This is a genomic window from Halodesulfovibrio sp. (assembly GCF_025210605.1).
Taxonomy (GTDB): Bacteria; Desulfobacterota; Desulfovibrionia; order Desulfovibrionales; family Desulfovibrionaceae; genus Halodesulfovibrio.
This window is the reverse complement of sequence record NZ_JAOARI010000004.1, coordinates 57,672-115,342: the sequence shown is the minus strand read 5'-3', so window position 1 is coordinate 115,342 and position 57,671 is coordinate 57,672. Positions and strand designations below refer to the sequence as shown.

General features: G+C 44.1%; 49 protein-coding genes and 1 pseudogene (1 of these 50 only partly in view). 25 read left to right on the top strand and 25 right to left on the bottom strand.

From position 1 onward, the window contains the following. Positions 1–224: 224 nt before the first annotated feature. A complete protein-coding gene (locus tag N4A56_RS02215) occupies positions 225–929 on the top strand; it encodes an ABC transporter ATP-binding protein (protein ID WP_295544768.1) in 705 nt (234 codons plus the stop codon). After that, complete coding sequence (gene fetB / locus N4A56_RS02210; RefSeq protein WP_295544766.1) at positions 926–1,723, top strand: iron export ABC transporter permease subunit FetB; 798 nt, start codon at positions 926–928, stop codon at positions 1,721–1,723. Before N4A56_RS02215 ends, fetB begins: the two co-directional genes overlap by 4 nt. 158 nt (positions 1,724–1,881) lie before the next feature. On the opposite strand, the gene N4A56_RS02205 is transcribed toward fetB, so the two are convergent. The 4 genes from N4A56_RS02205 to N4A56_RS02190 all read right to left on the bottom strand — a co-directional run bounded on the left by N4A56_RS02205 (position 1,882) and on the right by N4A56_RS02190 (position 7,287). Next, on the bottom strand, positions 1,882–3,945 hold the full coding sequence (locus tag N4A56_RS02205; RefSeq protein WP_295544763.1) for a methyl-accepting chemotaxis protein: 2,064 nt from the start codon (positions 3,943–3,945) through the stop codon (positions 1,882–1,884). Positions 3,946–4,422: 477 nt separating this feature from the next. Continuing rightward, positions 4,423–5,622 carry an NAD(P)/FAD-dependent oxidoreductase gene (locus N4A56_RS02200; protein WP_295544760.1) on the bottom strand — a complete coding sequence of 400 codons (1,200 nt, stop codon included), beginning with the start codon at positions 5,620–5,622 and terminating at the stop codon, positions 4,423–4,425. Between the two features lie 302 nt (positions 5,623–5,924). Beyond that, positions 5,925–6,248 (bottom strand): hypothetical protein, encoded by a 324-nt coding sequence (locus N4A56_RS02195; RefSeq protein ID WP_293668679.1) that lies wholly within the window; start codon positions 6,246–6,248, stop codon positions 5,925–5,927. Between the two features lie 322 nt (positions 6,249–6,570). Beyond that, positions 6,571–7,287, bottom strand: a complete 717-nt coding sequence (locus N4A56_RS02190) for an SIMPL domain-containing protein (protein WP_295544758.1) — start codon at positions 7,285–7,287, stop codon at positions 6,571–6,573. 503 nt (positions 7,288–7,790) lie between these two features. Here N4A56_RS02190 and phnD point away from each other — a divergent pair. The 5 genes from phnD to N4A56_RS02165 all read left to right on the top strand — a co-directional run bounded on the left by phnD (position 7,791) and on the right by N4A56_RS02165 (position 12,075). Then, positions 7,791–8,804: a phosphate/phosphite/phosphonate ABC transporter substrate-binding protein gene (gene phnD, locus N4A56_RS02185; RefSeq protein ID WP_295544756.1), complete on the top strand. Its 1,014-nt coding sequence runs from the start codon at positions 7,791–7,793 to the stop codon at positions 8,802–8,804. Positions 8,805–8,813: 9 nt separating this feature from the next. Next, positions 8,814–9,605 carry a phosphonate ABC transporter ATP-binding protein gene (phnC, locus tag N4A56_RS02180; protein ID WP_293668683.1) on the top strand — a complete coding sequence of 264 codons (792 nt, stop codon included), beginning with the start codon at positions 8,814–8,816 and terminating at the stop codon, positions 9,603–9,605. Then, entirely contained in the window at positions 9,602–10,390 is a 789-nt protein-coding gene (gene phnE / locus N4A56_RS02175) for a phosphonate ABC transporter, permease protein PhnE (RefSeq protein WP_293668685.1), read from the top strand. Before phnC ends, phnE (N4A56_RS02175) begins: the two co-directional genes overlap by 4 nt. Next, positions 10,383–11,180, top strand: a complete 798-nt coding sequence (gene phnE / locus N4A56_RS02170; RefSeq protein ID WP_293668687.1) for a phosphonate ABC transporter, permease protein PhnE — start codon at positions 10,383–10,385, stop codon at positions 11,178–11,180. Before phnE (N4A56_RS02175) ends, phnE (N4A56_RS02170) begins: the two co-directional genes overlap by 8 nt. 100 nt (positions 11,181–11,280) lie before the next feature. Next, positions 11,281–12,075 (top strand): HAD-IIB family hydrolase, encoded by a 795-nt coding sequence (locus tag N4A56_RS02165; protein WP_295544753.1) that lies wholly within the window; start codon positions 11,281–11,283, stop codon positions 12,073–12,075. Positions 12,076–12,295: 220 nt separating this feature from the next. Here N4A56_RS02165 and N4A56_RS02160 read toward each other — a convergent pair whose 3' ends face one another. From N4A56_RS02160 to N4A56_RS02145, 4 genes are all read right to left on the bottom strand, one after another. Beyond that, positions 12,296–12,745 carry a hypothetical protein gene (locus tag N4A56_RS02160; RefSeq protein ID WP_293668690.1) on the bottom strand — a complete coding sequence of 150 codons (450 nt, stop codon included), beginning with the start codon at positions 12,743–12,745 and terminating at the stop codon, positions 12,296–12,298. A 12-nt stretch (positions 12,746–12,757) separates the two neighbouring features. Beyond that, entirely contained in the window at positions 12,758–13,231 is a 474-nt protein-coding gene (locus N4A56_RS02155) for a MoaF C-terminal domain-containing protein (RefSeq protein WP_293668691.1), read from the bottom strand. A 39-nt stretch (positions 13,232–13,270) separates the two neighbouring features. Continuing rightward, positions 13,271–13,663 (bottom strand): MoaF N-terminal domain-containing protein, encoded by a 393-nt coding sequence (locus N4A56_RS02150; protein ID WP_293668693.1) that lies wholly within the window; start codon positions 13,661–13,663, stop codon positions 13,271–13,273. An 83-nt stretch (positions 13,664–13,746) separates the two neighbouring features. Then, entirely contained in the window at positions 13,747–14,148 is a 402-nt protein-coding gene (locus N4A56_RS02145; RefSeq protein ID WP_293668694.1) for a hypothetical protein, read from the bottom strand. A gap of 376 nt (positions 14,149–14,524) precedes the next feature. Between N4A56_RS02145 and N4A56_RS02140 the strand changes: the two genes are divergently transcribed. The 9 genes from N4A56_RS02140 (at position 14,525) to N4A56_RS02100 (ending at position 25,765) form a co-directional block, all read left to right on the top strand. Next, positions 14,525–14,818, top strand: a complete 294-nt coding sequence (locus N4A56_RS02140) for a YciI family protein (RefSeq protein WP_295544749.1) — start codon at positions 14,525–14,527, stop codon at positions 14,816–14,818. A 209-nt stretch (positions 14,819–15,027) separates the two neighbouring features. Then, positions 15,028–16,323, top strand: a complete 1,296-nt coding sequence (locus N4A56_RS02135) for a 4Fe-4S dicluster domain-containing protein (protein ID WP_295544748.1) — start codon at positions 15,028–15,030, stop codon at positions 16,321–16,323. A 275-nt stretch (positions 16,324–16,598) separates the two neighbouring features. Further along, on the top strand, positions 16,599–17,165 hold the full coding sequence (locus N4A56_RS02130) for an RIO1 family regulatory kinase/ATPase (RefSeq protein ID WP_295544746.1): 567 nt from the start codon (positions 16,599–16,601) through the stop codon (positions 17,163–17,165). 42 nt (positions 17,166–17,207) lie between these two features. After that, positions 17,208–19,574 carry a type IA DNA topoisomerase gene (locus tag N4A56_RS02125; protein WP_295544744.1) on the top strand — a complete coding sequence of 789 codons (2,367 nt, stop codon included), beginning with the start codon at positions 17,208–17,210 and terminating at the stop codon, positions 19,572–19,574. A 409-nt stretch (positions 19,575–19,983) separates the two neighbouring features. Further along, entirely contained in the window at positions 19,984–20,481 is a 498-nt protein-coding gene (locus tag N4A56_RS02120; RefSeq protein ID WP_295544742.1) for a rubrerythrin family protein, read from the top strand. 418 nt (positions 20,482–20,899) lie between these two features. After that, a complete protein-coding gene (locus N4A56_RS02115; protein WP_293668702.1) occupies positions 20,900–21,394 on the top strand; it encodes a rubrerythrin family protein in 495 nt (164 codons plus the stop codon). 315 nt (positions 21,395–21,709) lie between these two features. Then, positions 21,710–23,551 (top strand): UbiD family decarboxylase, encoded by a 1,842-nt coding sequence (locus N4A56_RS02110; protein ID WP_295544741.1) that lies wholly within the window; start codon positions 21,710–21,712, stop codon positions 23,549–23,551. 185 nt (positions 23,552–23,736) lie between these two features. Beyond that, positions 23,737–25,212, top strand: coding sequence for a UTP--glucose-1-phosphate uridylyltransferase (locus N4A56_RS02105; RefSeq protein WP_295544740.1), 1,476 nt, complete (start codon positions 23,737–23,739; stop codon positions 25,210–25,212). A gap of 130 nt (positions 25,213–25,342) precedes the next feature. Then, entirely contained in the window at positions 25,343–25,765 is a 423-nt protein-coding gene (locus N4A56_RS02100) for a hypothetical protein (RefSeq protein ID WP_295544739.1), read from the top strand. A gap of 143 nt (positions 25,766–25,908) precedes the next feature. On the opposite strand, the gene N4A56_RS02095 is transcribed toward N4A56_RS02100, so the two are convergent. Next, complete coding sequence (locus tag N4A56_RS02095; RefSeq protein ID WP_295544737.1) at positions 25,909–28,452, bottom strand: heavy metal translocating P-type ATPase; 2,544 nt, start codon at positions 28,450–28,452, stop codon at positions 25,909–25,911. Between the two features lie 158 nt (positions 28,453–28,610). Here N4A56_RS02095 and N4A56_RS02090 point away from each other — a divergent pair, with 158 nt between their 5' ends. Then, positions 28,611–28,811 (top strand): cation transporter, encoded by a 201-nt coding sequence (locus tag N4A56_RS02090; protein ID WP_293668707.1) that lies wholly within the window; start codon positions 28,611–28,613, stop codon positions 28,809–28,811. 80 nt (positions 28,812–28,891) lie between these two features. Here N4A56_RS02090 and N4A56_RS02085 read toward each other — a convergent pair whose 3' ends face one another. The 3 genes from N4A56_RS02085 to N4A56_RS02075 are packed head-to-tail and all read right to left on the bottom strand — an operon-like array spanning position 28,892 to position 31,238. Then, a complete protein-coding gene (locus N4A56_RS02085) occupies positions 28,892–29,662 on the bottom strand; it encodes an AMIN domain-containing protein (RefSeq protein WP_295544736.1) in 771 nt (256 codons plus the stop codon). A 27-nt stretch (positions 29,663–29,689) separates the two neighbouring features. Then, complete coding sequence (locus N4A56_RS02080) at positions 29,690–30,493, bottom strand: hypothetical protein (protein ID WP_293668709.1); 804 nt, start codon at positions 30,491–30,493, stop codon at positions 29,690–29,692. A 25-nt stretch (positions 30,494–30,518) separates the two neighbouring features. Next, positions 30,519–31,238 (bottom strand): tetratricopeptide repeat protein, encoded by a 720-nt coding sequence (locus N4A56_RS02075; RefSeq protein ID WP_295544733.1) that lies wholly within the window; start codon positions 31,236–31,238, stop codon positions 30,519–30,521. Between the two features lie 143 nt (positions 31,239–31,381). On the opposite strand from N4A56_RS02075, the gene hypA reads away from it, so the two are divergent. From hypA to N4A56_RS02055, 4 genes are all read left to right on the top strand, one after another. Then, positions 31,382–31,735 carry a hydrogenase maturation nickel metallochaperone HypA gene (gene hypA / locus N4A56_RS02070; protein WP_295544731.1) on the top strand — a complete coding sequence of 118 codons (354 nt, stop codon included), beginning with the start codon at positions 31,382–31,384 and terminating at the stop codon, positions 31,733–31,735. Between the two features lie 9 nt (positions 31,736–31,744). Continuing rightward, positions 31,745–32,401, top strand: coding sequence for a hydrogenase nickel incorporation protein HypB (hypB, locus tag N4A56_RS02065; protein ID WP_293668713.1), 657 nt, complete (start codon positions 31,745–31,747; stop codon positions 32,399–32,401). 247 nt (positions 32,402–32,648) lie between these two features. Continuing rightward, positions 32,649–33,884 (top strand): Mrp/NBP35 family ATP-binding protein, encoded by a 1,236-nt coding sequence (locus N4A56_RS02060; RefSeq protein WP_295544728.1) that lies wholly within the window; start codon positions 32,649–32,651, stop codon positions 33,882–33,884. 158 nt (positions 33,885–34,042) lie between these two features. Further along, complete coding sequence (locus N4A56_RS02055) at positions 34,043–35,560, top strand: phosphoethanolamine transferase (protein ID WP_295544789.1); 1,518 nt, start codon at positions 34,043–34,045, stop codon at positions 35,558–35,560. A 57-nt stretch (positions 35,561–35,617) separates the two neighbouring features. On the opposite strand, the gene N4A56_RS02050 is transcribed toward N4A56_RS02055, so the two are convergent. From N4A56_RS02050 to N4A56_RS02020, 7 genes are all read right to left on the bottom strand, one after another. Next, positions 35,618–36,487 carry a 4-hydroxybenzoate octaprenyltransferase gene (locus N4A56_RS02050; RefSeq protein WP_295544726.1) on the bottom strand — a complete coding sequence of 290 codons (870 nt, stop codon included), beginning with the start codon at positions 36,485–36,487 and terminating at the stop codon, positions 35,618–35,620. Then, positions 36,484–37,812 (bottom strand): HD domain-containing phosphohydrolase, encoded by a 1,329-nt coding sequence (locus N4A56_RS02045; RefSeq protein WP_295544724.1) that lies wholly within the window; start codon positions 37,810–37,812, stop codon positions 36,484–36,486. The genes N4A56_RS02050 and N4A56_RS02045 overlap by 4 nt, the downstream gene beginning before the upstream one ends. A gap of 9 nt (positions 37,813–37,821) precedes the next feature. Beyond that, a complete protein-coding gene (locus N4A56_RS02040; protein ID WP_295544723.1) occupies positions 37,822–38,610 on the bottom strand; it encodes a MogA/MoaB family molybdenum cofactor biosynthesis protein in 789 nt (262 codons plus the stop codon). Between the two features lie 494 nt (positions 38,611–39,104). Then, positions 39,105–39,836, bottom strand: a complete 732-nt coding sequence (locus N4A56_RS02035; RefSeq protein ID WP_293668719.1) for an amino acid ABC transporter ATP-binding protein — start codon at positions 39,834–39,836, stop codon at positions 39,105–39,107. Continuing rightward, positions 39,833–40,843, bottom strand: coding sequence for an amino acid ABC transporter permease (locus N4A56_RS02030; RefSeq protein ID WP_295544721.1), 1,011 nt, complete (start codon positions 40,841–40,843; stop codon positions 39,833–39,835). The genes N4A56_RS02035 and N4A56_RS02030 overlap by 4 nt, the downstream gene beginning before the upstream one ends. A 213-nt stretch (positions 40,844–41,056) precedes the next feature. Continuing rightward, the gene (locus N4A56_RS02025) at positions 41,057–41,878 is read right to left on the bottom strand and encodes a transporter substrate-binding domain-containing protein (protein ID WP_293668722.1); all 822 of its coding nucleotides are present in this window, start codon (positions 41,876–41,878) and stop codon (positions 41,057–41,059) included. A 41-nt stretch (positions 41,879–41,919) separates the two neighbouring features. Further along, positions 41,920–42,087 carry a hypothetical protein gene (locus N4A56_RS02020; RefSeq protein WP_293668723.1) on the bottom strand — a complete coding sequence of 56 codons (168 nt, stop codon included), beginning with the start codon at positions 42,085–42,087 and terminating at the stop codon, positions 41,920–41,922. Positions 42,088–42,541: 454 nt separating this feature from the next. Here N4A56_RS02020 and N4A56_RS02015 point away from each other — a divergent pair, with 454 nt between their 5' ends. After that, positions 42,542–43,912 (top strand): amidohydrolase, encoded by a 1,371-nt coding sequence (locus N4A56_RS02015; RefSeq protein WP_295544719.1) that lies wholly within the window; start codon positions 42,542–42,544, stop codon positions 43,910–43,912. A gap of 207 nt (positions 43,913–44,119) precedes the next feature. On the opposite strand, the gene N4A56_RS02010 is transcribed toward N4A56_RS02015, so the two are convergent. Together N4A56_RS02010 and N4A56_RS02005 are read right to left on the bottom strand one after the other, a co-directional pair. Continuing rightward, positions 44,120–47,161, bottom strand: a complete 3,042-nt coding sequence (locus N4A56_RS02010) for an efflux RND transporter permease subunit (RefSeq protein ID WP_295544717.1) — start codon at positions 47,159–47,161, stop codon at positions 44,120–44,122. Between the two features lie 5 nt (positions 47,162–47,166). Beyond that, positions 47,167–48,297 carry an efflux RND transporter periplasmic adaptor subunit gene (locus tag N4A56_RS02005; RefSeq protein ID WP_293668727.1) on the bottom strand — a complete coding sequence of 377 codons (1,131 nt, stop codon included), beginning with the start codon at positions 48,295–48,297 and terminating at the stop codon, positions 47,167–47,169. A 640-nt stretch (positions 48,298–48,937) separates the two neighbouring features. Between N4A56_RS02005 and N4A56_RS02000 the strand changes: the two genes are divergently transcribed. After that, positions 48,938–50,521, top strand: coding sequence for a sigma 54-interacting transcriptional regulator (locus N4A56_RS02000; protein ID WP_295544715.1), 1,584 nt, complete (start codon positions 48,938–48,940; stop codon positions 50,519–50,521). A 75-nt stretch (positions 50,522–50,596) separates the two neighbouring features. Here N4A56_RS02000 and N4A56_RS01995 read toward each other — a convergent pair. The 4 genes and pseudogenes from N4A56_RS01995 to N4A56_RS01985 all read right to left on the bottom strand — a co-directional run. Further along, positions 50,597–50,980 (bottom strand): annotated as a pseudogene (locus tag N4A56_RS01995) (peroxiredoxin-like family protein); the annotation flags it as partial. 12 nt (positions 50,981–50,992) lie between these two features. After that, positions 50,993–51,247 carry a redoxin domain-containing protein gene (locus N4A56_RS14915; protein ID WP_366519885.1) on the bottom strand — a complete coding sequence of 85 codons (255 nt, stop codon included), beginning with the start codon at positions 51,245–51,247 and terminating at the stop codon, positions 50,993–50,995. Between the two features lie 28 nt (positions 51,248–51,275). Further along, positions 51,276–52,127 (bottom strand): HAD-IA family hydrolase, encoded by an 852-nt coding sequence (locus N4A56_RS01990; RefSeq protein WP_295544714.1) that lies wholly within the window; start codon positions 52,125–52,127, stop codon positions 51,276–51,278. A 100-nt stretch (positions 52,128–52,227) separates the two neighbouring features. After that, positions 52,228–54,609 (bottom strand): transporter substrate-binding domain-containing protein, encoded by a 2,382-nt coding sequence (locus tag N4A56_RS01985; protein WP_295544712.1) that lies wholly within the window; start codon positions 54,607–54,609, stop codon positions 52,228–52,230. A 549-nt stretch (positions 54,610–55,158) separates the two neighbouring features. Between N4A56_RS01985 and N4A56_RS01980 the strand changes: the two genes are divergently transcribed. Both N4A56_RS01980 and dctP read left to right on the top strand, forming a co-directional pair. After that, positions 55,159–56,601 (top strand): sigma-54 dependent transcriptional regulator, encoded by a 1,443-nt coding sequence (locus N4A56_RS01980; RefSeq protein WP_295544710.1) that lies wholly within the window; start codon positions 55,159–55,161, stop codon positions 56,599–56,601. A 706-nt stretch (positions 56,602–57,307) separates the two neighbouring features. After that, positions 57,308–57,671, top strand: the 5' portion of a protein-coding gene (gene dctP / locus N4A56_RS01975) for a TRAP transporter substrate-binding protein DctP (RefSeq protein WP_293668734.1). 662 nt of this gene lie beyond the right edge of the window; only the first 364 of its 1,026 coding nucleotides appear in the window; its start codon is at positions 57,308–57,310; its stop codon lies beyond the right edge, outside the window.

The window sequence follows — 57,671 nt, the reverse complement described above, 5'->3', positions numbered from 1 at the left end:
GAGCGTTATGCCCATTAGCAATTAGCGCGACTGTAAAGCACATTACATCGTATTCTATCAGCAGAAGATAGCACATGTTTTTGTTTTGTCACATTGTCTCCATCTGCTTGACATTAATCATATATATGTCGGAATAGGTTAAGCATGCTCAAAATAGATAGACTCTAGAGGCGGCTCGGCTTCATTTGTTCAACAACCACATTTAATATTATTTTAGAGAACATATGCATCACTCAAAGCCATATTCTCAAGTGCATGAACATACTGCATCCACTCCTGTTCTTGTATTTGATGATGTCAGTTTTGCATGGCCAGGCGGTGTAGGATTACAGCACGTTTCATTCAACGTGCCTAAAGGTCAGTTTGTTCTTATATCCGGTGCGTCAGGCACTGGAAAATCGACGTTACTGCGCTTAATCGTCAGGCTGGAAGATCCCTATCAAGGACGGATACTGCTCCATGGAAAACCTATTACGACATTTTTTCCACCGACTCTACGCTCGCACATTGGTTTTCTCCAACAACAACCAGTCCTGATATCAGGTTCCATACGTGAAAATTTACTCTTCCCGTTTACGTTGCACAGTAGAAAACACTGTGCCCAACCTGAAGAGCAGGAACTGCAACAATGGCTTACCAAACTCGGCTTAGAAGGAATATCACTTGATGCTCCGGCAAATACTCTTTCAGTCGGACAACAGCAACGCATATGTTTTATCAGAGCAGTGCTTACCTCTCCTGATGTCATCTGTCTGGACGAACCAACCAGCTCACTTGACCGTGAAAGTAGAGAACGGGTGGAAGCCGCAGCCGAAGAACTGATACACCAAGGAACATCTGTCATAATGGTAAATCATACCAGCTATCACCCGACCTGCCAGCATATGCATCTTCACATTGAAAATGGCGCTGTGAGCGTAACATCATGACCACATTCATTCCTATTGCATGGCACCAACTTTTAATTGCACTCGGGCTTGTGGGAATATCTGGAGCGGCATCTCTTTATTACCATTTGAAACTTGAGCGCGACCTGCTCGTCGGTGTATTCCGCACTTTTACCCAGCTTCTAGCGATGGGTTACTTACTCAAGCTGCTTTTCGGACTGAACAATGCTCTTCTTGTCATCGCTGTTTACCTGCTCATGACGTTTATCTCAGTACATATTGTTCATGGGCGCGTAAAAGAAAAACAAGTCGCTTATTTTGCCCCCACGACACTTGCAGTAATGCTCAGCTACTCCCTCATTACTATCGTTGTTACAAAGGTAATCATTGGAGCAGAACCGTGGTGGAGTCCGCAATATTTTATCCCGATAGGAGGTATGGTTGCGGGGAATTCCATGAATGCCCTTTCCCTTACTCTTGAACGCTTTTTTTCTGAACTGCACACAAAGCGCGATCAGGTAGAAATGTATTTATGTTATGGAGCGGATTACAAAGAAGCTACGGAAAGCATTTTCAGAACATCGTTAAAAGCAGGTATGATTCCAGCAATTAACTCTATGATGAGTGTCGGGCTAGTGTCTCTTCCCGGGATGATGACGGGACAAATCCTTGCGGGAGCTGATCCTCAAGATGCTGTTCGATATCAGATAGTTGTCATGCTTATGATTGTTGGCTCTACTGCACTGACATCTATACTCGTGCTTCTTTTAGTTAGAAAACGCTGTTTCACCGCGGCAATGACACTCATTTTGAAGAAAGACAGGTCGGTAGAATAAAAAATCGTTATTGATGGTCGGGTATTACCCACCTTTAACCACCATAAATAGATCAGCATACACGGCGCTGCCTCTCTTGCTATTTTTTGTAAGCCAAATAATAAAAAAGCCTGAATCAAATTCATGATTCAGGCTTTTCAATCTATAACCAGTAATAATTACATACTCTTCAAATCTTCCACCAGTTGTGACAACTGCCCAGTAAGATGTGCTAACTCATTCATTGCCAGTGCAGACTGCGTCATTGATTCCGCTGTATCACCCGCTATTCTGTTAACTTCATCCGTGCGTTGACTAATTAATTCTGAAGCGGCTGATTGTTCTTCAACTGCTGTGGCAATGGTTCTAACCTGATCTGAAGTATTATTAACTATGCCGACAATAGTGGTAAGCGCTTCGCCTGCCTGAGATGCAAGTTTATTGCTAGAATTAACAATCCCTGCTGTTTCTTTCATTTCCGTAATATTCTGAAGTGCTCCCTTCTGAATTGCTGAAACTGCTCTCTCTACTTCTAAGGTCGCCGACATTGTTCTTTCAGCGAGCTTTCGTACTTCATCTGCAACAACAGAAAAGCCACGCCCTGCTTCACCTGCGCGGGCAGCTTCTATCGCGGCATTAAGCGCTACCAGATTGGTCTGATCTGCAATATCTGAAATAACATTCATGACTGCACCAATACCTTCAGCCTGTCCTCCTAACTCATTCAGACAAACTTCAAGCCTGCGCGTCTCTTCGTCAACCTGATGAATCGAACGTACAACAGCTTCAACCACTTCACCGCCAGACTCAGCGTTACTGCGGGCGGCATCCGCACTTTTTGCGGCACTGCTACAGTGTTCAGCAACGTCTATGACTGTTGCTGTCATTTGCTCCATTGCTGTAGCTGCTTCACTTGTATGCTCACGCTGAAGATCAGCACCCTGACTTGCCTCATCAACCTGTGCGGCAAGCTCATCAGATGCAGAAGAAATCTGCATAACAATACCTTCTAACTGTAACGCAGCCTGAAGCATCCCTTCACGTTTAGCAGCATCCGCTTGAGCACGGGCTTCTTCTGCCTCTCTCAAAGCTACTTCTGCTTCGCGGCTTTTTTCTTCTGCCTCTTTTGATTTTTCATCCGCAGTACGCATGTTCGCGACAAGTTTATGCACCATATCTTTTATAGATATATACAGTGTCAAAAACTCACTACTGAAACAAGATTCCTCCGGTAAGGCTTCATAGTTCCCCGCCGCAACATTTTTTGAAGCATCAATCAGCACCGCAAAGGGCTTGGTAAGATAGGAAACGATAGCAAAAATGAGTAAAGATACGATGGCGATTGCAGCAACGGAAAACAATAGATTAAAGTGCAGAAGCTCATTCGCATCTTTATGAATTGTATCAAGTGGGATTCGAACCAAAATACTCCACGGCGTATCAGTGCCAGTAATAGCAATAGGTTCGAACACGTACATATATTCAATACCATCTAAAGGGGAAACGGCAGTAAACTGAATGGGCTTCCCTTTTGCAATGGCATCACGAACGGCTCCCCGTGATTCTTCTGGGAGAGCCTCGGCAATATTTTTACCAACGAGGTTTTTATCGGGATGTGCAACAAGATAGCCTGTTGTAGACATGATTGCAGCGCGACCTGTTTCCATTGGTCTAATCTCTTGAGCCATTCTGTTAAATGCACCCAGCGTAACGTCAATGCCGACTACACCAAGAAACTTTCCAGCTTCAAACAACGGGGCACTTACCGTGGTCATATATTTTCGTGCATACGCAGAAAAATAAGGCTCTATAATTACAGCAGAGTGTTTGTCGCGCGGTCCCATGTACCAACCTCTTGTTGTTTCGGGATTCGCTTTTGTTAAATCAGCAGGAAGAAATTCTCCATTCACTTTTCGAAAGTATGGACCATATCGTCCATCCTTTCCCCACCATGCTCGCTTTCCTGCATATTCAGCATCACGACCATCGAGCGCGTTCGGCTCAAACACAACTTGTATGCCATGAAAAAATTCATCGGTAAGGATAGCATTCTTAGCCATTGAGTCGATAACGTCACGATCCAGCGTCGCTTTATCCGCCTGCATTGAGCGAATAGACTCAACCAACGTTTCTGTTACACTCAATGCCTTTTCAAGTTTCAATCTGATAGCATTGCCGTATTTTCCGCCAACAAGCCTTGCGCGTGCTTCTGCCTGCGCTACAGACATCTCACGAGCTTTCATTGAAAACTCATACGAATACATTCCAAAAACAACACACATTGCAACACACAAACATAAAACAATTTTAGTTTTCACTTTCATCGTATTGAGCATTCACGTCACCCCTAGAGACAAAGACCTTGCTGACAGCATTAACTAAAGTAAGCTGGAACTCGTTTAATGATGTTTTGAAAATTTTGCTGCTTTCCAGCTCATTAGTTATTGTTGCTTCTCTGAACAATGTAAAAGAATTTCCTATATCAGCACTGTCTCAATCACCAATATACGAACTTTTCTACCACCTTTACTTTTACGCAAAAAATAAAGAAAAAATCGAAAACTATTCCATTTTTTCTATAGAAATTACATATACAAGCAGGATCATCCACATTTGCAGCATATGATGCTTATCGGTTACTATATTGAAAGTATTATAGTTTGATGATGTATTTTTACGCAGCTACACAACAAAAAAGTTGAATTTTTTGAACTACAAGATCAACGCATTATCTTTGAGACACCTTTCAAAAAACTGCTAGTTGAACATTTTTTGATTATTGCGTTACGTAATTTAATTGCTAAAAGAGAATTTTTGAGCATTACAGTAGCAAAAATACGAGATTTTCTTTGTGCAGTTTCCACATGTTTTTTCTGTCTTGCAATGTAGTTAGATATTGCATGCGAAACATGCAGTGCGTCAGTGCGTGTTAATTCCTCTGCAAGTACCGATGCAGAATCCATAGAAATAGATGAGCCAATACCGGCTGTAGGAAGAAATGACGTAGCAGCATCACCCAGCAGCACAACTCTTTTAGCACTCCAGCGTGAAGCACGGCAGTCTTCCATATTCCAAAAATATGGATTTTCAAGCCCTTCTAAAGATTGCAGTGCCGTCTTCATCACACCGGCAGGAAGTTTGCTCTGTAACAGTTTTGCAAACTGTGTTGCCGTAACCGAAGAAACCATGTCTTTGCTGCCCCCCATGTAGACAGCAAGGCGATTCTGGACAGGGTAAATTCCAACAAACCATCCATCTGCCCACAGTTCCCTGTATGTGGCATTATCAAACCCTTCCAGTGACCTCCATACTCCCCAGCCCCCCCAGCCTGTTGGTCTGTAGGTGTACTCATTCTGAGACAAAATCATCTCGCGGACATGCGAATGCCCACCATCTGCTCCGACAACAAGATCAAAAGCCTGTGCAGACCCATCAGAAAACGTCACAATGACGTTTTGGTCGTTGTTCTGTATATGCTGGATTGACGTATTATAGAACACGTTTCCCCGCGGAAAACCGCTTCGCAACAAAGCGAGTAAATCCCCTCTATCCACTCCTCTAATATCACCATACGAATCAGCAAGCGTGTCTAAGGGAATCTCTTTAAGAACTTTACCGGAATGGTCATACAAAACATATCGCTCCATTTTAGAGCTAATCTGTCTGTAACGTAGATGCATATTCAAGCCATAAAGCACCCTGCTGCCCAAGGGATAGAGTCCAAGCACATACCCGCTAGCTTCATTTTCGTCACCTTGCTCTGTCACCACTGAATTTATTCCACGTTGATACAGCAAAGCAGCAAGCGTTGCCCCTGCTATACCGCATCCTACGATCAATACACGCAACCGCCCCTGTGACAATGCAGTTTCCATACAACTACCAATCGACAACCGGCATGCTTCTTTTGACGCATTCATACCATCTCTCCCGATAAAATATGTAGAACTTATAATACGTAAAGAACGCGCACTGTGCCTGTATTTTGTGCCCTGCCCACACTAATATATCTGCACTATTCCTACCCTGACAGTCCGTAGCGGTATTGAGACGAACCTGTAAAAACAAAAAGCCCTTCATACGAAGGGCTTGGTCATGCTGTCATCACTATCTGCCACAATGAAAAATTCCATGTGTACGACTCAATAAAAATCAGCTGCTAAAGAAGTTACAGTTTCGGCGAACCCAATATTGGCAACCGTTCTACGTACTGTAGATTCGATTATAAAACACGATCACATGCTGCCGCATTTTTTTTATTTTCTTCCAGCGCTTTTTCCCACGCGGCTTTACCAACAGTGCGGACTTCATTGTCTCCATACTCTTGCACCCATGAGTCAGCCAGAGTTGTTCCATCGGTAACAAAATGGATACGTTCAGGGTCATCTGTGTATGTTACCAGCACATCTGCATTAGGGAATACTTCTTCCAAGGCGGTGCGAACCACCTTACAATATTTTTCGCGCTCCGGTACTGATGGATTCTCTACATCTGTACGCAACACATTATATTCAATACCCTTAATTCGCACATAATAGTCATGCATAAGATTGCCCCCTTTGATCGCAATTTTACCACATCCTATCTATAGATAAAACATACCCCACATAAGCGCTTCAGAATAATCATCCATACCATTTCTACAATGCACCCTAGTCATAGTAGCCATTGTAGCAGCATAACACACGTAAAGTCCTCTCCGCCGCCCCACTCATTTGAAACAAAAAAACTCGCGCCAGCGAGTGGAAATATAGTAATCCCAACCGCCAGAACGAGTATATGTTGCATTCTCTGTTGAGAGCGTGCCAGCATGCACTCAACAACTAAACCTATAAAAAAGAGCCACCATTTTCAGGTAGCTCACAGAACTATTTTACAGAAAAAACAAGCTTTACTCGAACATTACATGTAGATGCCTGCGGTTCATACATATTGGCATCAGATTCCATCATTGTTTTTGCCATGTACATGCGCGGAGGAGCGTCGGAATTAATTACAGCAGTTTCAATCGCGCCTAGCTCGCTTTCCATCAACTCCGCCATAATTGCGGCACGCTTTTTACCGCGATCTACAGCTACTTTTAATGCCTCTTTCTCACAGGTACGACGCGCAGTTTCATCAATTTGCGTATACAGCTGGGAAACATCTTCTACACCACTTTTAAGCACAGCCTGCGTCACTTCTTGCGCTCTTTTCAAATCCAAAACTACAATCGAATAACTTGCCCGAACTTGATACCCCACAATCGTACTCTGTGACTTAACGCGTTTGTAATATGGGGAAAATGATGCATTTGCATTAAATTCTTTAGTAAAATCAGAAGCAAACTCGAGATTTTTCTTAAGTGTCGTGGTTAACTCTTTGACCTGTTCTGTCAGCAAACCCTTAGCTTGTTCCGGTGTAAATTTTTTGCCGTCAGCTTGTTTAAGGAGCACTACAATAACTTGTGAAAACGAAAGAGAGCCGGATGTCGGCATAATTTTGGATTCACCGGTTTCATTCAAAACAATCTGTTTGTCTGCGCTATAGGCAATTGCGGGAACCATAAGCGAGAAGATAATAAATAATACAGTGAGGTGGCGCATTTTTTTCTCCTAAATATATTCATCCGAAATTACATGCACTGAAAAAAGCACATGACATACTTACTGTATACACAATTTTCATAAAAACTCATCATTTTTACCTACACAATGTATTCGTTTCCATTAACAGCAAAAAATATTAACTGAATACATTTTACAGTAAAATGCTCGATATTTTTTTATGATGAATGACACTTTATACTGTTTAACACATGTTATAAAAATCCAAGTGCTATTTTTTCTCCATTCCCAACCAGCTTCATTACGTTATATTTTTTATACAAAGAGCACATTTCACACAAAAAGTATCATTGTTAACACACATTCGTAACATTTCTGACACAGATTTTACTGTAGGCTAAAAAATTTTTTGCCTCCCCTATTGTCTAAACCGGTTACATCCACTATGAGAAGCGGAGAAAAGGTTGTCGAGTTTTTTGTTTAATGATGTATCACGTACTTTATCTATAGTACGACTGCTTAGCTTTATGCTGGAGAACCACATGAAAAAGATTATGTTGCTTGTTGCCATGGCATTTTTAGTAATGTCTGTTCCTGCTCTTGCTGCAAACGACTGCACCAACCGAGGTGGTCTGGATATGAACTACTGCGATGAGGATAAAGACCTTGTTGCAGACCTCAAGCCTGCTGGCGAATGTAAAGATCCGAGCACACTGGTTTTCACCTACACCCCTGTAGAAGACCCTGCTGTGTACAAAGACGCTTTTGCTGATTTTCAGGAGTACCTTGAAGAAGCGACTGGTAAGCGTGTAATTTACTACACTGTACAGTCCAACGCTGCTGAAGTTGAAGCCATGCGTTCCGGTAAACTCCATATTGCCGGATTCTCAACCGGTCCTACTGGTTTTGCTGTTAACCTCGCAGGCTACATTCCTATTGCTGTAAAAGGCTACCCTGAAGGATTCCAAGGCTACAACCTTATCGTAGTTGTACCAAACGACAGCCCAATTCAATCTTTGGCTGATCTTAAAGGTAAAAAAGTAGCGCACACTTCCGCTTCTTCCAACTCCGGTAACCTTGCTCCACGCGCCATCTTCCCTAACGAAGGCATTACACCAGACAAAGACTACACAGTTGTTTACTCCGGTAAGCATGACCAGTCTATTCTCGGCGTAGTTCATGGTGACTACGATGCAGCACCTGTTGCATCTGACGTATATGACCGCATGGTAGCAGCTGGTCGCGTTAAAGCAGACGCACTTCGCGTTATCTACCGCAGCCCTAAGTTCCCGACATCTTCATTCGGTTACTCAAACCAGCTTTGTGCTCCACTGGCACAAAAAATCATCGGCGCATTCAGCACGTACCGATTCCCTGCTTCCATGCAGAAATCATTTAAAGGTGCAGACCGATTCTACCCTGTTACCTATAAAGCAGACTGGAAAGTTATTCGTGACATCGCAGATGCAACCGGTACCAGTTATAATGCAGAAGGTCTGAAAAAAATGGCTGCTAAAGAAGCTGCTAAAAAAGCCAAAAAAGCTAAAAAGAAATAAGAGTGTTACGTGTCTGTTGAAAACACCATTAAGGGGAACGGGGCTGCCCGTTCCCTTTTAGTCAATAATTTGGAAAAGGAATACGTAAAAGGAAAACCTGTTCTTAAAGGTCTTTCTTTTGAAGTGTCTGGCGAAGAAACTGTCGGTATTATCGGCCCCTCCGGTACTGGTAAATCCACACTGCTACGCTGCATTAACCGCCTCATCGAACCGACAAAAGGCTCTATCACTGTAGCTGGTCACGATATGACCTCCTGCTCCGGCAAAGACTTGCGTATGGCGCGCCGCCACATCGGCATGGTATTTCAGGAATACAACCTTGTTGAGCGATTGACTGTTATCGAAAACGTGCTTTGCGGTCGCCTTGGGTACATTCCTGTCTGGCGCGCATGGCTGCGTAAATTTGATCAGGCTGACATTGATCGCGCATTCCAGCTTATCGACCATGTTGGTCTTAGTGAATTTGCAACGCAACGTGCGGATAGCCTTTCCGGCGGACAACGTCAGCGTGTCGGTATTGCCCGCGCGATGATGCAAAGTCCTGCCGTTATCATGGCGGATGAACCAACAAGTTCGCTTGATCCGAAAACGTCTGTTGAGATTATGGAACTGCTTAAAAAAGTGTCCACCACTGAGCACATCCCTGTACTTATCAATATTCATGATGTGAACCTTGCCAAACGATTCTGTGACCGCATTATCGGCATGAGCAAAGGCAAAATCATTTTTGATGGTCAGCCATGCGATCTAAAAGACAGCCACTTATCAGACATTTACGGTGGTGAGGATTGGCTCTCATGACCACGGCTACACATAGAAAATCACCCTTCAAGGCAAACATCCTGACACGGATTGGCTGGCTCGTTTTAGCTTGCTACGTGTTCTATGCCTTGAATGCTCTTGATTTTACATGGGAACGTTTTGTTCAAGGACTTGGGAACGGAGCAGATTTTCTTGCAGAAATGGTTCCTCCCAATTTTGAGCGCTGGAAACTGCTGGTAGAGAATTTAATTGAAACGGTTGAAATTGCAGTTATTGCATCCGCTTTCGGAATTGGTCTTTCTCTGCCTATCGGCATGTGTGCGGCAAGAAACCTTATGCCGGACTGGATAAGCTGGATTGCGCGTACTATCATTGCGGTATGCCGCTCTTTCCATCCAGTTATCTTTGCAATTCTTTTTGTTAAAGCTGTAGGTTTCGGTCCATTAGCAGGTATTCTTACACTGATATTCCTCTCTATCGGTTTTATCGGCAAACTTTTTGCTGAAGCCATTGAAGAGATTTCTCTCAAACCAGTTGAAGCCATGAAAGCTGCCGGTGCACCATTTATGAGCGTACTTATTTTTGCTGTACTTCCTCAGGTGTTCAACCGTTTTATCGGCTTTGCCACCTACCAGTTTGACGCAAACCTGCGTAACTCTACCATGGTTGGTATTGTTGGTGCTGGCGGTATCGGCGGTACGTTATTTGCTGCATTCCAACGCTTTGACTATGATTTCCTCGCCGCGATTCTTATTTCAATCGTTGCGCTTATCATGCTTAGCGAACTTCTTTCCGTAAAGATAAAGGCGATTTTCAATGACTGATACTATGACATGGGAACGATTTACTCCCGGGCAGCGCCTTGCCCGCTTTACGGTGTATCTTGGTGCAGTTTCCCTGTTTGTATTTTCCTTGAGCACCGTAGAGATTATTCCAGAATTTCTTTATGACGCGCCGTACCAGTTGCAGGATTTGTTTACCCGCATGTGGCCGATTGATTTTGCGTCATACACTCAGGAAAACATTCACGAAGCACTGATTGAAACACTGAATATTGCATCGCTCGGCACCATCCTTGCGTTGTTTTTAGCTGTGCCTGTTGCATTGCTTTCTGCAAACAACATCACCAAATCTCCGCTCCTTAACTGGTGTGGTAAATTTATTCTTGTTTCTTCCCGTACTGTAAACTCACTGGTTTGGGCTATTTTATTTGTAGCTATTTTTGGTCCCGGTGCACTTGCAGGAACCTTTGCTATCGGCTTCCGTTCCATTGGGTTCTGTGGCAAGCTGCTCGCAGAAGCGTTGGAAGAAGTGGACCATGGTCCTATTGAAGCGCTCCGTGCTGCCGGTGCTCCACCCGTCAGCATTTTGCTCAAAGGCTACTGGCCGCAGGTTGCTCCGGCGTTTTGGGGTTTAGCACTCTTTCGCTGGGATATTAATGTTCGTGAATCCTCTGTCATCGGTCTAGTAGGTGCAGGCGGTATTGGTGTTGCTCTCGATACTGCGCTCAACCTCTTCCGCTGGCAGCAAGTGGCACTTATCTTAATCTGCATTTTTACTATTGTTATTATTGCAGAAGTAGTTGTTACCAAGATTCGTCAGAACATTATTTAATGCGCTGCTTTTCCTGAGTACACAAGATAGAGGGCAAGCCATATTGCCCTCTTTTTTACGACTTTTTGGCAATAAAAAAGTCTAAGGAACGCTATTCTTCATGAGACCTTTTTCTACAATTCCTACGGATGTTAAACAAAACATCCGTTACATTCTTACAGATATTGATGACACGCTCACAGATGAAGGACGCCTGCGTGCAGAAGCATATGTAGCGCTAGAACAGTTACGCGAACGTGGCTACATTGTTATTCCAATTACAGGACGTCCTGCTGGATGGTGTGACCAGATTGCCCGCATGTGGCCAGTGGATGGCGTTGTGGGAGAGAACGGCGCATTTTACTTCCGCTATGACGATACTTCCAAAAAAATGATTCGTCGTTATGCCACAGCTCATAACCTGCGTGCCGAGAATAAGATAAAACTTGCAGAACTGGGAAAGCTTGTTCTTGAGCAGGTTCCCGGCTGTGCTATTTCCGCAGATCAGGCATACCGAGAGGCGGACATCGCCATTGACTTCTGTGAAGATGTTCCCGCGCTGCCCACAAACGACGTGCACAAAATTAAAGACCTTTGCACAGAAGCAGGCGCTACAGCAAAAATCAGTTCCATCCATGTAAATGCATGGTTTGGTGAGTATAATAAGCTTGGAATGTCTACATGTATCTTTAAAGAAGAGTTTGGCGTTGAGCTTGAAGCAATTCGAGATCAAGTAATTTACGCTGGCGATTCCCCCAACGATGCGCCAATGTTTGGATACTTTCCAAACTCTGTTGGCGTTGCAAATGTTTTAGAATTTGAAGATACCATTGAGCATAAGCCAACATGGATTACTGAAAAACGTGGCGGTGCCGGATTTGCTCAAATAGCCAGAGAACTTCTAAACTGTAAGTAACGAATGCTTTATCAAAATCATTAAAGCACTGTGATCCTGATAACACGGTCGCGCCCTTAACGTTACTTTTCCTTGCATCAAAACGCCCTCGGAAACAAACATCCGAGGGCGTTTTCTTCTATAATAAAATTAGCTACTGGAGATTCTTTGCAAGCCTGATTGGGCTTGTCTCCGCATAATCTTTTATAACAACAGCCTACCTACTGCAAACACGCACCTGCTACTCTTTTAAAACAAAAGGACCTTGCGACAAATAGTTTGTTTTTTCCGTTACAACTACTTCGTAAATCATATGCGTTTTGAAGTTGAGCGTCATGACCAATGTTTGAGCATATTCTTCACTGCGCCAAGTCAGAAGAAATATTTCATTATCAATTTGCACAGTGTCGAACTTGATTGTACTTGGATTCGCCATATCCTTACCGGATTCTACAGACAGTTTCATTGTATTCGGGTCAACAAACATAATGATGTTGGCTGCATTTTTAAATGGTCCTGTCTGCCACGTAAACGTGATAGTCTTCCCCACAAGATCGGCTGTTGTAATTTTTTTAACTACCGGCGCTGTTACAGCCGCCTCTTCTTCGTTCGTTTTTTTCCCATCAGATTCTGCATAACATGCGGTTGCAGAGACTATCATCAACACCATTGCTATAAGCAACCTTTTCATAGCCCACCTCGCCTATTGGTCAGTATTCAGAACCTTGTTAAATAACTCCGGTAATTCATTTCTGTCTTGCATTTCTTCATTTGTCAGTTCAATAGTAAACGAACCTTGCAACAGAAAATCACGCTTTGGCTCTACAATCACACCATACATTTTCATTGTTTTAAAATTGTAGGTAACAATCGCCTGAGACCCCGTAGTGTCTTCCCGCCACGAAACCTGTAGTATTTCACGTCCCACTTTAGTGCACGCATACTCTACTTCTTCACTTTTCCCTTTCAAATTGCCAGTTAACGCATGCCACCGCATTTTATTGGGCGAAAGAATATTTGTTTTATAGGATGCTCCCACAAAACTTCCGCGCCGCCATGTTTCAGTAAGCGTTTTCCCCACAAGATCTTCAGGCTGAATATCCACCTGCTGAGCCATACCGCAGGCAGTACTTTGCATAAAGAATAGCAAAAATAGCAGAATAGAAATTTTACGCATATCAACACCCGCTATGTCCGTTTCTGTCCGCAAACCAATTTATTCTATGGCAACCACTCCTTCAGACAACAGATTATGCCCTTGATCTACCCGTACCAAAAAACATCGTCTGGTATCAAAATCCATTGTGATAACATACGTTATGCCAAAATTTTCATCCCGCCATGTCATAAGTATCGTTTCAGGATTTACTGTAGAAATAAGATAATCTGCCGAACCGCTTGAGCTGCCCAGATTTCCACTAAGCCTCCACACAATATCTTTAGAAGAAATAAACTGCATTGTAATGCTGGAATCAGGAAATGCCCCGGTTTCCAGAGAGACAATTACCGTCTGCCCCACAAGTTCATCAGGCGCAATTCTCGAATCAAAAATTCCGCAAGCCGCCAATGTCGGCACAAGCAGCAAAAGGCAAAACACTCTTCGCATCATGAAAAAACCTCACTTGTGCGCATAAGTAACTGTCCAGCATAAAGGCAGAAGACAGGCTCATCCTGCCTCCTGCCCTATCAACACTACGCGGTAACCATACCTGCTGCTGAAGTACTCTCTCCGGAGGTTTTCTGATCTTCAGAGCTGTTCTTCTCAGGCATGGTATCATCCATTTCCTTCTTCATAGAGTCATCATGCTGCATCGTATCTGAGCCATGGTCTTTATGGTCAGTATCATGCTGATGCATTTGATCTTGCTGCATGGTTTCCTCTTTCATGCTTTCACCGGTATCAGGAGTCGCAGGCTGAGCACCCTGCTCCTGAGTGTCTGTTTTTCCAGTGTCCATTGTGCCGCTGTTTGTATCTTTTTGCATTTCTTGCTGAGTCTCTGGCGCTTTTGTATCAGTAGTTGGCTTATCGCTACCACAGCCAACCAACAGCAACGCCGCACAAATAACTAATAACAATCCGTAGTTTTTAAACATAGTGTCCCCCGTTGTAGATACGGTCTCTTTTATCGTCTTAAAGTGACATAAAAAAGATTCTATTAGAAAGTATAGGCACACAAAAATAATTTAGATTTAAGCACAAAATTACCTATCAAAAACTACTGCATTGTAATCTTTTACTGTTTTGAAAAAACTATAGAAAGAAACACGCTATTTTAATTTTCTACAATACAAAAACCCACCAACAGCTCACTTCTCTATACCTATCTTACTACAATACTAGAACATTTGATTATCCCACAATCAGGACAAGCCTTGACTTCAATGTTCTATTTCATAAAATGCCCGCCTGTTTTCGTGATAAAAACTTTTTTTCATTACCACACATCACTATATATAAAAAGGAATTACCATGTTCATTGTCTCCCTCACATACACTTGCAGCATTAATAAGATCGACGAGCACCTTGAAGCACACGTTGAATATTTGAAAAAACAGTACGCTGCTGGCAACTTTATTGCGTCTGGCAGAAAAGTTCCACGCACTGGCGGTGTTATCCTTGCTCGATTCGATTCTCGAGAGGAGCTGGACAAAGCCTTACAGCTCGACCCGTTTTACTTAGAAAACCTTGTCTCATATGATATTCAGGAATTCATCCCGACTATGGTCGGTGAAGGTCTTGAAGCGATGCGCGAAAACGCGTAACCAGCAGGTATGCCCTCAAAAGACAGCACTCCCAGAACGTTGGAGGAACACCGCTACCGGGTCAATACGCCATTCAACCAGAGAGGAAGAATGGTGCAGAACCCGTACGCTTTATTTTTTGGGTGAACTCAGGGCACAGCATACAAAAACTTACTATCTTTTCAGACGAACCGTAACCACTCCACTCACACAGACAAAAGAGAAGCATTATGGGACACATCATTGCGAAAGACATTTACAGAGAACTTGGAGAAAAGCTCGACGGCTCTATGGTGCGCATGCCGTGGAATAATGCTCTCAAGGATATGATTTCCTTTCTTTATACTCCGGCAGAAGCTGAACTCATTGTTGCGATGCCATACAGACCAGCTACACTTTCCCGTGTTGCAACACTCAGCGGTATTGAAGAAAAGAAATTGCGATATATGCTCGATGGGCTTTGCACCAAAGGGCTGGTATGTGACATTTGGAACGGTGAGCAATACGAATATATGGTAAGCCCTTTTATTGTCGGTTTCTTCGAATTCACCATGATGCGAACAGGGGCTGACCTTCCGCAAAAAAAATGGGCGGAACTATTTCAAGCGTACATGTTCGGCAACAAAGATTTTTTGCATGCTAACTTTGCAGATGGACAAGAAATTTCCGTCATGCGCGCTTTGCCATATGAAGAAACCGTTATTGCTGACCCGCATGTTGAAGTGCTTGATTACGAACGAGCAGCGGCGATCATCGATGAAAAATCATCCTTTGCAGTGAGCTTATGCTCTTGCCGTCACGAAAAACATCACCTTGGAGAACGCCAATGTGATGTACCGCTGGATACCTGCACCACCATGGGTGACGGTGCTGAAGTCATGATTAAAAATAAATTTGCCAGACGCTCCAGCAAAGAAGAAATGTTCGATATTCTCGCCCGTTCAAAAGATTTAGGATTCACTCTTACCGCAGACAATATCAAGCAAGATGTAGGATTCATGTGTCACTGTTGCGGCTGCTGCTGCAATTTAATGAATGGCATCAAAAAGAGTGGTTACACCAACATCCTTGTATCCTCTACTTTTGTTGCGACATGCAGTGCCGATGACTGTATCGGTTGCGGATTATGCGCAAAAGCTTGTCCGGTTGATGCCATAACCATGCAGGAACGCTTCGGTGCAGTGATAAACGGAAAGCGTCCTAAAAAAGTAGCCGTTATCGATACAGATATATGCCTTGGCTGCGGTGTATGTGCACTAAAATGCAAGCCAAAAGCACTGGTGCTGGAAAAATCCACCAAACGAGTTATCCACCCCGAAGACACATTTGAGCGTGTTATCCTTCAGTCATTAGAGCGCGACACATTGCAAAACCTACTTTTTGATAACCCGAACAGCAAAGCAGAAAATTTCATGCGGGCTGTACTCGGCGGCTTTTTAAAACTGCCTGCGGTTAAAAAAGGTATAATGAGTGACAAGCTGCGGTCACGTTTTTTACACGCGCTTCGAACATGTTCAGGAAGCTAATATTCCAGCTAGCAGCTAAAAAACCATAAAAAATAACGCCTCAAGAGCAGTGTGCAGCAACGCACGCTGCTCTTTTTGCATACTTCCATAACCCATTTAATTACCTGCATATAAAATCACACCATCTATTTTTCTTAGATTTGCATTATTATATTTCTCATTGAGAGCAATCAAACAATAAACGTAAACACGTCCTTATTTTCCTGTATTTACAACTCAATACTACAGTATCTAGATAGCAGGTCGTAGTATCACCTCTGTAACAAGGATTTCCCATGACGTGTCTTCGGAAAAACCATAAACGCTCTGTCTACTATGATAAGAGTGCAGGACAATATACAAAGTACTTCACACCCAAATTCGAATTAAAGCTCAAATATTGGCTCAGGCTACGCAAATATCCAGGGCTTAATTTCGCCTATATTGCTCGAAAACTTCAAGCACTTGGACTTAATACTCCTCAGATTATCGAAGCAGAAAAGTACAAAGTAGTTACTAGGGAAATTGCTGCCCCGACTTTGCGCGAATACTTACAAAATTCAAATGACCCTAACGTCTATGAACAATTTGTTGATGTGGTCGCCCGCATCCTCAATGCAGGAATTTCTTTCTTTGATTTTAATCAGGGAAACTTTTTATATAAAGATGGGCAATTTTACGTAATTGATTTGGAAGGATACACGGATTCCGTTTTTATTTCTCGCGGTAAGGCTGGCGTATTGTACCGTATTGAAAAAGACCTTGGCGCACCTTTTCGCAAAGAAATTGAGCGCCGCTGGGTTAACGAAACACTAGCTCAAAAGGTTTCGGGACTGTTCCAAAAACTGCGTGGCAAAAAATAGCTCATTGACGAAGGCTTCTGTTCGTCCTACCTGTTTCGAACAATGCCAAAGACACTTATTATTGCAGAAAAACCCTCAGTTGCCCGCGAAATTGCCCCGCATGTAAACGCGACCAACCGCAGGGAAGGATATTTAGAAGGAACCACCCACATTGTAAGTTGGGCGGTAGGACATCTTGTAGGTATTGCTGAACCGGAAGAACAGCATGAAGCATGGCAAGGACGCTGGAATATTCAGCAGCTGCCAATTATTCCTCCAAAATTTAAGCTTGCTGTTCTCAAAGAAGGACAACGGCAATACGCAGTTCTTAACCGCTTGCTGAACGACCAGAACGTCTCTGACATTGTTAACGCAACAGATGCCGGTCGTGAGGGGGAGCTTATCTTCCGTCGTATCTATCTTATGGCAGGATGCGACAAACCTGTTCAGCGTCTGTGGGCAAACGACATGACAGAAGAGGGGCTAAAAAAAAGTTTACGCTCTCTCATGCCTGACGCTAAAAAGCGTAATCTCGGGCTGGCTGCTTTTGCCAGAGCAGAGGCTGACTGGCTTATCGGGATGAATTTTTCACGTCTATTCACGGTGAAAGCCAATCGTCTGATATCTGTTGGTCGAGTCCAAACTCCAGTACTCAAACTGCTCTCCGACCGCCGAAGCGAGATCGAAGATTTTACGCCTAAAGATTACTGGACGGTTGAAGCAACCTTCTGCCGACCTGAAAAAGCGGCTTCCTCTAAAAAAACGGCAGAAGAAGATGCCAACGAACTTTCAACAGCAAACTGCTTTTCAGCTACGTATCATCTACCTGAAGATGAAAAAGAAACACGCATCAACTTTGAATCGCGAGCACACAAAGTTGCTGATGAGTGCAAGAACAAAGAAGGAAAGGTTGAAGGCGTAACCAGTCGCAAAGGTACTACAAAGCCACCATTACCGTTTGACCTCACCACTCTGCAACGCGAAGCAAACACGCGCTTTGGGCTTTCAGCAAAAGACACTCTCGCCATTGCACAGGCATTGTACGAGCAAAAAAAATTAATCACGTATCCGCGTACAGACTCGCGTCACCTGACAAAAGAGCTATTTGCTGAAATCCTTACCTACTTCCGCGCCATTTATCCGCTATATAAAGATGAAACGGTTCCGGCAGTCGACCGAATTAAAGATGGTAAAAAATTTCTTTGTGTTAATGACAAGAAAGTCACCGATCACCATGCAATAATTCCGACAGCGCGCAAAGCAAATATGCTCCAGCTCTCAGGCGACGAACAAAAAATTTATGACATGATCTGCCGCCGTTTTATTGCAGCCTTCAGTCAAGAAGCTATCTACCAGTCATCTACTGTCCGTGTCTTTGTTGGCGAACATCTGTTCATTGCCAAGGGCAAAGTATTTAAAGATAAGGGGTGGCTTGTCGTTGAACCGTGGCGTACGGCAAAAGACAACCCTTTGCCTTCGTTACGTAAAGGAACAACCGTTCATACAGAATCTATAGACACGGTAACCCGCCAAACGAAAGCACCTGCGCACTTTACGGATGCATCATTGCTTAGCGCCATGGAAACCGCAGGGAAATTTGTAGAAGACGATGAGCTTCGACTCGCTATGAAAGAACGAGGACTTGGAACCCCTGCAACACGGGCACAAGTTATTGAAACGCTTCTCTCGCGAAAATATATAGAGCGCAAAGGAAAAAAAATTCAAGCAACGAACTCCGGTCAAGAAGTTATCGAAGTTATTTCAGCTATGCTTCCGGATATTGTTTCTCCCGAAATGACAGGACAATGGGAGAAAAAACTTAAAGACATAGAAGGCGGCAAAGCCACCTACCCTGAGTTTATGCATTCCATTCGTCATCTTGTTGCGGGTGGTATTCATCATATTAAGGATAAAAGCGTTGCCCCTATCCTTCTTGCACGAAAAGCGAAAGAAGTGGGTGAACGCGAACCGGACGGAAAGTGTCCTCTATGTGGCGGTGAAATACTCGATATGGACAAACGCTATGCCTGTTCTAACTGGAAACGCGACGACGGCGGCTGTATGTTTGTTATCTGGAAAACAATGTTCGGGCGTACACTGGAGAAGTCTATCGTTGATGAACTCTTGCATGCAGGACGCACTGCAGAACCTCTCGATCTTGTCTCCAAAGCGGGCAAAGAGTATTCCGCACATTTGAAAATTGAACTTGGTCAAGTAAAGCTTGAATTTGCCAACTCTCCGCGCCCGCAAAGTCAATGGTCAGGCTCAACCTCCCAAGATGCTATACCATACGACATTGCGCCGGAAGACATGCCGCCTCCGGCACCACTTCCTCATGAGCTTGAGAGTAGCTCCACACAACCTGCCCCAAGTATCGTTATCGAGCCTGCACAGCCAAGCGACTCTGCCGACAACAATACGAATAAGTAAGAAACCTTTTCTTAATAAAATGACGTGCCCTGAACAAATCTAGCTGTAAGGCAAAGCTGGCTGCCTCAGTGCCAAACTTTTTCAGACGTAAGACCATGCACCATTTATTCAGCTCTTCGAACGTAATATTTTTTTAGATTCGAGTTCAGTCTGCGCGTAGCGTAAATACATTTCTCATAATAAGCCCGCTTTGTAGCGGGCTTTTCGTATTTCGTGCTCAAAAAAAGTCAAACAATACTAGTGATAAGCCATATCTTATGTACTTTAAAGTTGTAACAAAAGGTCACAGTACCTCCCAACAGGTGAATAAAGTTAGGAAAAGCTATTTTTCTGCTTTACAAGCAATCTTGCTTTCTGTAAATAGTAACCATTCCTAATACAGGAATACATCAATCACACGGAGTCATTCATGAGTAAAACTGCTGAAAACTTAATGGCGGCATTTGCCGGTGAATCACAAGCAAACCGTAAGTACCTTGCATATGCTGCAAAAGCTGAAAAAGAAGGCTATCCGCAAGTTGCTAAGCTCTTCCGCGCAGCGGCTGATGCTGAAACTATTCACGCACATGCACACCTCCGCAACGCTGGAAAAATTGGTTCAACTTGCGAAAATCTGAAAGATGCCATCGCAGGTGAGACTCATGAATTCAAAAATATGTATCCAGAAATGATAAAGGATGCTGAAGCCGAAGGCGAAAAAGCAGCTCTGCGTTTCTTCACCTATGCCAATAAAGCGGAAGAAGTACATGCCGAACTATATCAAAAAATGATGGAAACAATCGATAACCCCGTAGAAACCGACTACTACAATTGTTCCGTTTGCGGCTACACACACGAAGGGCCGTTTGAAGGTGATAAGTGTCCTATTTGTAACGCATCCCCTTCAGCGTTTTACAAAGTGGACTAATACTTGTCTCGCTGCTGACAAGCTCACGCAAGATTTGGAGTATCAAAGCCAAAAGCCTCCGCTCTTGAAGCAACGTCCAAGCTTTTGCACTTTGTACTTTCATCTTGCACCGCTGCTGCGAAAAACTTTTGTTCAAAACGGAAATAGCCGGTTCTACCTGTTTGCTGGAAAACCCTGCCTGCCAGACGCCTAACGGGTGCTATGCACTCTAAGCAAGCGAGGGTTTTCCAGCAAACTTTGTTTTACCGTGGCACACATCAGTATATAGAGCCTTGTTATGCACAAGCGCCTTTGCAAAAAAATTTTGAATAAAAAAATTAATTTTTTACTTTACAAAATTATTCGTGTTCTATAAATAGTAATCATTCCTGTTAAGGAAGATTCAAAACAACAACAAAACACACTTGTGGAGAGAATAATGTCCAAGACTCTTGAAAATCTTATGGCTGCTTTTGCTGGTGAATCTCAGGCTAACCGCAAATACCTCGCTTACGCTAAAAAAGCTGAAAAAGAAGGTTACACTCAGGTTGCAAAGCTTTTCCGCGCTGCTGCTGACGCAGAAACTATCCATGCACATGCACACCTCCGCAATGCTGGCAAAATCGGTGATACTCTTGCAAACCTCAAAGACGCTATTGCTGGCGAAACCTTTGAGTTTGAAAAAATGTACCCTGCAATGATTACAGAAGCTGAAAGCGAAGGCGAAAAAGTTGCAGCACGCTACTTCGGCTTTGCAAACAAAGCAGAAGCAGTACACGCAGAACTTTACACTAAAGCTCTCGAGAACATCGAAAACCCAGTAGAAGTTGATTACTACAACTGTTCTGTTTGTGGTCACACACATGAAGGCCCAACAGAAGAAAAATGTCCAATTTGTGGTGCTTCAGCATCTGCATACTACAAAGTAGACTAGTATTTTTTTAGACTGGAGCTGTTCCGGTCCTTGTAAAAAAGAGCGCAATCCCCTCTTTATCATCATGATAAAGAGGGGATTTTTTATTAACGTTAGTCTCGTCTCGCCTTATCGTATCGTGCGAAGTTCAACATCTAGCAAGCTGACGCTAAGAAAGCCATCCCCTTGCGAGCAACAATGCTTTACTCTATTATTACACAAGATAGTTATGGTGGTATTACATATCCGATGCAATTGCTGTATTGCTCCATATGGTAGCTAGCCCAAAATACAGCACTCTTTGTTCAACTCAGCTTGTTATAAAAGGAAATTCTCTTGCGATACAGAAACACACAGCAGCTTGTTGATGATCTGGAACAAAGCGGACAACTTATCCGCATTCACGAGGAAGTTGATCCGCATTTGCAAGTAGCTGAAATCCAGCGGCGTGCGTTTCGCGCAAAAGCACCTGCCCTTATGTTTACCAACGTAAAAGGAACCAAGTTCCCGATGGTATGCAACCTTTTTGGCACAATGGAGAGAACTCGCTGGATATTCCGCGACACACTCCGCGCTCTGGAAGGTATCTTCAAGCTGAAAGTTGATCCTCTTGATCTACTAAAACGTCCATGGCGATACACTGGGGTTCCACGCGCCGGACTTTGCACCTTGCCTAAAAAGGTAAAGACAGGTCCAATCATGGAAAACACCACCACGGTCAGCCAGCTTCCACAATTACATTCATGGCCAATGGACGGGGGCGGATATGTTACCCTGCCGCAAGTTTACACAGAAAGCCCTGACAAACCAGGGTTCATGAATTCGAACATTGGCATGTATCGCGTACAGCTCACTGGTGCGCCCTTTGAAAAAGACAAAGAAATCGGGCTGCACTACCAGATTCATCGCGGCATAGGCTATCACCATTCCGAAGCACTCCGCCGCAACGAACCACTTAAAGTGAATATTTTTGTCGGTGGACCTCCGGCAATGACAATGGCAGCGGTTATGCCCCTTCCTGAAGGTATTGCCGAACTAATTTTTGCCGGAGCATTAGGTGGCTTCCGTATGCCGATGGTCACCCGCAAAAACCACCTGCCAATCATGGCGGAAGCTGATTTTTGTATCAGCGGTACAGTCTATCCGGGTGAACAGAAACCTGAAGGTCCTTTTGGAGATCATCTCGGATATTACAGCCTCGCACATGACTTCCCACTTATGCGCGTAGACAACGTCTACCACCGCAACGATGCAATATGGCCTTTCACTACCGTTGGACGCCCGCCGCAAGAAGACACTGTATTCGGTGAATTTATTCATGATCTTACCACTGAACTTGTGCCGACCGTTTTCAATGGGGTACACGAAGTACATGCAGTTGACCCAGCCGGAGTTCACCCCCTTCTTCTTGCCATAGGCAGCGAACGATACGTGCCATATGCTGAAGAACGTCAGCCGCAAGAGCTTATTACCTGCGGTATGTCTCTGCTTGGAAATACACAAACCTCGTTATCAAAATACGCAATCCTTGCAGCCAAAGAAGATAATCCGGGGTTGACTACGCACAGCTATAAAGACTTCTTCACGCATATGCTTGAACGTACCGATTTTAAGCGTGACCTCCATTTCATTACCCGAAGCACCATTGATACACTCGACTATTCCGGCACAGGTCTTAACCAAGGCTCTAAATTGCTTTGGACAGCCTGCGGTTCTGTAAAACGCACTCTCGGTTCTACACTTCCAGCACACTTCACTCTGCCGGAAGGCTTTACTGATGCAAAAATGCTCATGTCCGGTATCGTTGTTGTAAAAGGACCAAAGCATGCTGCAAGCCGTGATGAGCACGATAATGCCATGTTCCGCCTTGCCGAGCATCTTGATAATATCGGACAGCTCGATTCTATTCCGCTTGTGGTCGTTGCGGATGATGCTCAATTTACAGCAGCAAATTGGGATAATTTCCTTTGGGTAACCTTTACCCGTTCCGACCCTGCAACTGATATTTACGGTGCTGGTGCATTTACCCATTGCAAACATTGGGGCTGCACAGGACCTCTTATTATTGATGCCCGCCTTAAATCATTCCATGCGCCTGCGCTGGAAGAAGCTCCTGATGTAACCCGCTCTGTCGATGCAATGGCTGCCAAAGGTGGCTGTCTGCATAATATCATCTAACAACAAAGCCTGCGGCAACATACACCGCAGGCTTTTATTTTACGTTTCGATATTTCTAAGTACTTCCCTTTTACGAAAATTATACTTCCAGCTTCTCCTCAGTGTGGTAGTGGGTAATCTCATCCGCAAACTCATAGCGATATGCCGTGTAAGATATAACCAGCTTCGTGAAAAGGGGATTCATAATGCCTACATCCGACCCTCGCAATACACTTTCAGACCACCAACTGCTTGTCAGTGCTTCAACAAACTCTTCCAGCACTAAATCTCCTCTTTCTTTATATGCTACAAAGATGCGTAGAGAAGGTATGCCCGCCAAGGTCATAGACTTATTTACGAGCTATTTCAAAGACGTTGCAGAATTAAAGACAGGGCATATTCCTGAACAAGACATTTCTCCGGTCAACGAATCTCAGATAAAAACCATTCAAGAACTGAAACAATATGAAAATGTCGGAAAAGCTATTGCACGGCAGGCTGTTGCTATAAAATTGAATGGGGGGCTGGGAACAAGCATGGGAATGCAGTTTGCCAAATCGCTGCTTCCGGTCAAAGATCACCTTTCTTTTCTGGATATTACCATTAAGCAAGCGACAGCTATGCAGAACCAATACGGCGGTTCACTTCCCCTTGTCTTAATGAACAGTGACAGTACCCATAAAGATACTCTGAATGAATTACGCCATATGGCAGGGCTATCCCAACTTCCACTCTGCTTTATTCAGCACAAATTTCCTAAAGTACGGCAAGATACACTCATGCCGGTAGAATATCCAGAAAACCCTGAATATGAGTGGAACCCTCCGGGGCATGGAGATATTTTTGCGTCACTCTACCTTTCTGGCGTACTGGATACTCTGCTCAGACAAGGGCGTAAATATGCACTTATATCCAACATAGACAATCTCGGTGCCACACTTGATATGCGGATACTGGGCTACATAGCACAAGAGCAAGTCCCGTTTCTTATGGAAGTAACTAAGCGCACTGTAAATGACAGCAAAGGCGGGCATCTTGCCAGACATGCTGATGGCAATCTCATTTTACGAGAACTCAGCCAATGTCCTGATTGCGATATCGAAGAATTTCAAAATATTCAGCGGCATAAACTTTTCAATACAAACAATATTTGGATAAATTTAGTAGCACTGAAAAGTACTATTCAACAACAAGGATTACCTAAACTTCCGCTCATTCTTAATCCAAAGCATGTTAATCCTCACGACAAAAATTCCACACCGGTTTACCAAATTGAAACGGCTATGGGTGCTGCCATTTCACACTTTGCAGGAGCACAAGCCATCATCACTTCCCGCGACAGATTTATTCCTGTCAAACGCACCGATGATCTTCTGAAAGTCATGTCCGACTACTACCAGCTCGACTCCTCAGGTGTTCTCAAATTAAATGAAGCCAACCGTACGCAAAATCTTCAAGTCCATCTTGACCCACGATACTACAGCAACTTTGACAATATATATGACAAGTTTAAGGAAGGCGTCCCTTCTCTAGCTTCATGCACTAAATTGGAAGTGTATGGGGATATAATTTTTAATCCTTCTATTTCTCTACAAGGTGATGTGAATATAGATAACAAGACAGGAAACATTTTAATGTTACCTGAGCACCTTACACTAAAAGGACTTGTTGATATTAAATAACTTGGTGCGCTGTCCCACTCTCTTATGTCTAATAATTTTTTGCACACAGTAATTTTTGATAAGTAATTTTTATTTCGGACTCAGCACATTCCGAAGATACACCCCCGAGACACATTGGAGGTTCTTCTGTATGCCGCAAGTAGCCGCACGTATTACAACCGAACAAGAAAAATGGTTGAAAGATTACTTCCGCACCAAAAGTGCCGGAGCTGAATTTATTCTGCCGTGGGTCGTCGATACCTTTTTCCGTGCAATCACAACAATCAAGCACTGTTTTTCTGACAGCGAACTTGCGCTCATCATCTCTGCACACAAAAACTTACGGATTCAACCGAACAACTCCAGTAAAGATTATTTACGGCTACGTATTGCGGAAGCATGTGATACAAAAGACCTGCACAATGTCTACGGTCTTAGCAGAGACGCTCTGGATGCAAAATTAAACAAACTCAGCAATACTGATGCAACTGCGCTTATGGTCTGGGCAGCGGCTTTCTGGGTAAGTAAAAACTGTTCTGCCGACAATATTTCGGAATATATAAGCCAGTACTGAACCATTCAAACTTACTTGAATATCCCCTGCACGAAGACATTCATACAAAATAGCAGTTAGTTTGATCTGCATAGCCAAATGCGAAGGCAATGTCTGATAGAATATAAAAAAAGGTGACGCATAATGCGCCACCTTTTGTTGCTTTATTTTGAAGGAGTAAACCACCGCAACCTGAGCGCGTTGGATACTACAGAGACGGAACTAAGAGCCATAGCGCCTCCCGCAATCATCGGGGAAAGGGTAGGACCATTAAACAGCGCATACAGTAAGCCCATAGCTACTGGAATACCCAGTGTGTTATATCCGAATGCCCACACGAGGTTTTGCTTGATATTCTTGACCGCTGCACGACTAAGCTCAACAGCAGTAACAACGCCAGTCAGCTCACCGGACATCAGCACCACATCGCCTGCTTCAACAGCCACATCAATTCCTGTTCCCATAGCAATACCTACATCAGCAGTTGCAAGTGCCGGAGCATCATTAATGCCATCGCCTACCATTGCAACCAAATGCCCTTTGGATTGCAATTCCTTTATCGTATCGCTTTTATCTTCAGGGTGTACTTCTGAAATAACGGTGTCGATGCCCGCCTGTTTCGCCATAGCAGCAGCGGTAACACTATTGTCCCCTGTCAACATGACTACGTCGATATTTCGCTTTCTCAACTGACGAACAACGAAAGATGCTTCCGGCTTAATGGTATCAGCAACAGCCAGCAACAGCGCAGGTTCGTCATCAACAGACATTATAAGAGCTGTCCTTCCTTGCAATGCCTGCTCTTTCATTCGCGCCAGAACATCTGTATTGTGCTCTACCCCTGCGTAAGCCGCATTACCTATCCGAATAGTCTTACCATCAACAGTACCATAAATACCTTTGCCAGACTCCGCAGTTACTGTCTGCGTATCCAGAAGCGGCACACCACGTTCTCTTGCCCCCTTAACAATAGCGGTAGCCAATGGATGCTCAGAAAGGCTTTCAAGTGAAGCCGCGTAGGATACTGCTGTGGACTCATCAATGCCATTAAGCACTTCTACATGAACAAGTTCCGGCTTGCCGTGTGTTATTGTACCTGTTTTATCAAACACTACGGTTTGTACGCGCCCTGTCTGTTCAAGTGCTGTACCGTTTTTAAATAAGACACCGAGCTGTGCGCCGCGCCCTGTTGCAACCATTATTGATGTAGGGGTTGCAAGCCCCATGGCGCATGGGCAGGCAATAACCATAACTGCAACAAAAATACGCAATGCAAATGGGAAAGAAGCACCTGCTACCAGCCAAGCTATGCCTGAAAACAACGCGATGCACATGACAATTGGCACAAAGTACAGACTTACAGTATCTGCCATGGAAGCAATAGGAGCTTTCGAACCTTGTGCATCCTGCACAACACGAATGATACGCGAAAGAACAGTATCAGAGCCTACGTGCTCTGCCTTCATAGTTAATACGCTATGTGTGTTCACTGTTCCTCCGGCAAGAGTATCACCCTCTTTTTTCGATACCGGAAGCGATTCACCTGTCAGCATGGATTCATCAATGCTGGAAGCACCTTCAACAATAACCCCGTCCACAGGGATACGCTCACCTGGGCGAATCAGTAAAATATCCCCTGCAACAACTTCTGTCGCAGCGACTGTCTGCTGCTCTCCATCTACCAACCGAATCGCAGTATCCGGAGTTAAGTCCATCAACCCCTTAATGGCATCGGACGTATGTGAACGAGAGCGAGTTTCAAGGAATTTACCAAGCGACACAAGAGCAATAAGTACGCCTGCTGCTTCAAAGTACAAATCCATTACCCGTGCCATTACATCAATGCCAAGGTAAATTTCGATTGTCCCCCACAAGCTGTAAACAAATGCGGCTCCTGTTCCCACAGCAATAAGGGAGTCCATGTTTGGAGCGCCCCTGAACAGATTTTTAAATCCGTGGATATAAAAATCACGTCCTAACCAAATGATAGGGATAACCAAAATCAATTGGACAAGAGAAAAAGTTCTTGGCGAGGAGTGAGGAGCTAACCACTCAGGCAAACTCAACCCTGTCATGTCAGTCATAGCAATAATCAATAAGAGAGCAGCAAAGATTATTTCAGGAATGAGCTTAGCTTTCATTTCAGCTAGACGAGCACGCATAGATTCCTGCTGCTCTTCCCACATAGCTGTTACATCTTGCGCCCCTGCACCTTCAGTTTCCTGCAAGGTTGCGCCAAACCCCAGCATTGCCACTTTTTCAGTAAACGCTGTAATGGCAACTTCTTTGGAAATGCCTTCTGCAGGAGTGATTCTGGCAATTTCTGTTGCAAGGTTTACCTCAACAAAAGAAAACTCAGGCATTTGTGATGTTACTTTTTCTATCCTTGCTGAACACGCAGCGCAGTGCATACCAGAAATAGAAAAGCGCAGCATATCACCGTCACTGGAACCTTCTTCCGGTGCTACCGCTTCGTACCCGATATCTGCAACTTTTTGCGCAATATCAGCAATACTTATTTGGTTTGGATCAAAATCTACTTGCATGGAGTCAGTTGCCAAATTTACTGCAACACTGGAAACCCCCGCGACCTCAGACACCCCTTTTTCAACACGGGCAGAACAAGACGCGCACGTCATACCTTTAACAGGCATTGTAATTTTACTGAGCTGCACCGGATCAATTGACTCGATATGGTTATCAGTCATAGCAAACCTCATTGTTTCGAACAAAAATTACAAAAAACTTTTCTGGCACCGCACAAAAATCGATATTGGATGGTTGAGTGGTACCTAATGTTTCGATATGCTACTCCTGAGACCGAGTGAATACAATTCTTTTTAAACAGTTGCATGAGGATTAGATAATGCCAGCAATTACTGTTACCGGAATGTCATGTCAGCACTGCGTTAAAGCAGTTACTACCGCACTTGAAGCCATCGAAGGCATCTCTGATGTTTCAATAGACCTTGTTTCTGGAAATGTTGAATGGAAGGAAGCAAGCCCTGTTCCTACAGAAACTATTGAAAATGCCATCACCGGTATTGGGTTTGAAATAAAAAAATAATATTGTATCACGTAAAAAAAGAGCCGGATAATCCGGCTCTTTTTTTGGTTTACGACTCTGGATAAAGCACATTCTAAACGCTATTGCATTGCTACAGAGAGATTTTTTCCGCTGTGGTTCACAACCCATTTAGGAGACATTTTTCTTTGCAAATCCAACACAATGCGGACTCTATCCTCATGATGACCTAATCGGACTGCCTTTACAACACTATCCGCTGTCACTTTCGGATTCGGTAGAGCTTTAGTGAAGTGTCCCACAACATCCACAACAACTCTATCCGGCTTTTTCAATGCAAATATTTTATATGTAATTTTTTTTTCAGCAGTAACCCGTAACGTATGATTCTTATACGTTACAGCCACAAGCGGCGATAATTTTTTCTGCACCCTCGTAGAAGACTTCTTCACTCTACGTTTTGGCGTAGAGTGATGAGTACGCTTTGGATGAAGGGAAGACGTTCTCGCTTCCAGCCCCCCTTGTGTCGCAGCTTTTCCACCTGTCTGAGACTTTACCGTCTGGCGTGGTCTATCACCGTGTTGATGTGCACGAGTCTTTGTTTGAGGAACGGTAGCAGGCTGTCCTTTTGAGACTGCTACAACAGACTCCGTGCCATCTTTTACTAATCGCTCTCGCTGTCCGGAAACTGCTTGAATTGTATCTGCTGTACTTTTTTCTATAACCAATGTGTCTAACACGCTGTTTTTCTGCACTTCAACAGCCGTCTCAATGTCAGACGAATTCTTGTCCAACATGCTGTAAGCATCGCGCATCATCCATTTATTAAAGGCAATCAGAGCAGTCCCAGCTACTAAAGCTAATGCTAACAGCATGATAATATTGCGGTTCACGCACCCTCCCGTCAATATTCACGCATTCTATCTACCGGAGCGTCTCTCACTACGCACATACTCAAGAAAGAGTTTTGCAGGGCGTAAATTTTTGTTGAGTGAAATAGCACGATTCAAGTAACGGATAGTATTACCAAAGTCACCCATGTCATAATACACTCGGGCAACATTAAATAAGGCATGGTCATCATCCGGACTCAATTCCACTACGCGTAACTGATGCTGCAACGCCGCAGCAGGAAGTTTCTGTTTTCGTAAATTAGAACCAAAGTCCGCAAAAACATGCTTATGCTCAGGAACAATGCCTTCTTTAGATTCAGCAAGTTTTGTCAGCACCTTAAGAGCATTACGTCTATCACCGTTTTCCAACGCAACCAATGCTTCTTCAAAACTTGCTTTCAAATTTTTGGATACATTCTCAGGTGTTTTCTGCTCTTCAGCAAACCTTTCGGCTTCTTTACGCGCAATTTCCAACGCTTCTGAAGAAGATACAAGCTCAGGAGTTACTTCACTACCGTACTTATCTTTAAGCACAAACTTGTATGGCTCATCCGGCAAAGAACGTGCCTCGTGTTCCACAAGATGGGCGTGTGCAAGAACCTGCGGCGGCAGCAGCACCTCCGGCTCTTCTACAAACCTGTGAATAAAGTCTTCAATGCGCAGGCGGTACTGTTGACCTGCAACTGTATTTTGGACAGACAAAGCTTGGATCATGACCGTATCGTTATCTGTAAACCATACTAGCCAGTTACGCTTAGTCTGTTCTGCTGGCGCAGAGTTCTGCTCATATTCAAAAGTTGAATACACACCTTTATATTCTAAATGCAACACAACGTACTTCCTACTGACGTTCAAATTATCGTAATTGCGACCTGCTCGTTATCGCACGCAGAAATTTTTGCGCTGGCTCTAATTTCGGGTTTGCAACAAGAGCACGGTTCAACCATCGTTTGCAATCAGCCATCTTTCGCAAATCATAATACACACGGGCAACATTATAGCACAAGTGGTCATCATTAGGAGAAAGCTCAACAGCTTTCAAGTAATGTTTTAATGCTATTTCCGGCTCACGCTGCTTACGTAACTGCGTTCCAAAACCATTAAAGAGGTGCTTATGCCTCTTTTTCCAGTTCACATTTTTCTCAGGTACAGCAAGCAGAATCTTGCGTCCCTGCTTTGCATACCCGCCACTCAGCAGGCTCATGCCTTTATCAAATTGCTCAGTTGCTTCCCGCTCTTCATGGTGAAGAGGTGTTTTCTTACGCCCAGTGGATGATGTACCATCATCCGGTTCAAACTTGAGCAATTCAATAACTTCATTATCGCTGCCGATAGATGTTGATTGAACTTCAAGCGCAAGCAAACCAGGTTCAAAAACATATTCATCTTCAAACTCATCATACTCAATCAGCCGTTTGTCACCTATAGGAGTCAGGTTACTTGTAAGCAGCTGAACTTCGATATACCCTTCCGGCCCCGTACGTGCAAACCAGTATCTCTTTGAAATACTTTTTCTTCTTGTTGCACCGGCACCAATCCAAAGACTGGATGACGTGTGATATACGCCTTCTTTCATATATTGCCCCCAATATTATGAACATATACTGTAGCACGCACCCTATCATACGCTTTTTATGTTGAAAACAGTATGTTAGGACATCAAACTAGTATTTAAAAAACATTGTGGACGCTTAGTATCTTTTGCTTTACGTTTCTGAAATGCATGAAATGGCAATAGCAGCAAGTCTAATTGATATCGTCAAGGAAGAGATGGCGAAGCATAATGCCTCTAAATTACTGATGGTTCGCGTTTGTTACGGCAAATTAACAAACCTTGTGCCAGATGCACTTGAGTTTGCATTTGAAGTACAAACAAAAGAGACCTCGTTAGATGGCGCTGAGCTGGAACTTAAAGAAATTCCTGTGACTGTCACTTGCGGTGAATGCTCTACAGAGTTTACGCCGGAAGGGACAGATCTTTTCTATATGCCGTGTCCGTCGTGCGAAAATTTATTCGGGCACACAGTGCTCACAGGAAAAGAACTTTACGTAGATCATCTTGAAGCGGAGTAAGTGACCCACATGGAAATCCCAGTAGTACGCAACATACTTGAAGCAAACGATAAAATAGCAGTAAATTTAAAAGAACTTTTTGCTAAACACGGCATTCTTGTTCTTAACCTCATCAGTTCACCGGGTGCCGGAAAAACTTCTATTCTTGAACGCACTCTCACAGACCTTAAAAATGAATTTACAATGGCTGTTATTGAAGGTGACTGCCAGACAGACAATGATGCTCGCAGAGTTGCCGAAACTGGAGCCAAAGCTGTTCAAATCAATACAGATGGCGGTTGCCATCTCGACAGTAATATGATTACTGCTGCACTGGCTAATTTTGATCTGGATGAAATTGACATTCTCTTTATCGAAAACGTCGGTAACCTTGTATGTCCGGTAGAATTCGACTGCGGCGAAGACTTTAAAGTTGCGCTTCTCAGCGTACCGGAAGGTGACGACAAGCCGGAAAAATATCCTGCCCTGTTTGAAAAATCTTCAGCGATGATTCTTAACAAGTGCGATTTACTTCCATACGTTCAGTTTGATGTTGAACGTGCCATTAAATTTGCCACCCAGTTAAATAAAGACATGCCAGTATTCCAGACATCCTGCACCACCAGCGATGGTCTTGATACATGGTACAACTGGCTTCGCGAAGCACACGCTGCAAAGCAGAAGTAATTAGTCGATACAAAAATTGTACATACAAATGCCCCCGTATTTCGGGGGCTTTTTTTTCATAAAAATCTTAGATAAGTATCTGAAATCAAACTGCTGAAAAATAAAAAACACAGTAGCCTCTAGACAACCCTCACGTTAGTGACTACTGACATTATACTTCGATTATACACAGTCTGCCTCTATTAACTGCCGCACCTGACAGGCTGATTTTTACAACGCGGCACTAGCCAACTGTTTGGAGACCATCATGAGTTCTGACTGCAACAGCGGTAGCTGCTCTTCTGGATCATGCGGCGGAGCACCTACTGAACTGGATGCTGGCGAAGCACGTATGCACCGTACTATAAGCCGTATTAAACATAAAATTGTTGTTATGTCCGGTAAAGGCGGCGTTGGTAAAAGTACCGTTGCCACCAATATTGCTATCGGGCTTTCTCTTGCAGGTAAAAAAGTCGGCTTACTTGATGTCGACGTACACGGCCCAAGCGTGCCACGCCTTTTAAGCATGCGCGACTCCAAAGTTCATATTGAAGAATCTTTCATCGAGCCTGTGACATGGAGCGAAAACCTCTCCGTTATGTCCCTTGGCTTCTTGCTCCCTAACTCCTACCAGCCTGTTGTTTGGCGTGGTCCGGTAAAAATGGGCTTCATCAAACAGTTACTTTCTGATGTTGTATGGGGCGACCTTGACTACATGGTTGTTGACTGCCCTCCAGGAACAGGTGACGAACCACTTTCTGTTATGCAGCTACTTGGTAATGATGCACAGGCTGTTATTGTAACAACACCTCAGGGTGTTGCTATTGACGACGTTCGTCGTTCCGTTACCTTTGTAGGCGACGTAGGCAATCAGGTTCTGGGTATTGTCGAAAACATGAGCGGCGTTGTGTGTTCACAGTGCGGTAATGTAGAAAACATTTTCGGCAAAGGCGGCGGTAAAGATCTTGCTAAAGAAGTAGGCGTACGCTTCCTTGGTGACATTCCACTTGATCCGGAAATTGTTCGTTCCGGTGACGAAGGTTATGCATTCCTTTCTGTTCAAAAAGAAAGCCCGACTGCACAAAGCATTCAAAAAATCATCAAGCCGATCCTCATGCTTGATGATGGCGCTGCTCCTTCCCACAAGCTGCATCCAGTACTGCCACCACACAAAGGCACTATTAAAGTTGCTCTGCCTGTGGCTAAAGGAACATTGGCGCCTTCCATGCATCTTGCTGAACAATATGTCATTGCCACTGCTGATGCTGAAACCAAGAAAATCGTTTCTACAGAAACAGTAGATGCTCCTAAACACGAAGCAAAAGCCACTGCTTCTTTCCTTGAACGTCTTGATACAGGTTATGTATTAGCGAAGGATGTACCACAGGACACATGTGATGCATTGAAAGAGAAACACATTTCTCTTGTTAAAGGCATTACAGTAAATGCTCCTGTTGCTGTAGTTACAGACTTTATTGAAGGAAAACTGCTCGCAGCGGGCTAACAACTTCCGTTCTTTATTCAAAAATAATGCAACCCCTTACTTTTCAAGAGTGAGGGGTTGTTTTTTTTGCCTGTAGCTGGCATATCTGCAAAGTTCTAATTGACACTCAACTTTCACTTTTTTGACATCATCCATTCAGGAGTCATGCGTTGAAAAAAATGAACTTAGCAGCGTTGCTCTCATTCCTCTTCTCAGTCTTAATGCTTCCAGACATTGTAAGACTTCCAATTGCCTACTTACTTCCAGCTGTTGCGTATCTGCTTCTGTTTAATTTCTTCGTTATGTATTTGGTTTGCCACATACGCAAACTTGCGGTGTACACAATTCCACCCATCTTTTTTGCAAGCGCCATCACAAGCTACTTTTATGGTGTTTATCGCATAAAAATAGACAAAGAACTTCTTTTTCTTTTGCTAGAGACAACTACAGGCGAAGCTGGTGAGTTCATAACAACAGAACTCATCATATTTGGCGCAATCGCCCTATTACTTACAAGCATCCTTACCTACCTGTTAAAACATTCTTCAGGGAAATTTAATGGTAAGGTCGTCGCAATCCTTTTCATTGTCTTGCTGCCTACAACTTTTTTGTTGGGCAAATATAAAAAAAACCCGCATGTACGGGTTGTTCGCCCTATTACAGCAACCAAGTATATCTTTCCGTATTCAGTTATAACCTGTATTGCTGAATTTTCTGGACAATATTTCGAAAACCTTACGCAGGGTGAACGCGAAAGCAGTGCCAAGCTGCCTTCTATTTTTATTCCTCAAAAGAAGCCGTTGCACATTATTGTTGTCATCGGCGAATCTGCCCGCGCTGACCGTTTTCAAATAAACGGATACCCGCGAGAAACCACCCCTAAATTGATAAAAGAAAAAAATCTCATCAACTTTGGGGGAATTCAATCGTTTGCGGCATACACTCGCCTTTCAGTTCCAGCGATGATTACACCAGCAACCAGTCAGCATCCTGAATCCACTATGAGTTCTTACCTCGGGCTATTCAAAAAACATGGATTCAAGACGACTTGGATATCAGCTAATGACCGTTTCAATAGTAATGATACTCCAACGACAAAAGCTATTGGTGATGTAGACAATAGCATTTTCAGAAACTCACTGGGTAACGTTTCGTATGGCGAGTTTTATGATGCAATGCTTCTTACGCCTCTTCAAGAAACACTTGTAGCAAATGCACAACACAATCAGGCAATAACACTGCACACTCGTGGCAGCCATGCAAACTATGCTGCGCGATATCCTGAGGAATTCAAAAAATTCTTACCGGATGCATATGACGAGAAAATGCAACCTCAACAAGTCAGCAACGCTTACGATAACAGCATCCTTGCGACAGACAGCTTTCTTGCATCTATTATCGAACTCGTCAGAGATAAAAATGCAGTCGTTATCTATAGCTCTGACCACGGCGAATCGCTTGGAGAAGAGGGACGGTTTGGGCACGGAAACGCGCTAGCACCCGAACAGCGAAACGTCCCGTTTTTTATCTGGTATTCAGATGATTATCGCAAACTTAACGAAACAACAGTTGATACGCTTAAGAAGCACGTAGGTTCATCTCTATCCCATGACGTCTTCTTTCCATGGATTTTGAACCTTGGGGGAATATTGCTACCGGACACAAACCAGCCAGTGTTATTATCGGTCACGAAATAAAAAAAGGGAGAAGCTGAAAATCAGCCTCTCCCTTTTTCGTTGTATCAATTAAGTCTGCTAATAAAAAATACCAGCAAGAGCACCAGCAAACAGCAGAACTGAAATAAAACCGTTCATGGTAAAAAACGCCATATTAACCCGGCTCATATCATCAGCACTGATGATGCAGTGTTCCCAGAACAACACGCCGGAAACAACAGCCCACACGGCGAAATATGCCCAACCAAGCCCTGCTGCCCAGCCTCCCATAAGAAACATTATTGCTGTCACAACATGGCAGAATGAAGAGATTACCAATGCAGATTCAAGCCCAAAATGTGCAGGAACGGAGTGCAGCCCCGCAGTGCGGTCATAGCCCATATCCTGACATGAATAGATAATATCAAACCCTGCAACCCAGAATAAAATACCCCATGCAAAAAGTACTGCCGGAACAGTAAATTGCGGGTCAACACTTATCCAGCCTGCCAACGGTGACAAAGCAAGCACTGCACCGAGCCAGAAATGGCAAAGCCATGTAAAACGTTTGAGCAAGCTATAAAACACAGCCACAAACAACGCTACTGGAGACAGCATAAAGCTGAGTTCATTTATAAAGAAACACGCAACAACAAAAATTGCAGCCATCACCGCAATAAAAAACCATGTCTGCATTGGTGTAATTTCACCAGTTACAAGCGGTCGCTGTTGCGTACGCGGATTTTTAGAATCAAACGGAAGATCAATAACTCTATTGAACGCCATTGCTACGGAACGAATCGCAACCATTGCCACAGTAAGCAGCAAAAACGGCTTCAAGGAAGGAATCCCGCCAGCCGCGATAAACTGCCCGAGGTATGCAAACGGCAGTGCAAAAATAGAGTGCTCAATCTTAACCATTCGGCACACAGCACCAAACTTAGCAAAAAGAGTAGAAGCCGAAATCATGAAACATCCTTAACAACAATGCCATATTTACTATACAGCACTTCTGAATAATTAGAAAAATGTTCAAGAGCCTGCATCTGCCCTTTGCAGCGCAGTTCATTAATCTCATCATACCGCTCAATAAGAACTTCAACAACAACTGGATCAAGCTTTTGAGAATCGCCAAGCTGCCTGAGTACTTTTGTTGCCTGCGCAAAGTCCATACCCTTACGATATGGTCGATCTTCAGTAATTGCGGTAAACACATCTGCAACCTGAAGAATACGTGAGCCAAGCGAAATATCATCACCAGAAAGTCCATGCGGATATCCGGTACCATCTAATCGCTCATGATGCTGGCATGCCCAGTCGCGAATAATTTCCAGTCCTGGGATATCAGACAGAATATGCTCCGTATATGTTGCATGCCGCTGGATGATGGCAAATTCTTCACTCGTCAATCGACCATTTTTTTCCAGCAACGCCGCAGGAACTGCCAGCTTTCCGATATCGTGCAACCGCCCTGCTATTTGAAACAACACTTGCTGGATTTCATTGAAGCCGAGCCAGCGACCAAGCACGCACGATGTAACAGCAACACCTTGAGAGTGCGTTGCTGTAAATCGACTACGGAAATCAATAACCGTCGCAAATAGCCCAGTAAAATCCAGCACACCGTCTGCATCAAGAACATCTTCATCAAATTGCGATGAAATATTTAATGTTGTTTGTGCGTGTGCAGCTCGAAGGTTTGGATAAAAATGGGGCTTTGATTCAGCCTCGCGCAGAGCCTCAATGTAATCAGGATTAAACATTGTGCCCTTGTGTTTTTTACACAGCGAAATCAAATCCGGTATTTGATCCTGCACGGGGCGATCTCTACGTGTATTCACATCAATAAAATCCGCAAGATTAATAATATTGCTTAGTTGATAGTAACTATCCAACTCACGCAATTCTTCCCACGGAGTATGATGATGCTCCACAAGCTTTGGAATATCTTGTAACTTTTTTGACGAACTGATTATGACCGAACCAGCGATGGAGTGCTTAATCGTGTCATCTTCAAACAATAATGAATCAACGGCAGGATACAGTGACACAGCACCTATATCATGCAGCATAGCTGCTAGCACAATATTTCGGTACTCAGCGTCACTCAAGCCGTAACACCCAGCTATGCTTGATGTAAGAAAACCGACATTTGTATGATGCCCTGCAAGAGTTTGCGACACCATGTCTAATGAACGGGCTAGTGCACTGACAAGATCAAACAGTCGAACCTTAAAAAAACTTTCATCTGTATAGGCGATCCCGCCCCCCTGACACTCATGCTGAAAAACCACAGATTCTCCCTAGTTTCCGCAATCTGCCGGATCCCCCTGCAATTTGGCAATAGTATGCCCGAATGCTGGGAGAACCGCTTCCAAATTTTCTGCAACAGCTTTTGTACTACCCGGCATATTCACTATCAAGGAAGTTCCGAGAGTACCTGCAATTGCACGCGAAATGACAGCATTCGGTGTTTTTTGCAAACTGGCTGCCATCATTGCCTGCTCCATTCCTTGAAGCCGTCGATCGATAACCTTAACGGTTGCCTCTGGTGTAACATCGCGCGGAGCTACGCCTGTTCCGCCCGTTGTTACAATAAGATCAAACTTCTGCCGCAATGCTAAATCACAAAGCAATTGACGCAACTGTAACTCTTCATCAGCAATGATGTACCCTCGAGAATATGCGAGAGAATATTTCTCCCGCACAAGCTTTTCAACCAAAGGTCCACTTCCGTCTACGCGCTCCTTGCGAGCACCTTTGTCAGAAAGTGTAACCCATGCGAGGCTCAGTTCTTCTTTGTGTGCTGCTACTACACAAGAATCTTGTTGAAGATCGCAGAGCATTTCAACCCACATGCCTTCAACAGAATGAACTCCATGTTGTGCTGGAGAATATCCATTCTGAACAACCATAAAGTATGGACATGAGCTGTTGCCATTAGCTGAAAAAACGGTTCCAACAGGAAAGTACGCAGGAGGCAGCGTAGTATTGATGGTCGCTAACAACTGCGCGTCGTCTCCGTTCCTACCTACAAAAACAGTTTCACCCTTTGAAAGAGCTTTTGATGCTGTGAAATAATGTGCGTTCATATATCATGGCTGCAATGCATTGCAGAAAGTTATTTTTTGATGTTCTTCTTGATTACCTGCAAACCAACGTATTTTGTTTTTACATGAGTAAAAATGTAAAACAAAAGTGAAGACATTGAAGTTGCCCAAAAATTTGCTTTACACAGAGAAAAATCACATTGTGCTATACTAAAACAACAGCACTGGCTTGACAAAATACAGTGGTACACAATTAAATCAAGTCAATTTCATATCTTAGAGAAACTTTTTAGCAAAAACAATACACCTTTTGTAGGAAGTTCCTGCCGTAAGAGTCAAGAAAAATGAAATTTTTCACAAAGAAGCCTACCACCTTTGTCTATAACGTAATTTATTCTGAAAACACAACATATTGTTTGATTATAATATCAAAACAATACTTTGCTTACGTATAGGCAAAAGCTATCGGCAAAAAGTAAAAAAGCGGACTTGTGATAAGTCCGCTTTTTGCAATTTCAACTACGTCTAACTCTATCTTACAAAATCTGACTCAGGAACAGCTTGGTTCTTTCATGTTCAGGGCTTGTAAAGAAATGTTCCGGTGTACCCTCTTCAACAAGCTGACCACCGTCCATAAAGACAACACGGTCTGCCACTTCACGGGCAAAGCCCATTTCGTGAGTAACAACAACCATTGTCATACCTTCTTTCGCAAGGTTTTTCATAACATCCAGAACCTCGCCAACCATTTCTGGGTCAAGCGCAGAGGTAGGCTCGTCAAACAGCAATACTTTCGGGTCCATTGCAAGAGCGCGAGCAATAGCAATACGCTGCTGCTGACCACCAGAAAGCTGGTCAGGATACACATTATATTTATGTGCAAGACCAACTTTTTCCAGCAATGCCATACCTTTTTGCTCTGCATCCTTCTTAGAACGCTTACGCACGGTCAGCTGAGCCATGGTAATATTCTCAAGCACAGTCATATGCGGGAACAAGTTGAAAGACTGGAATACCATCCCAACTTCAGCGCGAATCTCATTAATATCGCAGCTAGGGTCTAATACCTCAGTACCTTCAATGGTAATTGAGCCGCTGTTAGCATACTCAAGACGGTTCAAGCATCGGAGAAAAGTAGACTTCCCTGAGCCGGATGGACCGATAACAACAAGCACTTCACCTGCTGCAACTTCCATGGAGACATCTTTAAGAGCGTGAAGCTCTTCAGGAATATAAAAATATTTATTAACGTTTTTAGCGCTAATCATCGTACTGCTCTCCTTTCAAGGTACTGAACAGCCACAGAAAGGGCAAAGGTAAGTACAAGGTACATAATGGTACAAGAAATCCACAGTTCGTAAGACATAAGAGAAGAACTGATAACTTCACGAGTTGCCTTTGTCAGCTCACGCACAGCAATTACGCCAAGCAATGAAGAGTCTTTGATAAGGCTGATAAACTGCCCTGCAAGCGGAGGAAGAATACGACGGAATGCCTGAGGCAAAATAACCTTACGCATCGCCTGTGGGCCACTAAGACCCAAAGCACGAGCAGCTTCACTCTGACCACGATGCACAGACTGAACACCCGCACGGACAATTTCTGCAACATACGCACCGGTAAAGATTGCAAGAGCAAACACGCCGTACCACAGTGCTGGAATCGGATCTAGCCCGATTTTATCAAGCATAGCGTTGATAAGAGAGCCTGCTACGAAGTACCAGAGAAAAATTTGAACAAGCAGTGGAGAACCACGGATAAGTTCGACATACGTGATGGAGAGCCAGCGCAGACAAGGGTTTTCAGAAATACGCATCAACCCGCTAATAATACCGACAACAATGCCGAGAACAATCGCGAGCATAGAGACTTTCAGGGTTACGTAGGTAGCTTCAAGCAAAATGCCCGGCTTGCTGACACGATACTCACCGATAGTATCGCCCATATATACGTAATCGCCTTCCATCAGGAAAATATTGGCATCAGGCGGCATGTTAACCACTTCTTCGTGGCTGCCATCCTGAATAATAATCGTATATCCTGCGGCAGTTTTATCAATCTTGGTCAGATCACCTTCAGCTTCAGAACGAACCTCAAGGTCTTTATCCAGCCAGAAGTATTGCGGCACCTGTTCCCAGCGCCAGTTATAATCTACAAAATCTGCAGCAGCGTAAATGAAGCCGATGCCAAGCAGGCAAATTGCCACAAACATGGCTTTCCAGAACAGGAAATACCCCGGCTTCTTAGGACGATCGAGTCCTGTATAATTCATCATCTGCGTATCCTTATCTCAACACGTTACGAACGAGTTCTAAAAAACAGTAAAACCTTCCAGCTTCAGCTCACTTGCAAAATTGCAGCAAACCAAAAAACTAGAAGGAAGCTTTGTAAGCCTATGAATATTTGGGCTGCCACTGCATAGCAGGCAGGAATGACAGGCAAATAAACAGGGTCGGTGGTAAACCGACCCTGTAGTAGACAAAAAATCCTATTTCTTCAACTGGGATTTCCAAGCTTCGGAACGGAACCATTTGTCGTAAAGACGCTGGTAACGACCGTCGTTTTTGAACTGGAAGATAAAGTTGTTGAGGAAGTTAGCAAAATCAGGATCACCCTGTTTGTAACCAATTGCCATAGGTTCAAAAGTGAAAGGATCGTTCAGTACGAACACTTTGCCTTTACCCTGAACAGAAGCAATGTTTTCAAGAGCAGGAATATCGAAAACAAAAGCATCAGCACGACCGGCAATAACTTCCATGCCGCAATCAACTTCTTTTTCGAAAGATTTGTATGTTGCTTTAGGGAGATACTTTTTAACAGCTTCTTCACCTGTGGTACCAAGACGGGATACAACAACGTATTTAGGGTCGTTCAACTCTTTGTAACGAGTAATTTTACCCTGAAGCTTGTTGGAAACCATTACGCCCTGTCCCATAAGGAAGTACGCATCAGAGAAACCAATCTGAAGGTTACGCTGCTGGGTAAGAGTCATACCGGAAATGATAACATCAAATTTATTAGAGAGCAGAGAAGGAATGATGCCGTCAAAATCAGTATTGACTGGCACAAATTTCACGCCCATAGCTTTTGCAAGCTCTTTTGCAAGGTCGATATCAAAACCGATGTAGCGACCATTTTTGTCAGTAATTTCAAATGGAGCGTAACTTGCGTCAAAACCAACGCGGAGTTCGCCACTTTTAAGAATTTTGTTAATTGTAGACTGCTTAGCAAGCTCAATATCAGCCGCAGAAGCAGGCGCTGCGAGCATAAATGTCATTGCCAGCACTAAGAGTACTTTTACAAATTTCATCCCTATTCTCCCATAATAAATAAAAACAAAAACAATACGAGTTAGTATTTCCCTTCGGTCAAAACTTCCTTAATGACCATGTCCCGTTTACACGTATCACATTTAGGCAACGGCTCTTCGGGCACAGCTATAATCTGAGTTTTACGGCATATAGGGCATATAACCTCAACAAACTCACGCTTATAACGATCTTTAAGTACTCGTTCCATACCTACTAACTCCTTACAAAGAAAATAACAATGAGCAGATGCTAAAGAAACTCTCTTCAACATTTTTAACATATATGTAAAACCCAGACAAAATCAAGTTTTACATACGCGTATAGCTTCGTGTCATTATTCAATGGTTAACCAAAACAAACCACGCCGGATTCCCTCCTCACTTACTGTCGCAATACTTTAGGAGTATTCCTGAGCAAATAAGGTCCGACACCATCGGCAACAGCCGTTTCCCGCGACTTCGTTGCCGATTGACATATGTAGTATATTCACTTCTTAACGTCTACTGCAAAACGTCCCTCCCAGCATATTCTTCAATATAACAAGCAGCAGCCACTATACGCCAACCCCGATTGTCTCGTAGACTGTCTCAAGACTGAAAAATTGACAGCACGCACCCACAAGCATATTTCCCACTTTTTTTACTGATCTTCGCGGAGGACATATGTCGCAGATACTATTGAGCAATGCGCTCATTCTTTCTATGAACGAGAATAGAGAAATGTTCGTCAACAGCGACATTCTTATTACTGATGATCGCATCACTACAATAGGTGCTGTGGATCGATGCGATATTGCTCCTGATGCCGAAGTTATTGACTGTACAGGGTCTATCATCATCCCAGGGCTCATCAATACACACGTCCACCTTTGTCAGCAGTTAGGTCGCGGACTCGGTGACGATGTTGACTTGCTTACATGGCTGCATGACCGTACATGGCCGTATGAACTTGCAATGACAGAAGAAGATGTAGAAATATCTGCCCTCGCCTGCTGCGCAGAACTCATTCGCTCCGGCGTAACATGCTTTGCAGAACCCGGCGGACAACACGTTGATGCGATGGGACGCGCTGTAACAAAAGCTGGGATACGCGGCATTCTTGCACGCTCTACAATGGATTGCGGTGAAGGTATTCCCGAAGATCGTCAGGAAAGCACAGACGAAGCACTTGCAATTCAGCTTGAGCTTATCAAACGCTGGAACGGTGCAGAAAATGATCGAATCCGCTGCTGGTTTGGTTTGCGTACCATATTTAACAACTCAGATGAGCTTATAGTCCGCACAAAACAGCTCGCAGATGAGCATAATGTCGGTATCCACATGCATGTTGCAGAAATCAAAGAAGAAGTTGAATTCTCCCAAAAAACACGCGGCGCAACCACAGTGGAGCATCTCGCAAACCTTGGTGTGATGGATTCAAATTTTCTTGCAGTGCACACCGTATGGCTCACTGAAAACGAAATATCCCTTTTCGCAAAGCACAATGTAAAAGTGTCCCATAACCCGGGTGCAGCTATGCGTGTTCTCGGCTTCGCGCCGGTTCCTGAAATGCTCAAGCAAGGAATATGCGTTACCATTGCAACGGATGGAGCGCCATGCAACAACCGTATGGATATGCTTGATGAACTATACCTGACAGCACTCATTCACAAAGGACGCACGCTTGACCCGACAACGGTTCCGGCAGAAACCATTTTAGAAATGGCAACCGTCAATGGTGCGAAAGCGCTTCTCTGGGAAGATCAGATTGGCTCACTCAGCGTCGGGAAAAAAGCTGACCTTGCCATTATCAACCCAGCTCTCATGCCCGGTTCCGTTCCAGTGCACGACCCTGTTTCCAGCCTTGTATACTCCATGCATTCGACAAATGTAACGCACACAATGTGCGACGGAAAATGGCTGATGAAAGATAAAGAGATTTGCACGTTCGACGAAAAAGATTTGCTTAAACAAGCGCAACGACATGCAGACTCTATCCGAGAACGCGCCGGTATTACTCTGAAACCTCGTTTTCCAGTAGTGCAAGTTCGATAAAAGAAACGACGAAGCCCATGCGAGAGTAAGCATGGGCTTCCAGTGCAGGCGCGAATGAGATAGAGTGCCAACTCTAAGGGGAAAGTTGGAACTTTCGCGTTCTGCATGATGCATGGTCGAGAGAAGTTTTTCTTGAGCATGTGTTAGCTCATGCTCAATCCAGTACCAGCCAGATGCGGACGCACCATTCAGATGCGCCCGTACTTGTTACGCCACCTTTTCTCTAATCTTAAACAGAATTACATAGAGCGTCGGCACAACAACCAGCGTCAGCACAGTTGCAAAGGTCAGACCTGCCATAATGGTTACAGCCATTGATACAAAGAATGCATCGGCTAGCAGCGGGAGCATACCAAGTACTGTTGTACTCGCTGCCATCATAACAGGACGGACACGGCTTACTGAAGCATCCAGAACAGCCGTAAAAGGTTCCTTTCCTTCTCGTATTTGCAAATTAATTTCATCCAGCAACACAATTGCGTTCTTGATGAGCATCCCCATAAGGCTCAAGAAGCCAAGCAAAGCCATAAAGCCAAATGGTTGACCGGATACTAGCAGCCCCCATGCAACACCAATGATCGCCAACGGCACTGTAAGCCAGATAATCAAAGGCTCTCGCAGGGAGTTAAATAGTGCAATTGTGATGAGAATCATCATAACTACAGTTGATGGAATAGTGCCAAACAACCCAGCCTGAGCGTCAGTAGAATCCTCATATTCACCACCCCACTCCATGCTATATCCAGCAGGAAGAGGCATTGATTCAATCAACGGTCGTAATTCATTAAATAACCCAATTGGCAAGCCTTCACGGGCTTCACATGAAACGGTGATGGTAAGTTTGCGGTTACGTTTATGCAGCACATTGTTCTGAAACTCTGTCTTGAACTCAGAAACAAGCTGACCTAGCGGGATCATGCTATTTGAGACACGACTGAACACTTGTACAGAGCTCATTGAACCAACCTCTGTGCGCTCTTCTTTAGGAGGACGCAGCATGATCGGCAGCAGCGTATCGCCTTCACGATAGACGCCAACAGCAGCTCCCACGTATGCCGCCTGCAACGCTTTTGCGACATCAGGTCGATCCAACCCAGCACGGCGTACCGCCTGCTCATTCAACACAGGAACAATGACTTTTGCTTTCTGTCGCCAGTTATCGCGAATACCACGCGCGTTGTCGTTCGCTCTAAAAATTGCCTGCGCCTTACGGGACAACTCTCGAAGAACCTCAGGGTTTGGACCTGAGAAACGAACTTCAACCGGATCATCACGCCCCGGACCAAGCCGTACCTTTTTAAATTTAAAGAATGCTTCAGGAAACGCTTTGCTTGCATACTCCCTGTATTCTTTAATCATTGCTGGCACATCATGGTAATCCTTAATGGTTACAATAAGCTGACCGTAGTTTGGATAACTCTGTTCAGGAGCATATACCAGCATGAAACGAGGAGCACCGGCACCGATGAAGGTTGATGTAAATTCAACACGCTCATCCGTTGCTAATTTTTGCTCAAATTTACGGAGATCATCACTTACTGAACTAATATCAGCCCCTTCCGGCTTCCAGATATCCACAAAAAATTGTGGCTGAGTAGAAGCTGGGAAAAACATCTGATCGACATACTGCATTGCATAGCCAGAGGCGACCATTACAGTGAGCAAAGCACCAATAGTTACCCAGCGATGGTTAAGACAAGCTCGAAGTGAACCACGATAAGCGCGGAATAAAAAGCTACCATATGGGTCTGCTGCTTCCGCACCTTCCTTTTTGTGCAAAAACATTTCGCATAACAACGGAGTTGCCGTCAGTGCGGTTACCCAGCTGAGCATTAATGATATCAGCAACACCCAGAACAACGAGCCGCAATATTCACCAGTAACATCGCTTGAAAGACCAATTGCAGCAAAAGCCATAACCGCAACAACCGTTGCGCCAAACAACGGCCACATATTTTGTGACACTACAGCGCGGGCTGCTGCAATTTTATCTTCACCTTGCTGGATGCGGACAAGCATACCTTCGGTAACAACAATTGCGTTATCTACCAGCATACCCAGTGCGATAATAAGCGCGCCCAACGAAATCCTTTGCAGTTGAATATCCATCATTTTCATGAAGATAAACGAGCCGCATACTGTAATCAGCAATACTGTGCCAATAAGAAGCCCGCTCCGCAGCCCCATGAATATCATGAGAATTACGACAACAATCCCTACCGCCTCAAGCAGGCTGACAGCAAAGCCTTCGACAGCTTTTGTGACGTAGTCCGGCTGAAAATAGATCGGTTTAATCTGAAACCCGACAGGTGTCTCTGCATCAAGCTCTGCAAGACGTGCTGTTACGCGCTTGCCAAGATCAACGATATTACCGCCTGATGCCAACGAAATGCCTACAGCCAGCCCTCGCGTTCCATTCTGCCGCATAATATTTGTTGAAGGCTCGATATATCCACGAGTAATGGTGGCAAGGTCTCGCAAGTACACCAGTTTTCCAGAACCTGCATCTGTGACATAAATATCGCCAAGTGCATCTACTGAAGTAATACCACCAGACGGGGATATACGAATGTATTCTCGCCCGACCTGAACATTACCTGCATCCGAGACAAGGTTACGCTGTTTAAGAGCACCAACAATCGACTGCGTTGTCACCCCAAGCTGGCGCAGCTTTGCACGCGGCATTTCGATAAACACAGCTTCGCGCTGTTCGCCCCATACCTTGACCTTGGCTACGTCCTGAATAACAAGCAACTCTTTGCGTAAATATGTAACGTAGTCTTGCAATTCTTTATACGAGTACCCGTCTGCTGTTACAGAATACAAAATACCGTATACATCACCAAAATCATCTATCACAACGGAAGGGTGCGCCCCCAGAGGCAGCATCCCTTGCACATCCCCCACTTTGCGACGCAATTCGTCCCATACCTGAGGTAATGTTTCCTTGTTATAACCTTCTTTGATTTTGACTGTGATGATGGACTTACCGGGCAATGATACTGAAGTCACATCCTTGAGCTGTGCAAGCTGTTGAATAGAACTTTCGAGTCGATCTGTAACTTCTTCTGCAACCTCTTCTGCTGTTGCCCCCGGATATGCAGTGACAACAATTGCATCTTTAATAGTAAATTCCGGATCTTCAAGTCGCCCCATGGATTGGTAAGCAACAAGCCCCCCTGCAAGAAGCACTACGATCATGGTAAGCGTTGTTATACGCTTACGGATCGCCCATTCTCCAATACTCATGACAGCTACTCTCCAATCTCACCCTGCAATACACGCACAGGCTGACCTTCTTTAAGGTAATGCACCCCTGCGGTTACAACCTGCATACCGGACTCCAGTCCTGCTTTTAAAATATATTCATCCTCCTGCATGTCCCCAAGCGTCACGGAAGCGCGCGCCACTGTGTTGTCATCCTGCACAACCCACACAAAAGGATTATTTTCTGCATCAACAGCCACGGAATTAACAGGCACACGGATAGCTTTCACACTGCCATCAGATGCATTAGGCAAGTAGCCGATAACTTCAGCTGTCATACCTGAATAGATGCTTACACCTTCAGGCTGCGGCAATGTAATAGTAACTGTGTACGTACGGGTTTGTTCATTTGCCGTCGCTTCAAACTCTCTAAGCTCACCTTCGTATAATTTGTCAGGCATTGCCGCAAAACGTACAGACGGCTTTTTAAGGACACCTGTTTTAGCTTGAAGAATCGCGATAATCAGTTCTGGAACTTCCACTTCAATATCAAGTTGTTCAACATCATCTAATCGTGCAATATGCTGCTGAGCCTGAACATTTTCAAAATTTTTCACATACGTTTGAGCCACTACACCATCAAAAGGCGCACGAAGTACGGTGTATTCCAAATTAAGACGCGCCTGTTCGCGCTGCTGTTCCAGTAACTTCACTTTAGCTCTGGCATTTTCAACAGTGCTGTGTGCGCTGTCGAAAGTAGCTTTGGAAACAATGTCTTCTTTCAACAACACAGAGTTACGTTTGAAGTTAAGCTCTGCTTCCTGCAACGATGCAATCGCCCCTCGAAGCTGCGAATCCAGCCCACGCAGCGTTGTCTGGAAATCACTTTTATCCAATGTTGCAATTACTTGATTGCGGGTAACACGCTCTCCTGCGTTAACGAGCAGCTTGCTTAATTGACCGGAAACACGAAACCCAATTTCTGCTTTTTTACCGGCAACAACAGTCCCCGGAAATGCACGCTCGACTAATTCTGTTCCGCCATTAACAGTAATAACCTTTACAGGTTTTGCCACTGTGACAGCTTTTACTCTCTCTTCACCAGTGCACCCTTGAAGTGCCAGCATCACAAGCCCTGCTAATACAAACAGGGCTGTTTTAATACGTAGTGTTCCCACAAAAATACTCCAGAAAAACGCAGACCTGTCTCCCCTAAAATTACAGACAAAGGCTGCGGTCATAAGTGTATCCTGTCCATATAATCTACTAATATGAAGTGGTCATTTCATATTAGGATGCGTTTTCACACTGCCTGTGCAAAGATACGCTGGTTACTTTTCCACCTGACAAAACAACGTAAAACAAGTGCTTCAAGGTAGCATCGCTACGGAAAAACACATGGCTTGGTGATATTCGCAGCAAGAAAGAAAAGGTAACAGCAACGTAAGGTTACAATGTAAAAACATACCCTAGTTCGACAGAAATAATAAAAAGCTGCCGAAGGTCATGTACGAAACCAATCGTGTGCTATTTGCAATTGTTACAAAGCTCGCCACAATTTCATCAATTTGATGGTTGTGCTAAAGAACTTTTTTTAACAGCTTGCGATAATGTGTTATTTTTTTTGGTTCGGCAGCGATGCATAAAAAGCAATCTACATGCCAAAAAAATAAATATAAAAAAACAACTGGTTACCAATTTACACATACAGACAGCAGCAAAAGCTGTTGTATTTAACAGAATGCCTGTTATATTCGACAGAATGGCATTCTTCTATCATATGCGACAGAATGAGGTATAGGAGGAGGGGAAGCTCTTATGCAAAAAAACGATTTTTTTAGAAGTGTTACGAAAATAATTTGCTCCACGCTCAATATGCAAAAGGCAATTACGGATTTAAATCAATTCCTAGAGAAAGAATTGCCCGTAGATACAATCAGCTTTGAAATCTACGATGACGAGAAGCAAATTCTACATAACATTATTTCAATGTATAAAGGTAAACAGCGTCTTATTCCTGATTTAATCATTAGCGATGAAATTCATGAAGATTTTATGATAAGCGCTAAAGATGAGCAGATGCTTTTTGAATACATCCCGAACTCCAGAGATCAGGAAATTTCAAAACAAGTCAGCAAGCGAATAACCACTGAAGTATTTTCAGGGATGATATGTTACCTGCGCATTGAAGGAGAATTTGTGGGTGCTGCCGCTGTTACACGCGACAGACCATATGCATTTACAGAAGAAGAAATAGACCTTCTCTCTTCTCTTAGTGAACCTTTGACCATTGCCCTTGTCAATGCATTACGGTTTGACGAACTGAAAGCGGTCAAAGACCAGCTACAAGATGACAATAAATTCCTGCAACGCGAGCTTGCAAAAAAAGCTGGTGAAACAATTATCGGCGCACATTCAGGGTTAAAAGCCACGATGGACATGCTCACACAGGTTGCAGGTACAGATGTACCTGTAATGCTTCTTGGTGAAACAGGAGTCGGCAAGGAGGTTCTTGCCAATGCGTTGCACCGCATGTCACCAAGACGTGATAAACCATTCATTACAGTCAACTGCGGCGCAATACCTGAAGCGCTCGTCGACAGCGTATTATTTGGATATGAAAAAGGTGCCTTTACAGGAGCAACACAACAGCGCAAAGGAAGATTTGAACGCGCTTGCGGTGGCACACTATTCCTTGATGAAATAGGAGAGTTGCCGCTGGATGCTCAAGTACGATTGCTGCGTGTTCTGCAAGAAAAAAAAATTGAGCGTGTTGGCGGCGACGTGGAAATCCCCGTAGATGCCCGCATTGTTACCGCAACACATAGAGACTTGAGAAAGCTGGTAGAAGAAGGGAAATTCCGTGAAGATCTATGGTTCCGCCTCAGCACGTTCCCTGTTGAAATCCCGCCGCTGCGCGAACGTTTGACAGATATCCCGATGCTTCTTGCGCACTTTTTGAAAACATGTTCCGAACGACTGGGCATTCCACAACCCCCTGTTACAGCAGAAGGAATTGACAACTTGCATGCATACAGCTGGCCGGGAAACGTACGCGAAATGCATAATATAATCGAACGGCAGCTTATTCTGGGACAAGGGAAAGTGCTGACTTTTTCGTCTCTTAACGAGCCTTCGGAAACGAATACCACAACATATCCACTTGTGGAGGTTGCTCCTGCCGAAACAGCATCCGCCGCAACTCGACTGCCACCAGTTGATACTGGCAATACGTTTCCGACGCTGGACGAAGTTATGCGTCTCTACATTGAAAAAACATTAGCTCATTGCAATGGCAAAATTGAAGGAACTGACGGCGCAGCACAACTGCTGGGAATAAACCCTTCCACCCTGCGCCACAGAATGCGTAAGCTCAATATTGCATTCGGCAAAAAACACTAGCTTACAAAAGAAACACGCCTAGCATGTCAAAGCCCGCCTATACGCAGTACAGGCGGGCTTATTACGCTTTCCTAGTTATATTGAATCCAGAATCCGTAAAATTTCTGAAGGCTCAAGCCGTACGGTATAGTCAGTATCAAGAAAATCGTAGAGAATAGTTCCATCCGTATTTACAACATAAACAGCAGGAACCGGCAGTTCCCATTTTCCATTCCCATTGGCTTTTTCAAGATCGATTGAAAATCCTTTGTACACTTCGCGTAATTTCTCATCCAAAGTAAATACAAGTCCAAACTGGCGCGCAACCCTGTTGTCAGGATCAGTCAACACTTCAAATGGAATCAATTTTTTATCTTCTTCAGATAACGAATTGTCAGGCAATTCCGGCGAAATAGCGATTAATGTCGCATTCCGAGCTTCAATATCTTTTTGCACGTCACGCAAAGCCTTCAACTGAAGGTTGCAATACGGTCACCATCCGCCTCTATAAAAACAAATAACCACTCGTTTATTTTTCCGGAGTGAGGCAAAATTTACGTCGTGCCCATGTACATTTTTCAACACAAAATCAGGGGCATGGTCACCGGCATGTCTGGCAGTATCCATTATTCCAGATTCTTTTAGCCTGTTCGCGGAGTCCTGCATGACTTCCTGCGTAGACTGTGGAGCTACTCGTTTAAACTCTTCACGCTGTGCGGTCAGTTGTTCTGCTAATGTTCCAGCCATGTCGATTCCTCCCTGTAGATGACACTCGTTATATAAGGGTAAGGACATTTCGGTATCGTAAAACATCATACAATTCAGTGAGCGTTGCGACAGTCAGCGTAGGTTCCACTCCCCACGGATCAAATACCGAGGTTGGAGAACGTTTAATCCATACTGCCTGCAATCCGGCAACCTTTGCGCCTATTACATCAAACGGATTTGAAGAAATGAGCCAGACGCACGAAGCATCTTGCATAGCATAAGCAGGCTTTTTAATAACTGCCTCCTGCTCCTGTTCATCCAGTCCTGATTCGACGTAATGAAGACAACGAGACGTTCCAAAATCCATATCAAGCTGGGTAGATTCTTTCTGTATATTGTGGGTGGGTTCCTCGGCATTGGGATTATTGTACAAAGCAATGCGTTCGAGCAGGTACCCATATGCAATCCGTGACGGTTTGAATATTTTAATGGCATCAACACTCACGACCTCTTGTAAATATGGACGGAGATTCGAATAAGTCAGCACAGCTTCAACGTCTTCAGCCACACCATTGCTAAAAGCAAAACGCCCTGCATCTGTCTGCGAAAACTTTTTCAGAGCCTCTTCTGCATCATCATACGCAGGAAGAGACAGGCTGCGCAGAAAAAGTGCCTTCTTTTCCTCATCAGTAAATGATACCCCGAACTCTTCGCATGTATATTCAAAGGCATACTTTGAGCATTGAGAAAACGGCTGATACCAACGCATAAGCCCCATTCTGTACGAATATTCAAGCTGCTTTTTACGCCATTGATTTGCAAAATGGACTGCATTTTCGCCAAGACGTGATTCCAGCAGGACTGTGACGTCTGTAGGGTCTACCAGTGTTCCGTAGACATCAAAAACAAGGGTGTGCATCTCTTCTCCTGTCTACTCGGGTTCGTTACTTTACTTTGACGATACCACAGGAGCCATACAGCAGCGATACTTTTTTCTTCCACCTACAGTTACTGCCACCCTACCGCCGAACAAGTAGCTGTACGCTTCTGGCAAGTTCTCGTAGTTCAAACGGCTTAAGCAACACTTTGCGAATTCCGCTTGTTCCTTCTGTGATGGAATCAATGGCATCTGAGTATCCAGAGCACAGCACAATTGGAACTTCAGGGCGTATAGCATGAATAGCTGCGGCAAGCTTATCCCCAGTTAACTTCGGCATAGTTTGGTCTGTAATCACGATGTCGAAATGGTCAGGAGCAGCACGAAATGCCTTCAACGCTTCAGAAGGATCATTAAACGCTTCAACATCGTACCCCAAATCCTCCAAAGCAGCAGTGTAAACGTGCACAAGATCGTGCTCATCATCCACCAGCATAACACGCCCGCGACCATCCATTAACGACCCGCCATTACCGGCTTTATCCGCCTGTTCGCCCTTGCTGTACGGTAAAAGAATAATAAAACGGGTTCCATCTCCCTCTGTGCTTTCCACTGCAATATGTCCACGCATACTGGTTATTATACCATGCACCATGGAAAGCCCCATGCCAGTGCCTTCACCTTTAGGCTTTGTAGTAAAAAACGGATCAAAAATACGACGCACATTCTGCTCGGAGATACCTTCACCGGTATCCTCCACAATCAGTGACACATACCATCCGGCAGATAACCCGCTAAGACGTGCATCCTCTGCATTAAGCATGACTTTTGAGGTACTAAGATGCAACGTGCCGCCTTCAGTCCGCATTGCGTATCCGGCATTTGTTCCCAGATTCATCACAACCTGATGCAGCTGACTCGCATCCGCCATAACGGTGCAGTCATCAGCAAGCACGCTTGTTATTTCAATTGTTGAAGGCAAAGAAGACCGCAGCAGCTGCAACACTTCTTCCACCATTAATGATACGTTTACGAGTACTCGCTCAGGCTTTCTACGGCGTGAAAATACCAATATTTGATGAACCATTGCACGCGCGCGTTCTGCCACTTTCTGGATACGCTCCAAGTTGGTTCGAACCCGACTGCCTTGTTCTGCCGCAGGTAGCGCCAGTTCTGCATAGCCGGATATTGCCGCAATAATATTATTAAAATCGTGTGCAATGCCACCAGCAAGCGTACCCAATTCTTCGAGCTTCTGGCTCTGCTTCAGGTGCTCTTCCATCTTACGCTTTTCCGTAACATCTCGAATTAGCTCAATAACATTTATGAGTGATCCGTTATCATCAAATACAGGGGTTGCGGTTACTTCCGCAGCAATATGCTCACCGTTTTTCTTTACGTAGATTGTCTCACCGCGCCATACCCCGCCGCTACGCAAGACACCCCATAAGTTTTCAAAAAACTCTTGCGGGTGCTTTGCAGCACGAAGCATGGATATATGCTGTCCAAGCATTTCTTCTTCAGAATACAATGTCAGGTTCAGTAACGACGCGTTGACGTATTCAAGAAAACCGTCAGTATCTAAAATAAATATGCCATCTTCCGCCTGATCCAGCGCCGCAAGAAAACGCGTCCTGTCTTTGAGTTCCCGCTTAAGTTCTTTCGTGCGCTCATTTACCCGCAATTGCAGTGTCCTGTTCCAGAAGATAATTCCAGAAAACGCAAGCAACGTGAAAGAAGCTATACTGACAAGAATGTACCATATGAAGCGGTTAGAAAAGAATGCAGAGAGGTAGTCTTGTTGCAAATGAACCCAACGTTTAAGAATACGTTCGCGCTCAACAGGCGTAATACTGTCCAAAGCTTTTTGCAGAATATCCGCCAGAATCGGCATATCTGATCGCACTCCCATACGGTAATACAGACGATAATCAGTATATCCTGCCACACGTAAATTCGTGATTCCTTTTTCTTCAATAAAATAGCTAGCCTGCGGAAGTGAAATAATAGTTGCATCAATTTCATTAAACGAAACGTGCAGTAACGCAGCAAGGTAATTATAGGTGGTCTGGACATGAACACTTGGATAAAACTTAGCTACATATGAAAGGACATCGTAGCTTTTGGGCAGCGCAAGCTCCATTTTTTTCTCTGCCATGACAGAAAGAGTCAGCGGATCTTTTTCACTTCTATTTGCCAGAATTGCAGTGGATAACTCCAAGTACGGATTCGTAAACAGCATATAGTCCGTATTCGCAGGATTACCTGCAAAAGCAGCAATCACATCTACTTTTCGCTCTTCAACAAGTCGCATCAATTCCTGCATATTTGCAGGCTCAACCACTGTAAATTCTATATCAAGGTCAGCTGCAACACGGTGCATATAATCGGCAACCATGCCATGATACTCACCCTGTGCGTCGACATACTCCAAAGGTCTCGTGTCCGGTGTCACTGCCAGCACGATGGGATGCTTTAAATCCGCAAGCCAAGCTCTCTCTGTGTCCGACAGCGGATCTGTCAAACGAGTATTCTCATAAAAATACAAATAGATAGGAAGAGTGGCACACAACGCCAACAACAAAAATAACACCAGATACGCTGGGTTTGATCTACGCAAAGAAAAGAATAGTTCGCTAATCATGACAATATATTTTGTATAAAGGTTGCTTGTGTTGATACTAACGTTCTATATTGCTTCTATAGAAAAATACAGTACGACTTCTAAAAATATTTACAGCATTCTCATAGAGAACTTACAGCAATGCTGGTGATGCAATACATGAAAAAAACCTGAAGTGGATGATAGTTACTCATACACACGCAGTACACCACCCTTTATAGCATCGCCGCCCACTGCTTTGTTCCTCATCCGCGTTGTTTATTGGTTTTAACCAGTTATGTTGTCAGACGTATTATTTTCACTCAGCTTGATTAATGTAGCACTCTCGTTTACTAACTTTTGCGTCTACTAAGTATTTATTCAATATAGAAGCTTAGTTAGTACAGACTGCGTTTCGTATTTTTAATGCCTGCTGTGTGCAGTTAACAGAGCAAAAAAGCTGGAGCTATGATGTTTCGAATTTTGATCATTGATGATGACCCCAATATTTCCAACATCATATCCCAACTGGCTGAAGATTGCGGATACCAGCCTGCTGCCGTCAGCAATTTAACTGATGGATTAGCACTTCTTCAAAGTGCGCCATTTGATCTGGTCTTTCTTGATGTTCGACTTCCTGATGGCAGCGGATTAAAAGCGCTGCCGAATATCCGCTCTTCCAAAGGACAACCAGACGTTATCATTATAACAGGAGCAGGCGACCCAGACGGGGCTGAGCTTGCTATCCAGAACGGTGCTTGGGACTACATTGAAAAAGGAAGCAGTCTTAAACAAATTACCTTTTCAATGGAACGCGCCCTTAAATTTAGAGAACGTAATAAAGAGTGGTCTGAACGAATAATAAAACGCGATTCTCTCATCGGAGAAAGTCCAGCCTTACATTCAGTTCTCGAAAACCTTTCAGTTGCTGCCACAGGTGACGCCAGTGTTCTCATTACTGGTGAAACCGGAACTGGCAAAGAAGTTGTAGCCCGTACCGTTCATGAAAACAGCAATAGAGCTGAGGGACCGTTTGTAGTTCTCGACTGTGCATCTATTCCTGAAAATCTGGTTGAAGGCGAACTCTTCGGGCACATCAAAGGCTCTTTCACTGGCGCAACCACATCGCAAAAAGGTGTTATCGAACAAGCTGACCAAGGCACACTATTTTTAGATGAAGTCGGCGAACTGCCCCTGCCAACACAATCAGCGTTCTTGCGTGTGTTGCAAGAAAAACGCTACCGCCCCATTGGTTCCACATCCGAAAAGACAAGTAATTTCCGGTTAGTCGCCGCAACAAACCGTAATCTTGAAAAAATGTGCGAAGAGGGAACATTTAGAACCGACCTGTACTATCGGCTCAAATCCTGTTCCATGGAATTGCCTCCACTACGCAATCGGCTTGAAGATATACCTGCCCTCGCTGAATTTCATACGAAACGCCTTTGCAGCAAATACGATTCGTCTACCAAAATGCTGTCCGACGAATTCGTCACAATGCTTATGCACTACGACTGGCCGGGCAATGTTCGTGAACTAGTGCAGACCCTTGAACGCACTATAATGCGTGCAAAAGGTGAACCAACACTCTATCCAGAACATCTGCCTGTCGATATTCGCGCCCGCGCTGCCGGTAAAATGCTTCGCCCGCAGGAAGAACAACCAATTGCTGAGACCAAAGATGACACCAATATTTTTGAACCAGTTCCTGCTTCAATTCTGTCATCCCTCTTTAATGATGAATTCCCGTCATTCAAGACGTTCAGAACCACCTGTATCGCGCAGATAGAGCAAGTCTATCTCGAAAACCTTATCCGCGAAGCACAAGGCTCTATTAAAGAAGCGTGCAAGCTTTCCGGTCTTTCCCGCACCCGCCTATACGTCCTTATGAAAGAGCATAATATTTCAAGATAAAGCAATCAGCTGTCATACTACAACAGATGCTTTAGTGTTCCTGTCGTTCACGTAGGTATATTGAGAAACTCCAGCACCTATCATGAGAGTTCTTTCTATATTGTATGTAGAAAGAATTTTGCTTTTTGGAAGCAGCCTATAACGAAAGTGGTTATCACCCCCATCACTAAGCAGCATATTAACGTTAGCCATGTTCATTTTTACGAAACATTCTAATTGATTAACCAACCAACATATAACATCACTTATTGCTGCCATAAAATTGTAGAACAGTCCTTACATAGCCTACCTTTTTTCGACTTGCCCTTCACTACCAGCAGGAAAAAGTTGAATAGTTGCATAATATTTTCCTTCCGTAACAACGAAATTTGGATGTAGCTATGCCACCGCTGTCTTCTTTTTCGAAACACAAGTATATTCAAATAAAACAAGATGTTGTGACAACTAAAACAAAACAGAGAACAAACTGTCCCGTTTTTGTGAACAGTCTGGAGCGCTGTCCCGTTTTACTGAACATTCAAGAATGCTTTTTTATGCAGCTTTTCAAAGCAAATTTGATACATTTTTCAATAACTGTTTGAAAAATGTATTTTTTTTCACATGTGGCACAGTAAAAGCATTAGGAGAGCCGTGAGCAGCAATGCTCGGAGGAAGAAGGAAACCGGAGTTTTCCGAAGTCAGATAATTTTTTTTAGGAGTTACTGTAATGAAACGTATCGTTGCACTTATGCTTTGTTTTGCATTTGCATTCGGGCTTACCGTTGGCATCAACGGCGACGCTCAGGCAGTTATGAAAAAGAATGGAAAAGTTATTCTCAGCCTTGCTACACAGCATCCAACCGAGCACATGGCTCACAAGTCTGCCGAACGCATTAAAGCGCGTATCGAAAAAGAAACAAACGGTCGTGTAGAAATTAAAATCTACCCTGCTAACCAGCTTGGCGATGCAAGCCAGCTTTACGAAGAAGTAATTCGTGGTTCCATTGATATTGCACACATCACCGTGCCGGATCAGTTCGACGCACGTCTTGGTGTTGGCTTCCTTCCATTTATTGCCCGCGACTACGAGC

Bases quoted from the DNA above. Each gene is read 5' to 3' on its own strand.
- N4A56_RS02215 (WP_295544768.1), top strand. From the start codon at position 225: ATGCATCACTCAAAGCCATATTCTCAAGTGCATGAACATACTGCATCC.
- fetB (WP_295544766.1), top strand. From the start codon at position 926: ATGACCACATTCATTCCTATTGCATGGCACCAACTTTTAATTGCACTC.
- N4A56_RS02205 (WP_295544763.1), bottom strand. From the start codon at position 3,945: ATGAAAGCTCGTGAGATGTCTGTAGCGCAGGCAGAAGCACGCGCAAGG.
- N4A56_RS02200 (WP_295544760.1), bottom strand. From the start codon at position 5,622: ATGAATGCGTCAAAAGAAGCATGCCGGTTGTCGATTGGTAGTTGTATG.
- N4A56_RS02195 (WP_293668679.1), bottom strand. From the start codon at position 6,248: ATGCATGACTATTATGTGCGAATTAAGGGTATTGAATATAATGTGTTG.
- N4A56_RS02190 (WP_295544758.1), bottom strand. From the start codon at position 7,287: ATGCGCCACCTCACTGTATTATTTATTATCTTCTCGCTTATGGTTCCC.
- phnD (WP_295544756.1), top strand. From the start codon at position 7,791: ATGAAAAAGATTATGTTGCTTGTTGCCATGGCATTTTTAGTAATGTCT.
- phnE (WP_293668685.1), top strand. From the start codon at position 9,602: ATGACCACGGCTACACATAGAAAATCACCCTTCAAGGCAAACATCCTG.
- phnE (WP_293668687.1), top strand. From the start codon at position 10,383: ATGACTGATACTATGACATGGGAACGATTTACTCCCGGGCAGCGCCTT.
- N4A56_RS02165 (WP_295544753.1), top strand. From the start codon at position 11,281: ATGAGACCTTTTTCTACAATTCCTACGGATGTTAAACAAAACATCCGT.
- N4A56_RS02160 (WP_293668690.1), bottom strand. From the start codon at position 12,745: ATGAAAAGGTTGCTTATAGCAATGGTGTTGATGATAGTCTCTGCAACC.
- N4A56_RS02155 (WP_293668691.1), bottom strand. From the start codon at position 13,231: ATGCGTAAAATTTCTATTCTGCTATTTTTGCTATTCTTTATGCAAAGT.
- N4A56_RS02150 (WP_293668693.1), bottom strand. From the start codon at position 13,663: ATGATGCGAAGAGTGTTTTGCCTTTTGCTGCTTGTGCCGACATTGGCG.
- N4A56_RS02145 (WP_293668694.1), bottom strand. From the start codon at position 14,148: ATGTTTAAAAACTACGGATTGTTATTAGTTATTTGTGCGGCGTTGCTG.
- N4A56_RS02140 (WP_295544749.1), top strand. From the start codon at position 14,525: ATGTTCATTGTCTCCCTCACATACACTTGCAGCATTAATAAGATCGAC.
- N4A56_RS02135 (WP_295544748.1), top strand. From the start codon at position 15,028: ATGGGACACATCATTGCGAAAGACATTTACAGAGAACTTGGAGAAAAG.
- N4A56_RS02130 (WP_295544746.1), top strand. From the start codon at position 16,599: ATGACGTGTCTTCGGAAAAACCATAAACGCTCTGTCTACTATGATAAG.
- N4A56_RS02125 (WP_295544744.1), top strand. From the start codon at position 17,208: ATGCCAAAGACACTTATTATTGCAGAAAAACCCTCAGTTGCCCGCGAA.
- N4A56_RS02120 (WP_295544742.1), top strand. From the start codon at position 19,984: ATGAGTAAAACTGCTGAAAACTTAATGGCGGCATTTGCCGGTGAATCA.
- N4A56_RS02115 (WP_293668702.1), top strand. From the start codon at position 20,900: ATGTCCAAGACTCTTGAAAATCTTATGGCTGCTTTTGCTGGTGAATCT.
- N4A56_RS02105 (WP_295544740.1), top strand. From the start codon at position 23,737: ATGCCTACATCCGACCCTCGCAATACACTTTCAGACCACCAACTGCTT.
- N4A56_RS02100 (WP_295544739.1), top strand. From the start codon at position 25,343: ATGCCGCAAGTAGCCGCACGTATTACAACCGAACAAGAAAAATGGTTG.
- N4A56_RS02095 (WP_295544737.1), bottom strand. From the start codon at position 28,452: ATGACTGATAACCATATCGAGTCAATTGATCCGGTGCAGCTCAGTAAA.
- N4A56_RS02090 (WP_293668707.1), top strand. From the start codon at position 28,611: ATGCCAGCAATTACTGTTACCGGAATGTCATGTCAGCACTGCGTTAAA.
- N4A56_RS02075 (WP_295544733.1), bottom strand. From the start codon at position 31,238: ATGAAAGAAGGCGTATATCACACGTCATCCAGTCTTTGGATTGGTGCC.
- hypA (WP_295544731.1), top strand. From the start codon at position 31,382: ATGCATGAAATGGCAATAGCAGCAAGTCTAATTGATATCGTCAAGGAA.
- hypB (WP_293668713.1), top strand. From the start codon at position 31,745: ATGGAAATCCCAGTAGTACGCAACATACTTGAAGCAAACGATAAAATA.
- N4A56_RS02060 (WP_295544728.1), top strand. From the start codon at position 32,649: ATGAGTTCTGACTGCAACAGCGGTAGCTGCTCTTCTGGATCATGCGGC.
- N4A56_RS02055 (WP_295544789.1), top strand. From the start codon at position 34,043: ATGAACTTAGCAGCGTTGCTCTCATTCCTCTTCTCAGTCTTAATGCTT.
- N4A56_RS02050 (WP_295544726.1), bottom strand. From the start codon at position 36,487: ATGATTTCGGCTTCTACTCTTTTTGCTAAGTTTGGTGCTGTGTGCCGA.
- N4A56_RS02040 (WP_295544723.1), bottom strand. From the start codon at position 38,610: ATGAACGCACATTATTTCACAGCATCAAAAGCTCTTTCAAAGGGTGAA.
- N4A56_RS02035 (WP_293668719.1), bottom strand. From the start codon at position 39,836: ATGATTAGCGCTAAAAACGTTAATAAATATTTTTATATTCCTGAAGAG.
- N4A56_RS02030 (WP_295544721.1), bottom strand. From the start codon at position 40,843: ATGATGAATTATACAGGACTCGATCGTCCTAAGAAGCCGGGGTATTTC.
- N4A56_RS02025 (WP_293668722.1), bottom strand. From the start codon at position 41,878: ATGAAATTTGTAAAAGTACTCTTAGTGCTGGCAATGACATTTATGCTC.
- N4A56_RS02020 (WP_293668723.1), bottom strand. From the start codon at position 42,087: ATGGAACGAGTACTTAAAGATCGTTATAAGCGTGAGTTTGTTGAGGTT.
- N4A56_RS02015 (WP_295544719.1), top strand. From the start codon at position 42,542: ATGTCGCAGATACTATTGAGCAATGCGCTCATTCTTTCTATGAACGAG.
- N4A56_RS02010 (WP_295544717.1), bottom strand. From the start codon at position 47,161: ATGAGTATTGGAGAATGGGCGATCCGTAAGCGTATAACAACGCTTACC.
- N4A56_RS02000 (WP_295544715.1), top strand. From the start codon at position 48,938: ATGCAAAAAAACGATTTTTTTAGAAGTGTTACGAAAATAATTTGCTCC.
- N4A56_RS14915 (WP_366519885.1), bottom strand. From the start codon at position 51,247: ATGGCTGGAACATTAGCAGAACAACTGACCGCACAGCGTGAAGAGTTT.
- N4A56_RS01990 (WP_295544714.1), bottom strand. From the start codon at position 52,127: ATGCACACCCTTGTTTTTGATGTCTACGGAACACTGGTAGACCCTACA.
- N4A56_RS01980 (WP_295544710.1), top strand. From the start codon at position 55,159: ATGTTTCGAATTTTGATCATTGATGATGACCCCAATATTTCCAACATC.